This is a genomic window from uncultured Veillonella sp. (genome assembly GCF_963522475.1).
In the GTDB taxonomy this organism is placed as follows: Bacteria; Bacillota; Negativicutes; order Veillonellales; family Veillonellaceae; genus Veillonella.
Window position 1 is genome coordinate 115,344 of sequence record NZ_CAUQYW010000002.1, and the last position, 57,671, is coordinate 173,014.

Annotated in this window: 52 protein-coding genes, 1 other RNA gene and 1 other annotated feature (2 of these 54 cut by a window edge); of the genes, 52 read left to right on the top strand and 1 reads right to left on the bottom strand. The window is 37.6% G+C overall.

All coding sequences use genetic code 11. The features are described 5' to 3' along the window. The 11 genes from RWP19_RS01895 to RWP19_RS01945 form a co-directional block, all read left to right on the top strand. Positions 1 to 314: the 3' portion of a response regulator gene (locus tag RWP19_RS01895; protein ID WP_314356255.1), read on the top strand. 253 nt of this gene lie to the left of the window's left edge; the window shows 314 of its 567 coding nt (coding positions 254–567); its start codon lies beyond the left edge, outside the window; its stop codon occupies positions 312 to 314. A gap of 200 nt (positions 315 to 514) precedes the next feature. Then, complete coding sequence (gene groES / locus RWP19_RS01900; protein WP_004696047.1) at positions 515 to 796, top strand: co-chaperone GroES; 282 nt, start codon at positions 515 to 517, stop codon at positions 794 to 796. A 111-nt stretch (positions 797 to 907) separates the two neighbouring features. Beyond that, positions 908 to 2,533, top strand: a complete 1,626-nt coding sequence (gene groL / locus RWP19_RS01905; protein WP_024066582.1) for a chaperonin GroEL — start codon at positions 908 to 910, stop codon at positions 2,531 to 2,533. A 360-nt stretch (positions 2,534 to 2,893) separates the two neighbouring features. Beyond that, positions 2,894 to 3,310, top strand: a complete 417-nt coding sequence (locus RWP19_RS01910; protein WP_314356256.1) for a DoxX family protein — start codon at positions 2,894 to 2,896, stop codon at positions 3,308 to 3,310. Positions 3,311 to 3,368: 58 nt separating this feature from the next. Next, entirely contained in the window at positions 3,369 to 4,625 is a 1,257-nt protein-coding gene (locus RWP19_RS01915; protein WP_314356257.1) for a diaminopimelate decarboxylase, read from the top strand. A gap of 296 nt (positions 4,626 to 4,921) precedes the next feature. After that, positions 4,922 to 5,665 carry a Fe-S cluster assembly ATPase SufC gene (sufC, locus tag RWP19_RS01920; protein ID WP_295259432.1) on the top strand — a complete coding sequence of 248 codons (744 nt, stop codon included), beginning with the start codon at positions 4,922 to 4,924 and terminating at the stop codon, positions 5,663 to 5,665. An 8-nt stretch (positions 5,666 to 5,673) separates the two neighbouring features. Beyond that, positions 5,674 to 7,083: a Fe-S cluster assembly protein SufB gene (gene sufB, locus RWP19_RS01925; RefSeq protein WP_060924274.1), complete on the top strand. Its 1,410-nt coding sequence runs from the start codon at positions 5,674 to 5,676 to the stop codon at positions 7,081 to 7,083. A 9-nt stretch (positions 7,084 to 7,092) separates the two neighbouring features. After that, the gene (locus tag RWP19_RS01930) at positions 7,093 to 8,139 is read left to right on the top strand and encodes a SufD family Fe-S cluster assembly protein (RefSeq protein WP_314356258.1); all 1,047 of its coding nucleotides are present in this window, start codon (positions 7,093 to 7,095) and stop codon (positions 8,137 to 8,139) included. Between the two features lie 12 nt (positions 8,140 to 8,151). Further along, complete coding sequence (locus RWP19_RS01935) at positions 8,152 to 9,381, top strand: SufS family cysteine desulfurase (RefSeq protein ID WP_295259429.1); 1,230 nt, start codon at positions 8,152 to 8,154, stop codon at positions 9,379 to 9,381. A 14-nt stretch (positions 9,382 to 9,395) separates the two neighbouring features. Beyond that, on the top strand, positions 9,396 to 9,821 hold the full coding sequence (gene sufU, locus RWP19_RS01940) for a Fe-S cluster assembly sulfur transfer protein SufU (RefSeq protein WP_314356260.1): 426 nt from the start codon (positions 9,396 to 9,398) through the stop codon (positions 9,819 to 9,821). Position 9,822: 1 nt separating this feature from the next. Beyond that, complete coding sequence (locus RWP19_RS01945) at positions 9,823 to 10,506, top strand: HAD hydrolase-like protein (protein ID WP_314356261.1); 684 nt, start codon at positions 9,823 to 9,825, stop codon at positions 10,504 to 10,506. Positions 10,507 to 10,610: 104 nt separating this feature from the next. Here RWP19_RS01945 and RWP19_RS01950 read toward each other — a convergent pair whose 3' ends face one another. Continuing rightward, on the bottom strand, positions 10,611 to 11,117 hold the full coding sequence (locus RWP19_RS01950; RefSeq protein ID WP_314356262.1) for an S-adenosylmethionine decarboxylase: 507 nt from the start codon (positions 11,115 to 11,117) through the stop codon (positions 10,611 to 10,613). Between the two features lie 214 nt (positions 11,118 to 11,331). On the opposite strand from RWP19_RS01950, the gene RWP19_RS01955 reads away from it, so the two are divergent. The 41 genes from RWP19_RS01955 to RWP19_RS02155 all read left to right on the top strand — a co-directional run. Next, positions 11,332 to 11,811 carry a CtsR family transcriptional regulator gene (locus tag RWP19_RS01955; protein ID WP_295208504.1) on the top strand — a complete coding sequence of 160 codons (480 nt, stop codon included), beginning with the start codon at positions 11,332 to 11,334 and terminating at the stop codon, positions 11,809 to 11,811. Positions 11,812 to 11,817: 6 nt separating this feature from the next. Then, entirely contained in the window at positions 11,818 to 12,357 is a 540-nt protein-coding gene (locus RWP19_RS01960; protein ID WP_295208507.1) for a UvrB/UvrC motif-containing protein, read from the top strand. A 12-nt stretch (positions 12,358 to 12,369) separates the two neighbouring features. Further along, positions 12,370 to 13,431 (top strand): protein arginine kinase, encoded by a 1,062-nt coding sequence (locus RWP19_RS01965; protein ID WP_314356263.1) that lies wholly within the window; start codon positions 12,370 to 12,372, stop codon positions 13,429 to 13,431. Between the two features lie 127 nt (positions 13,432 to 13,558). Then, positions 13,559 to 16,006: an ATP-dependent Clp protease ATP-binding subunit gene (locus RWP19_RS01970; protein WP_314356264.1), complete on the top strand. Its 2,448-nt coding sequence runs from the start codon at positions 13,559 to 13,561 to the stop codon at positions 16,004 to 16,006. A gap of 169 nt (positions 16,007 to 16,175) precedes the next feature. Continuing rightward, positions 16,176 to 17,549 carry a DNA repair protein RadA gene (gene radA, locus RWP19_RS01975; RefSeq protein WP_314356265.1) on the top strand — a complete coding sequence of 458 codons (1,374 nt, stop codon included), beginning with the start codon at positions 16,176 to 16,178 and terminating at the stop codon, positions 17,547 to 17,549. A gap of 15 nt (positions 17,550 to 17,564) precedes the next feature. Beyond that, positions 17,565 to 18,716, top strand: a complete 1,152-nt coding sequence (locus RWP19_RS01980) for a PIN/TRAM domain-containing protein (protein WP_295208516.1) — start codon at positions 17,565 to 17,567, stop codon at positions 18,714 to 18,716. Then, on the top strand, positions 18,700 to 19,875 hold the full coding sequence (gene ispD, locus RWP19_RS01985) for a 2-C-methyl-D-erythritol 4-phosphate cytidylyltransferase (RefSeq protein ID WP_314356266.1): 1,176 nt from the start codon (positions 18,700 to 18,702) through the stop codon (positions 19,873 to 19,875). Before RWP19_RS01980 ends, ispD begins: the two co-directional genes overlap by 17 nt. A 2-nt stretch (positions 19,876 to 19,877) precedes the next feature. Continuing rightward, positions 19,878 to 21,347: a glutamate--tRNA ligase gene (gene gltX, locus RWP19_RS01990; protein ID WP_295208520.1), complete on the top strand. Its 1,470-nt coding sequence runs from the start codon at positions 19,878 to 19,880 to the stop codon at positions 21,345 to 21,347. A gap of 133 nt (positions 21,348 to 21,480) precedes the next feature. Continuing rightward, positions 21,481 to 22,434, top strand: a complete 954-nt coding sequence (locus RWP19_RS01995; RefSeq protein WP_295208522.1) for a bile acid:sodium symporter family protein — start codon at positions 21,481 to 21,483, stop codon at positions 22,432 to 22,434. Positions 22,435 to 22,592: 158 nt separating this feature from the next. Continuing rightward, positions 22,593 to 22,798: a binding site (T-box leader), on the top strand. A gap of 50 nt (positions 22,799 to 22,848) precedes the next feature. Beyond that, positions 22,849 to 24,297 (top strand): cysteine--tRNA ligase, encoded by a 1,449-nt coding sequence (cysS, locus tag RWP19_RS02000; protein WP_295208525.1) that lies wholly within the window; start codon positions 22,849 to 22,851, stop codon positions 24,295 to 24,297. Then, positions 24,287 to 24,763: a Mini-ribonuclease 3 gene (locus RWP19_RS02005; RefSeq protein WP_295208527.1), complete on the top strand. Its 477-nt coding sequence runs from the start codon at positions 24,287 to 24,289 to the stop codon at positions 24,761 to 24,763. The genes cysS and RWP19_RS02005 overlap by 11 nt, the downstream gene beginning before the upstream one ends. Before the next feature lies 1 nt (position 24,764). Then, positions 24,765 to 25,496: a 23S rRNA (guanosine(2251)-2'-O)-methyltransferase RlmB gene (gene rlmB / locus RWP19_RS02010; RefSeq protein ID WP_295208529.1), complete on the top strand. Its 732-nt coding sequence runs from the start codon at positions 24,765 to 24,767 to the stop codon at positions 25,494 to 25,496. Between the two features lie 2 nt (positions 25,497 to 25,498). Next, positions 25,499 to 26,032: an NYN domain-containing protein gene (locus tag RWP19_RS02015; RefSeq protein ID WP_314356267.1), complete on the top strand. Its 534-nt coding sequence runs from the start codon at positions 25,499 to 25,501 to the stop codon at positions 26,030 to 26,032. Positions 26,033 to 26,104: 72 nt separating this feature from the next. After that, positions 26,105 to 26,779 (top strand): RNA polymerase sporulation sigma factor SigH, encoded by a 675-nt coding sequence (sigH, locus tag RWP19_RS02020; protein ID WP_295259509.1) that lies wholly within the window; start codon positions 26,105 to 26,107, stop codon positions 26,777 to 26,779. Positions 26,780 to 26,784: 5 nt separating this feature from the next. Next, positions 26,785 to 27,021: a preprotein translocase subunit SecG gene (secG, locus tag RWP19_RS02025; protein WP_105086005.1), complete on the top strand. Its 237-nt coding sequence runs from the start codon at positions 26,785 to 26,787 to the stop codon at positions 27,019 to 27,021. A 56-nt stretch (positions 27,022 to 27,077) separates the two neighbouring features. Then, complete coding sequence (gene rnr / locus RWP19_RS02030) at positions 27,078 to 29,441, top strand: ribonuclease R (protein WP_314356268.1); 2,364 nt, start codon at positions 27,078 to 27,080, stop codon at positions 29,439 to 29,441. 8 nt (positions 29,442 to 29,449) lie between these two features. Then, entirely contained in the window at positions 29,450 to 29,920 is a 471-nt protein-coding gene (smpB, locus tag RWP19_RS02035) for an SsrA-binding protein SmpB (protein ID WP_004697155.1), read from the top strand. A gap of 152 nt (positions 29,921 to 30,072) precedes the next feature. Next, positions 30,073 to 30,573, top strand: coding sequence for a hypothetical protein (locus tag RWP19_RS02040; protein WP_314356269.1), 501 nt, complete (start codon positions 30,073 to 30,075; stop codon positions 30,571 to 30,573). After that, positions 30,573 to 31,301: a 6-carboxyhexanoate--CoA ligase gene (locus RWP19_RS02045; protein WP_314356270.1), complete on the top strand. Its 729-nt coding sequence runs from the start codon at positions 30,573 to 30,575 to the stop codon at positions 31,299 to 31,301. Before RWP19_RS02040 ends, RWP19_RS02045 begins: the two co-directional genes overlap by 1 nt. A gap of 4 nt (positions 31,302 to 31,305) precedes the next feature. Next, positions 31,306 to 32,463, top strand: coding sequence for an 8-amino-7-oxononanoate synthase (gene bioF, locus RWP19_RS02050; protein ID WP_314356271.1), 1,158 nt, complete (start codon positions 31,306 to 31,308; stop codon positions 32,461 to 32,463). Positions 32,464 to 32,542: 79 nt separating this feature from the next. Next, positions 32,543 to 32,884: a transfer-messenger RNA gene (gene ssrA, locus RWP19_RS02055) on the top strand. 376 nt (positions 32,885 to 33,260) lie between these two features. Beyond that, on the top strand, positions 33,261 to 34,388 hold the full coding sequence (locus RWP19_RS02060; RefSeq protein WP_314356272.1) for an efflux RND transporter periplasmic adaptor subunit: 1,128 nt from the start codon (positions 33,261 to 33,263) through the stop codon (positions 34,386 to 34,388). Positions 34,389 to 34,402: 14 nt separating this feature from the next. After that, the gene (locus RWP19_RS02065; protein ID WP_314356273.1) at positions 34,403 to 37,585 is read left to right on the top strand and encodes a multidrug efflux RND transporter permease subunit; all 3,183 of its coding nucleotides are present in this window, start codon (positions 34,403 to 34,405) and stop codon (positions 37,583 to 37,585) included. 156 nt (positions 37,586 to 37,741) lie between these two features. Continuing rightward, complete coding sequence (locus RWP19_RS02070; RefSeq protein WP_314356274.1) at positions 37,742 to 38,683, top strand: manganese-dependent inorganic pyrophosphatase; 942 nt, start codon at positions 37,742 to 37,744, stop codon at positions 38,681 to 38,683. Positions 38,684 to 38,787: 104 nt separating this feature from the next. Beyond that, positions 38,788 to 40,977: a DNA helicase PcrA gene (gene pcrA / locus RWP19_RS02075; RefSeq protein WP_314356275.1), complete on the top strand. Its 2,190-nt coding sequence runs from the start codon at positions 38,788 to 38,790 to the stop codon at positions 40,975 to 40,977. Between the two features lie 26 nt (positions 40,978 to 41,003). Continuing rightward, positions 41,004 to 43,007: an NAD-dependent DNA ligase LigA gene (ligA, locus tag RWP19_RS02080; RefSeq protein WP_314356276.1), complete on the top strand. Its 2,004-nt coding sequence runs from the start codon at positions 41,004 to 41,006 to the stop codon at positions 43,005 to 43,007. A 74-nt stretch (positions 43,008 to 43,081) separates the two neighbouring features. Next, a complete protein-coding gene (gene gatC, locus RWP19_RS02085) occupies positions 43,082 to 43,372 on the top strand; it encodes an Asp-tRNA(Asn)/Glu-tRNA(Gln) amidotransferase subunit GatC (RefSeq protein WP_004696952.1) in 291 nt (96 codons plus the stop codon). 11 nt (positions 43,373 to 43,383) lie between these two features. Further along, on the top strand, positions 43,384 to 44,844 hold the full coding sequence (gatA, locus tag RWP19_RS02090) for an Asp-tRNA(Asn)/Glu-tRNA(Gln) amidotransferase subunit GatA (protein WP_008714016.1): 1,461 nt from the start codon (positions 43,384 to 43,386) through the stop codon (positions 44,842 to 44,844). Next, positions 44,841 to 46,289, top strand: coding sequence for an Asp-tRNA(Asn)/Glu-tRNA(Gln) amidotransferase subunit GatB (gene gatB / locus RWP19_RS02095; protein ID WP_314356277.1), 1,449 nt, complete (start codon positions 44,841 to 44,843; stop codon positions 46,287 to 46,289). Before gatA ends, gatB begins: the two co-directional genes overlap by 4 nt. 168 nt (positions 46,290 to 46,457) lie before the next feature. After that, the gene (locus tag RWP19_RS02100) at positions 46,458 to 46,874 is read left to right on the top strand and encodes a DUF4229 domain-containing protein (protein WP_314356278.1); all 417 of its coding nucleotides are present in this window, start codon (positions 46,458 to 46,460) and stop codon (positions 46,872 to 46,874) included. Positions 46,875 to 46,937: 63 nt separating this feature from the next. Further along, a complete protein-coding gene (locus RWP19_RS02105; protein ID WP_314356279.1) occupies positions 46,938 to 48,776 on the top strand; it encodes a DUF4080 domain-containing protein in 1,839 nt (612 codons plus the stop codon). A gap of 82 nt (positions 48,777 to 48,858) precedes the next feature. Further along, a complete protein-coding gene (locus tag RWP19_RS02110; RefSeq protein ID WP_314356280.1) occupies positions 48,859 to 49,824 on the top strand; it encodes a TIGR01212 family radical SAM protein in 966 nt (321 codons plus the stop codon). A gap of 8 nt (positions 49,825 to 49,832) precedes the next feature. Then, the gene (locus RWP19_RS02115) at positions 49,833 to 50,846 is read left to right on the top strand and encodes a PhoH family protein (RefSeq protein ID WP_314356281.1); all 1,014 of its coding nucleotides are present in this window, start codon (positions 49,833 to 49,835) and stop codon (positions 50,844 to 50,846) included. 2 nt (positions 50,847 to 50,848) lie between these two features. Then, positions 50,849 to 51,325: an rRNA maturation RNase YbeY gene (ybeY, locus tag RWP19_RS02120; RefSeq protein ID WP_005386517.1), complete on the top strand. Its 477-nt coding sequence runs from the start codon at positions 50,849 to 50,851 to the stop codon at positions 51,323 to 51,325. Beyond that, positions 51,318 to 52,217: a GTPase Era gene (era, locus tag RWP19_RS02125; RefSeq protein WP_005386518.1), complete on the top strand. Its 900-nt coding sequence runs from the start codon at positions 51,318 to 51,320 to the stop codon at positions 52,215 to 52,217. The genes ybeY and era overlap by 8 nt, the downstream gene beginning before the upstream one ends. Positions 52,218 to 52,271: 54 nt before the next feature. Then, positions 52,272 to 53,603 (top strand): hemolysin family protein, encoded by a 1,332-nt coding sequence (locus RWP19_RS02130; protein WP_314356282.1) that lies wholly within the window; start codon positions 52,272 to 52,274, stop codon positions 53,601 to 53,603. After that, positions 53,590 to 54,294 carry a DNA repair protein RecO C-terminal domain-containing protein gene (locus tag RWP19_RS02135; protein WP_314356283.1) on the top strand — a complete coding sequence of 235 codons (705 nt, stop codon included), beginning with the start codon at positions 53,590 to 53,592 and terminating at the stop codon, positions 54,292 to 54,294. The genes RWP19_RS02130 and RWP19_RS02135 overlap by 14 nt, the downstream gene beginning before the upstream one ends. Before the next feature lie 230 nt (positions 54,295 to 54,524). Continuing rightward, positions 54,525 to 55,328, top strand: a complete 804-nt coding sequence (locus RWP19_RS02140) for a DUF3100 domain-containing protein (protein WP_314356284.1) — start codon at positions 54,525 to 54,527, stop codon at positions 55,326 to 55,328. Then, on the top strand, positions 55,321 to 55,782 hold the full coding sequence (locus tag RWP19_RS02145) for a hypothetical protein (RefSeq protein ID WP_314356285.1): 462 nt from the start codon (positions 55,321 to 55,323) through the stop codon (positions 55,780 to 55,782). The genes RWP19_RS02140 and RWP19_RS02145 overlap by 8 nt, the downstream gene beginning before the upstream one ends. A gap of 132 nt (positions 55,783 to 55,914) precedes the next feature. Then, positions 55,915 to 57,234 (top strand): amidohydrolase, encoded by a 1,320-nt coding sequence (locus RWP19_RS02150; protein WP_314356286.1) that lies wholly within the window; start codon positions 55,915 to 55,917, stop codon positions 57,232 to 57,234. 133 nt (positions 57,235 to 57,367) lie between these two features. Next, positions 57,368 to 57,671 carry the 5' end (the start) of a ShlB/FhaC/HecB family hemolysin secretion/activation protein gene (locus RWP19_RS02155; protein ID WP_314356287.1) on the top strand. It continues 1,562 nt past the right edge of the window, so 304 of the gene's 1,866 nt are visible here — the first part of the coding sequence; it begins with the start codon at positions 57,368 to 57,370; its stop codon lies off the right edge, out of view.

The following is a 57,671-nucleotide window of genomic DNA, read 5'->3' on the forward strand; positions in this document are numbered from 1 at the left end:
ATTTAATTGATAAAGCTAGAGAATCAGGCGTATATGGCTATTTAATAAAGCCTGTCCGTGAAGAACAATTGGTTCCAACCTTAGAGATGGCATTAGGTCGATATAATAGTGATGCTCAGTTACGTGAAAAAATGGTAGAATTGGAACAATCATTAGAAGCTCGTAAAATCATTCAAAAGGGGACGGGTATATTGATGGAGCTATACTCTATATCTGAAGAGGAAGCTTATAATCGTATTCGAGCACTAAGTATGAAGAAACGTGATACGATTGTTAATATTTGCAAAGCAGTAATTAATCAAGTTACAAAATAGATAAAAGACTAGTATAAGTATCAAAACTTATACTAGTTTTTTTACGTTTTAAATCAAATAAAAAGTAAAAAGTCAAAAAATCAAAATTTCTGCTTGCATTTATTTTGTCATAGGTTATAATAATACATGTGATTAGCACTCAGTAACTTAGAGTGCTAATAAATTGTAAATAATTACTAGTAAATAAGGAGTGACATCATATGTTAAAACCATTAGCTGACCGCGTTCTTATCCGTTTAGAAGCAAAAGAAGAAAAAACTAAAAGTGGTATTTTCCTTCCTGATACAGCAAAAGAAAAACCTCAAGAAGGTGTTGTAGTAGCTGTAGGTGCTGGTAAAGTTTATGACAATGGTCAACGTGTAGCTCCAGAAGTTAAAGTTGGCGATACTGTTATGTTCGCAAAATATGCTGGTAGCGAATTAGAAATCGATGGCGCTACTCATTTGATTATTAGCGAACGCGATATCTTAGCAGTACTATAATAGCTAATATAGCTGCATAGAGCTTAACATACTATTGATACATTTTATATTGCCTGCGGGCATATACATTCCCTTACATTAGATACTGTTATTATCTAGGAGGTAATACATATGGCAAAAGAAATCTTGTTTAATGAAGAAGCTCGTCGCGCTTTAGGTCGTGGCGTTGATCAATTGGCAAACGCTGTAAAAGTTACTTTAGGTCCAAAAGGCCGTAATGTTGTATTGGATAAAAAATTCGGTTCCCCAACAATCACAAATGATGGTGTAACTATTGCTCGTGATATCGAACTTCCAGATCCATTTGAAAACATGGGTGCTCAATTAGTTAAAGAAGTTGCTACTAAAACTAACGACGTAGCTGGTGATGGTACTACTACTGCAACAGTATTGGCACAAGCTATGATTCAAGAAGGTATGCGCAACGTAGCAGCTGGTGCTAACCCAATGATCTTGAAAAAAGGTATTGAAACAGCAGTTAAAACTTTGGTTGAAGAAATCAAAAAACGTTCTATCAAAGTTTCCGGTAAAGCTGAAATCGCTCAAGTTGCAAGCGTATCCGCTGCTGATGAAGAAATCGGCGGTTTGATTGCTGAAGCTATGGAAAAAGTAGGTAACGACGGTGTTATCACTGTAGAAGAATCCAAAGGCTTGCAAACTGCATTAAACGTAGTAGAAGGTATGCAATTCGACCGTGGCTACATTTCCCCATACATGGTAACTGATCCTGATCGCATGGAAGCTGTTATGGACAATCCATACATCTTGATTACTGACCGTAAAATCAGTGCTATCGCTGATATGTTACCAACACTTGAAAAAGTGGTAAAAGTAGGTAAAGAACTTCTTATCATCGCTGAAGATGTAGAAGGTGAAGCATTGGCTACATTGGTAGTAAACCGCTTGCGTGGTACTTTTAAAGCAGTAGCTGTAAAAGCTCCTGGCTTTGGTGACCGTCGTAAAGCTATGCTTGAAGATATCGCTATCTTGACTGGTGGTACTGTAATCACTGAAGATATGGGCCGTAAACTTGATTCCGTAGAACTTACAGACCTTGGCACAGCTCGTCAAGTTCGCATCACTAAAGATGAAACTACAATCATCGATGGTGTAGGCGATAAAGACGTAATTGCTAAACGCGTTAGCCAAATTCGTGCACAAGTAGAAGAAACAACTTCTGAATTCGACCGTGAAAAATTACAAGAACGTCTTGCAAAATTATCCGGTGGTGTTGCAGTTATCGAAGTAGGTGCTGCTACAGAAGTTGAAATGAAAGATAAAAAACTTCGTATCGAAGATGCATTGAACGCAACTCGCGCTGCTGTTGAAGAAGGTATCGTAGCAGGTGGTGGTACTACATTCATCGATATCATCCCTGCATTGAATACATTAGAAGAAACTGGTGACGTTCAAACAGGTATTAACCTTGTTAAACGTGCAGTAGAAGAACCTCTTCGTCAAATCGCTTACAATGCTGGTCTTGAAGGTTCTGTTGTAGTAGAAAAAGTTAAAAATACAGAAGCTGGCGTAGGTTTCAATGCATTGACTGAAGAATATATCGACATGGTTAAAGCTGGTATTGTGGATCCTGCTAAAGTAACACGTTCTGCTCTTCAAAATGCTGCATCTATTGCATCTCTTGTATTGACTACTGAAACAATCGTAGCTGACAAAGTAGAAGAAAATGCTGCCGCACCTGCAATGCCTCCAATGGGTGGTATGGGCGGTATGATGTAATCAACTGCTTAGACCATAATATATAATATTTAGAATAATCCTAATGAATTAGGAACTATATGTTCACTTTTTCATTAGGATTATTTTTATATTTAATTTAATAATCAATGGTAATTTATATCATATATGGTACACATATTATTAATAGTAAAGATAGTACATGATATTTTTTGACGATTAATAATTTGAATTAGATTATTATATATGGTTTATTAAATCGACAAAATTGATTTTAAAAACCATATATGTTATAATTCTATAGAATTTAATATTGAGTCTAGTTTGACATAGTAGTTTTTGAACATTATAATATGGCTATCGAAATATTTCGATTTCATTTGGTTTGAAAGAAGGATTACTATGTTGAGCTTTATTTTTAAAAGTAAACCTAATTATATTAATTTTGGCCTCTTAGTTTACCGTTTGGCACTTGGCATTTCCATGTTTTATCATGGTTATTTAAAGTACTTGAGCGGTGCTGAAGGCCTTTATAAAGTTGGGGCTATGTTGGCACCATTAGGTGTACCTGGTGGTTATGAAATATTAGGTACCATGGCAGCATATGCAGAAATGATAGGCGGCGTACTTATAGCAATTGGTCTATTTACACGTATTGGATCTTTGCTAATCATAGGTACATTAGCTATGGCAACAACATTAAATCTTAGTGGCAGCTTCTTTAGCTGGGATTATCCATCTCAAATGGGCTTTGGTGCACTTATGTTGTTCTTTGTTGGTGCAGGTCGCTATAGCCTAGATAAAGCTTTATTTAAATAATAATTAGGATAATAGACTCATCGTTTGATGGGTCTTTTATTTGTGTAGAGAGGTTATTATGAATACAAAAACAGTTCCGTTTACAGCTGAACAATTAGAAAATATTATCGCCCAATATCCAACACCATTCCATATTTACGATGAAGAAGGTATCGTAGAAAATATGAAAGCATTCATCAATGCATTCTCTTGGAATAAAGGGTTTAAACAATATTTTGCTGTAAAAGCAACTCCAAATCCATATATTATGCGTGTATTACAAAAGCTTGGTGTAGGTGCCGATTGTTCTTCCTTAGCAGAATTAATGCTATGTGAAAAAGTGGGCATTACAGGTCATGATATTATGTTCACATCTAATGACACACCATATGTGGAATACAAAAAAGCACTTGAATTAGGTGCCATTATCAATCTTGATGATATTACTCATATTGAATATTTGGAAAAAAATCATGGCTCCTTGCCTGATACATTCTGCGTGCGTTACAACCCAGGCTCCTTAAAAGAAGGGGGAAATACTATTATTGGTCTTCCTGAAGAAGCTAAATATGGTATGACACGTGAACAGATTCTTGAAGCGTATAAACAGTTGCAAGCTAAAGGTGTAAAACACTTTGGTATCCATACAATGGTTGTATCTAACGAGCTTGATATTGATGGCTTAGTTGGCACTGCTGAACTTTGCTTCAATCTAGCAGTAGATATTAAAAATGAACTAGGCATCAATGTTGAGTTTATCGATCTTGGTGGTGGTGTAGGTGTTGCTTATAAACCAGAACAAACACCAGTAGATTTCAATGCACTTAGTAAAGGGGTAGAAGAGGCTTACAATAGAATTCTTGTAGCTAATGGTCTTGGTGATGTGGCATTAGCTTATGAATGTGGTCGTATGGTAACAGGTCCTTTTGGTTACCTTGTTTCTACAGCTATTCATAAAAAGGATATTTATCGTCACTATATCGGTCTAGACTCCTGCATGGCAAACCTTATGCGTCCAGCATTATATGGTTCTTATCATCATATTACTGTTATGGGGAAAGAAAATGCACCTAAGGATCACGTATACGATGTAACTGGTTCTTTATGTGAAAATAATGATAAATTTGCTATTCAACGTGAGTTGCCAAAAATTGATATTGGCGATCGTATCATCATCCATGATGCTGGTGCGCATGGTCACTCCATGGGCTTTAACTATAATGGTAAATTACGCTCTGCTGAGTTGTTATTACATAAAGATGGTTCTGTTACACAAATTCGACGTGCTGAAACATATGATGATTTGTTTGGTACTCTTGATTTCTCCAACCTATAATTTAATATTGAGAATCGAATAGGATGAGAATAAATATTAATAAAAGCTTATCAATATATGTAATATACGATATTTTTTTAATTCCTGTATATTTTAGTAGGAATATCTTGCTATCATTTAGATAAGAATGTATAATGATTATAGATTGTTATGCACATACTTGCTAAGTTGGCGAGAATTACGGCGGTATTCACGTTAGTGCGTACCGCCTTTTTATATGTGTCAATATATACGTTTTACATATAATACTTGTATGTTTCTTATGAACATATACATTATGAGAAGGAGTGAACATTTTGGCTGAATTACTTCAGATAAAAGATTTAAAGGTATCCGTTGAAGGTAAACAAATCTTAAAAGGTATTGACTTAACAATTAATAAAGGTGAAATCCATGTTGTAATGGGTACAAATGGTGCAGGTAAATCTACACTTGCCAATGCTATTATGGGCAACACTACATACACTGTAGATAGTGGTTCTATTATTTTTGATGGTAAAGATATTACGGAAGATGCTGTAAATGATCGTGCAAAAGCGGGTATTTTTATGTCCTTCCAAAATCCAATCTCCATCCCTGGTATTACTGTAGAAAACTTCATTCGTACTGCTAAATCTACTATTACAGGTGAAAACGTTCGTGCTTTATCTTTTAAAAAAGAATTGAAAGAAAAAATGGATGAATTATCCTTTGATTTGTCCTATGCACAACGCTATGTAAATGAAGGTTTTTCCGGTGGTGAACGCAAGAAAAATGAAATTCTTCAAATGTCTATCCTGAATCCTAAATTAGCTATTCTTGATGAAACAGACTCCGGCCTTGACGTAGATGCGGTTCGTATCGTATCTGAAGGTGTACAACGTTTCCACAACGAAGAAAATGCTGTATTGATCATCACTCACCACAACCAAATCTTGCAAAAATTAAAACCTGATTTCGTTCATGTATTGATCAATGGTAAGATCGTTAAAACTGGTGATGCTTCTCTTGTACGTGAAATCGAAGAAAAAGGTTACGACGCATACAAAGCATTAGCATAGGAGGCACAATGGAAGAAAGAAAGAAAACCCAAGTCGCGGATATGGACCGTGGTGTCTACGATATTAAGAATGACTTTGAATATTCTTATATTTCTGATGCTGGTTTAACAGAAGATATTATCCGTGAAATTTGGTCTAATAAAAATGAACCTGAATGGATGCTTGATTTCCGTTTGAAATCTTTAGAAATCTACAATCGCATGGGGATTCCAAATTGGATTCCTGATATTTCTGGCTTAGATATGGCAAATATTCATACCTATGTTAAGCCTAAGGTAGATATGAAAGAAAACTGGGACGAAGTTCCAGAAGAAATTAAAAGCACATTTGACCGCTTAGGTATTCCAGAAGCGGAAAAAACATCTCTTGCAGGTGTGGGTGCTCAGTATGACTCTGAAGTCGTTTATCACAGTATCCAAGAAGATCTTGTTAAACAAGGCGTTATTTATACAGATATTGAAACAGCACTTCATGAGCATGAAGAAATTGTAAAAAAATACTGGATGACATTGATTCCTCCAACTGACCACAAATGGGCAGCTCTTCATGGTGCTGTTTGGTCTGGTGGTTCCTTCGTATATGTTCCCGCAGGTGTGCAAGTAGAGATTCCATTGCAATCCTATTTCCGTTTGAATGCACCAGGTGCTGGTCAGTTTGAACATACTATGATTATTGTTGAAGAAGGCGCTAAATTGCACTTCATCGAAGGTTGTTCCGCTCCTAAATACGACGTATCCAACCTTCATGCTGGTGCCGTTGAATTGTTTGTAAAAGATAATGCTACATTGCGTTATTCTACAATTGAAAACTGGTCTAAGAACATGTACAACCTTAACACAAAACGTTGTGTTGTTGGTAAAGGTGGTACTATTGAGTGGGTATCTGGTTCCTTTGGTTCCAAAGTATCTTGCTTGTATCCAATGAGTATCCTTAATGGTGAAGGTGCACATGCTGAATTTACAGGTGTAACATTTGCTGGTGAAGGACAATTTCTTGATACTGGTTGTAAGGTAGTTCATAATGCACCTTATACAACAAGTAATGTAAACTCTAAATCTATCTCTAAATCCGGTGGTGCTGCTATTTACCGTGGTCTTTTGAAAATTGGTCCTAAAGCAGAACATTCCAAAGCGACTGTATCTTGTGAATCCTTGATGCTTGATGCAGAGTCCCAATCTGATACAATTCCAGCTATTATCGTAGAAAACGATAATGTGGATTTAGGCCATGAAGCTAAAATCGGTCGTATTTCTGACGAAGCGATTTTCTATCTCATGACACGTGGTATTAGTGAAGAAGAAGCTCGTGCAATGCTCGTTCGTGGTTTCGTAGAGCCAATCTCTAAAGAATTACCACTTGAGTATGCTGTAGAAATGAACAATCTAATCAATCTTGAATTAGAAGGTTCTATCGGTTAAGGAGGAATTATGAGCGAATTACTATTTAATGAACTCCCTAGACCGACATTCAGATGGTTGCATGTTAACCATACTGTAAGCTCTCTAGCTGGAGATGATACATCCGTACAATCCATCGCTGTAGAAGCGAATCAAAGTATACTTTCACCATTGCCTACAGGGGCTCCGTTATTAGATGCTAAATATGAAGGTGCTAATAAGGAAGCTGTTCAAGCATTGGTGGATAGCGCAGAAGGTTATGCTATTAATATTCCTGCCAATGCAAAGGAAGTTGTAGGTATTCGTATTGACGCTAATGCACGTGTAGCTAACCGTTTCCAATTCATCGTTGGGAAAGGGGCAGAACTAGAGGTACAATTCTATGTAACTGGCTCTGGTAAAGCTGTAACAAATGTTAGTTACTTAAATGAATACGATGTAAAAGAAGGCGGTAATGTTGTTGTTAAAAAGGTAAATCTTTTACCTGAACATGTACAACATATCGAACATCGCTATACAAAATTAGAAGATAAAGCAGATGTAGAATACATCAATATTGAACTTGGTGGTAGTGAAAATATTTTGAACTACTATCATGATTTAGTAGGTCAAGAATCCCGTATGGTTCATGATATTGCTTATCTTGGCAACGAAGAGCAAAAATTTGATATTTCTATGGTTATGAGTCATGCAGGCAAAAAGTCCTACAGTGACATTCATACATTAGGTGCTCTTAGTGGCAATTCTAAAAAATCCTTCCGCGGCACACTAGATTTCCTCAATGGAGCAACAGCTTCTGAGGGTGCGGAAGAAGATACTTGCTTATTGTTAGATCCAACTGTTAAATCTGTATCTTTACCACTTTTATTGTGTAAAGAAGATAATGTAGTAGGTAATCATGCAGCAAGTGCAGGCCAAATTGATCATAATAAATTGTTCTATATCATGAGCCGTGGCTTTAGTGAAGTAGAAGCAAAACATATTATTGTTGAATCTATGATTCGACCTATTATTGATCGCATTGGTGATGAAACGATTGAAGAGGCAGCTTTAACAGCTGTACGTAATAAAATTTAAAGAGGCGTTTTTATGAGACCAATTGCAGAAGCATACAAAGACTTTCCTATACTACATAAAGAGCATAATGGGCACCGCGTTATCTATTTAGATAGCGGTGCTACTGCACAAATTCCACAGTCCGTAATTGATCGTGTTGTGGAACATATGACACAACGTAATGGTAATCCACATCGTGGCTCTCATATTTTAGCTATTGAAGCATCTGAAGACTATGAAAATGCACGTGATCGTGTAGTTGAATTTATCAATGCTCGTGAACGTGAAGAAGTCGTATTTACACGTAATAGTACAGAATCTATGAACTTGATTGCTCATAGCTATGGTCTTCATAATGTAAAAAAAGGTGAAAAGATTGTCATTACTGTTGCTGAACATCATGCAAACCTTGTAACATGGCAATACGTAGCAGAACAAACAGGGGCAACCTTAGAATATATGTACCTTGATGAACATGGGCATTTAAAAGAGGGCGAAATTAATAAAATCGATGAAAACACTAAAATTGTTGCCTTTGCTCATGTTAGTAATGTACTTGGCATGGAATTTCCTGTAAAAGAATTAACTGAAAAAGCACATTCTGTAGGAGCTGTAGTTGTTCTAGATGGTGCTCAATCTACACCTCATAAAAAAATTGATGTTCAAGAATTAGATTGTGACTTCTTCGTATTCTCTGGGCATAAAATGTGTGCGTCTCAAGGTATTGGTGTACTCTATGGTAAACGTGAATTATTAGAAGCTATGCCTCCATTCTTGTTGGGTGGGGATATGATTGAATATGTAAAAGAACAAACTGCTACATTCAATGAGCTTCCATATAAGTTCGAAGCAGGTACTCCAAATGCTGATGGTGCCGTTTCCTTGCACGCGGCAATTGATTATTTAGAATCTTTTGGTATGGATGCTATTGAAGCCTATGAAGAGGAATTAGTAGCATATATTCTTCCTAAAATTGTTGAATTGCCTCATGTTCATGTGATTGGTTCCCAAAACCCTAAGGAAAAACATGGAGTAATTGCATTCACTGTAGATGATGTACATCCTCATGATGTGGCTACGATTTTGGATTCTAAAGGTATTTGTGTTCGTTCTGGTCACCATTGTGCTCAACCATTAGGCGCATTCTATAATGTGTCTGCATCTACTCGTTTAAGTATGTACTTATATACTCGTAAGGAAGATCTCGATGCATTCCTTGAAGTGTTAAAGACAGTTCGTTCAGTAATGGGTTTTAAAGATTAGGAGATTTACCATCAATGGAAATGGATCAATTATATACGGAACTTATTTTGGAACACAACCAAGATAAGCGTAATAAACATGAGTTAGCTCATTTTACAAATTCTGAACATGGCCATAACCCTAGTTGTGGTGATGATCTAACATTACAACTCAACGTAGAAGATGGCATTATCAAAGATGCTGCTTATACAGGCTCTGGATGTGCTATCAGCCAAGCATCTGCATCTATGATGATTGATATCATTAAGGGTAAGCCTGTTGAAGAAGCTCTTCGTTTGGTAGAAGTTTTCTTAGGTATGATTAAAAAAGAAATTACTGATGAAAATGAGTTAGAAGAATTAGAAGATGCTATGGCATTACAAAATATCTCTAACATGCCAGCACGTGTTAAGTGTGCGGTTCTTGCATGGCATACATTAAAAGAGGCTCTAAAGAAATAATATGAAGAAAACAATATTATTTGACTTAGATGGAACTCTAACAGATTCGCAAGAAGGTATTCTTAAAAGTATTGAATTTGCATTGGAACATTTTGGATATGATGTACCTGATGAAGAAACATTGCAATTATTTTTAGGACCACCATTGGTAGATGCTTTTCAAGAGCATTGTGGCATGACCTTTGAGCAAGCGGAAGAAACATACTTTAAATTCCGCGAACGGTATGGTACAATCGGCAAATTTGAAAATCAAGTGTATCCGAATATTGTAGACTTGTTGGCTAAATGCAAAACAGAACAATATACTATTGCTGTTGCTACAGCAAAGCCTGAACATTATGCTAAAGATATTTTAGATCATTTTGAATTAACACCGTATTTCGAGGTAATTGTAGGTGCAAATTATGAAAGTGGTTTGTTGCATAAGAAAGAGATTCTCGAAAAAGCTCTTAAACTTTGTGGCAATCCTTTAACTGATGACAATGGTCGTCGTTTGGCCTTTATGGTAGGTGATCGTAAGTATGATGTAGAGGCCGCTAATGAACTTGGTTGTATTTCTATCGGTGTTACTTATGGTTATGGTACAGAAACTGAACTAAAAGAAGCTGATGCAGAGTACATCTGTGATGATGTTGATGAAATTGCTGATGTTCTCGATCTTGAAGAAATGATGGTTCGTAGATAAGCTCTTATAAATAAAATATTAACCTTAAAAAGACTAGAGGAATTTCCTCTAGCCTTTTTTTATCTGTCTAAAAAAGACTAACCAATAAGGTTAGTCCTTTTGCATTATTTCTTTAGGCCGCTTTTTTTAGCTAATGTTTTGATAACCTTAGCACTTTGTTTTTTTAATTTGCCACCTGTTTGTTTGAGTTGGATACGTGTACGAGAAACACGACCAAGTGTAGTAATCTTAGTTTTGCGACGTGGTTTCATATCGCGCTCGTTACCAAAGTCGCCACGTTGTACACTTGTTGCTTTTATCTTTTCCGCTCTAAAAGATTTACGTAATGCTTTCATAATCAATGTAAGCGGTAAGGATTGCTCAAAAGAATACAAATCAACAGCTACATAGCCGAGAGCAGGATATGTGTGCAATGTAAAGTGAAAGCCGGGTGCAACAGATAGGAGGGCGATCTCCTCGTCCATAACTTGACAACTGATTTCATCAACATCAAGGTCAGCTAAATCAAATGCAGTTGCTACACTTTCTTGTACAGCTGTAGCGGATGAGATTGCATCTTCATCGCAAGAATATAAATCAATTAACAGTTCTTGTCCTAATGCTTCTGCCATAATAACACCTTCTTTCAGAAAAATATATCTTATTTATTATACATAGAATTTAAGATTAAGTCCAATTATAGTAGAGTGAATTAAAAGGTCAAATTTATATGACATATAATTTGACTTTTATATTGACTAAAGTCAAAAAGTCAAATATAATAAATATATATAAAAAGCAAATAGTCAAAAATATATTAAATAAAATGTTGAAGAGGTGTTTTTTATGAGTATGATAGCTGATAAAATAGAAAAGTTTATATTAGATCGTATGCGTGAAGAACAAGAGAAATTAATTTTAAAGCGTAACGAATTAGCCGATGAATTAGATTGTGCACCATCACAAATTAGTTATGTATTAAGTACACGATTTTCTAATGAGCGTGGGTTTGATGTTGAGTCAAGACGTGGCCTAGGTGGATATATTCGTATTACTAAGTTAAATCCAAAAAGTTCCGATGCTCTACCAGCTGTAACAACCTATCGTATCTATGAAGGTCAAAATACTGTGGATCCTTTAATTGATATTAAAGATGTAGACCAATCGTTATTGCAATTACTACAAGCAGAAAAAATTACTCGTCGTGAAGCTCAATTAATGCATAATTCTTTTGCTACATTGATTGAAAATACCGACATTGAACATCGTAATGATGCTGTACGTCAATTGTATGCAACAATGGTGGATACACTACGAAAGGGGTGATGATCAATGATATGTGATCATTGCCATAAAAATGAAGCTACTATCCATATGACAAATATTGTAAATAATCAGAAGACGGAACAGCATTTGTGTAATACTTGTGCTAATAAATTACAGCAAGAGGGAAAATTATCTCCTTATAGTTCCTTTATGAATGATATGTGGGATAATAGTTTTTTTACTAACGATTTCTTCAAAAATATGGTATATCCAGATAACTTATTAAAATCTCATCAATCAAAACGGTGTCCACAATGTGGTATTACCTATGATGAGTTTAATCGGGTAGGTAAATTTGGGTGTGGCCAATGTTATGAAACATTTGCCAGTGAAATAAAACCGTTATTACAACGTTTGCAAGGTAGTTCTGAATATGAAGGGGCAGTTCCTAGTCATGGTAATAATGTGTTTAAAGCTAAGTATGAAGTTAAACAATTGCGTAATCAATTAGAGACGGCAATTCAAGCAGAGAAATTTGAAGATGCAGCTATCTTAAGGGACAAAATTAAAGAATTAGAAGCCATCATTGGTGGCGGTAAAGAGTAGGAGGTTCTTATTATGTTAGATGTTATATTAGACTCTCCTCTAAGTCCTTGGTTACAGCATGATATAGATACAACTGATCATATTGTTATTTCTAGTCGGATTCGATTAGCAAGAAACTTTGATGGTGTGCTTTTTACAAATCGAAATGATATGTCGTCATTAGAAAAAGTAAATTCTTTTTCTAGAAGTTTGCTTAAATCCCTAAAAGATGTAGATGGACATCAATATTCCAATATTAACCTAGAGCAATTAAGTCAACGTGATCGGGCTATATTAGTGGAAAAACATTTGATGAGCCCTGCTTTAGAAGAAAAGCTGCCATACCGTAATTTAGTAGTTTCTGACGATGCATCGATTGTGATTATGGTAAATGAAGAAGATCATTTACGGATTCAATCTATGGTTTCTGGATTAAAATTAGAAGAAGCTTATAAACGTGTTTTAAAAATTGATAAAGCTATAGAAGCGAAATATCCATATGCCTTTGATGAACGATTTGGTTATTTAACAGCTTGTCCAACTAATGTAGGTACAGGTTTACGATCATCTGTAATGTTACATTTGCCAGCATTGACTATATCTGGAAAAATTACACGACTCATTCGTAGCATCATTCAACTAGGCTACTCTGTACGTGGATTATATGGGGAAGGTTCTGAAGCATTAGGGAATATTTACCAAATTTCTAATCAACGTACCATGGGGATTAGTGAAGAGGATACCATCGAGCAATTGACGAAGGTTGTAGAAGGAATTATCGCAGAAGAGCGAAAATCTCGTCAGTTATTATTACATAATGATAAAGAAGGCTTAGAAGATGTGTTATGGCGCTCTTATGGGGTTCTACAGAATGCACGCCGTGTAAATGGTAAAGAGGCCTTAACAAAGCTTAGTGATATCCAGTTGGGTGTTGACTTAGATATTTTACCTCAATGGTATAAGGATTCGTTTAATGAGTTGATTGCTATAACTAGACCTAATTTCCTTTCAAAATATGCAGGAAATGATAATCTAACAGAAATTGAGTGTGATAGCTATCGGGCAAAAGTAATCCGTCAAAAGCTTTCACATTAATATATATTTTCAAAATCAAACTTACACATAATTCAGTTAAAAGATATTCCAATGGTATATCCTATCATTGTTTACATATATTTGAAGAGAAATAATTACAATTTACATAGATAGATGAGGTGATAGTATGATGCAACGATTTACAGATGATGCACAGCGTATCCTTTCCTTTGCACAAGAAGCTGCACTGGAGTTGGGACATGACTATGTAGGCACTGAACATGTACTCATCGGCCTGACAAAGGTTAAAAATGGTGTTGCTGCTAAGGCATTAGAAGAGCTTGGTATTGTTACAGAAGATATTTTTGAAGCTGTAGAAGAGCAAGTGGGCCGTGGTAATAAAAAAGCGACATCCATATATATGACACCACGTGTTAAGCATGTACTTGAGTTAGCTATTCAAGTTGCTAATCGTATGAATCATAATTACGTTGGCACTGAGCATATTCTACTTGGTTTACTCAGCGACGGCGGTGGTGTTGCAGTTAGGATTTTACGGGCTATGAATATTCGTAGCAACGATATAGTAGAAGCGATTCGTCATATTCTTGGTTCTAGTACTAATGGTGATCATAGTGGGCAAGAAGGAGCGAATAACAATGGCGACTTAGGTGAATTAACTGATTTTGGTACGGACTTAAATGAGTCTGCAAAACAAGGTAAAATTGATCCTGTTATTGGTCGCGATACTGAAATTCAACGAGTTATTCAAATACTTAGTCGTAGAACTAAAAATAACCCAGTTCTTATCGGTGAACCCGGTGTAGGTAAGACGGCCATTGCTGAAGGTTTAGCGCAACGTATTGTTAACGGTAATGTGCCAGAAAATTTGCGCAATAAACGCATTATTTCTCTAAGTATTAGCTCTATGTTAGCTGGTGCAAAATACCGTGGCGAATTTGAAGAGCGTTTAAAAAAAGCGATTGATGAAGTTCAACAATATGATGATATGATTATCTTCATTGATGAAATTCACACATTAGTTGGTGCAGGTGCCACTGAAGGTGCTATGGATGCGGCAAACATTTTAAAACCAGCTTTGGCACGCGGTGAATTCCAAGTTATTGGCGCTACAACTCTTGATGAATATAAAAAGCATATTGAAAAAGATGCTGCCTTAGAGCGTCGTTTCCAACCTGTTCAAGTAGGTGAGCCGAACGAAGAGGATGCTCTTGAAATCTTGAGAGGCTTACGTGATCGTTATGAGGCCTTCCATAAGGCTAAAATTACAGATGAAGCATTAAAAGCTGCTGTTACTTTATCTAGTAGATATATTACAGATCGATTTTTGCCGGATAAAGCTATCGATGTAGTTGATGAGGCTGCATCTAAGGTCCGTATGAAGGTATTTTCGGCGGCACCAGATGTTAAAGCTTTAGAAGACAGACTCAATTCGGTTAAGAAGGAAAAAGAAGCGGCTGTCACATCGCAAGATTTTGAAAAGGCCGCTAAACTTCGTGATGAAGAGCAAGCTCTAGTTAAAGAAATCGATGATAAAAAATCTGTTGCTAAAGAAGAAAGTGATCAAAAACTAATTGTTACAGAAGATGATATTGCTGCTGTAGTAGCTCAGTGGACTGGTATTCCGGTTGCAAAAATTGGAGAAGAAGAGTCAGAAACCTTGCTTCATTTAGAAGATGAGTTACATAAACGTGTCATCGGTCAAGATGATGCTGTTACAGCTGTAGCAAAAGCTGTGCGCCGTGCAAGGGCTGGATTAAAGGATCCAAAACGTCCAATTGGTTCTTTCTTATTCCTTGGACCAACAGGGGTTGGTAAAACTGAGCTAGCAAGAGCACTTGCATCCTCCTTGTTCGGCGATGAATCTGCTATGATTCGACTTGATATGTCTGAATATATGGAAAAACATACTGTTTCCCGTTTAGTTGGGGCACCTCCTGGATATGTAGGCTATGAAGAGGGAGGTCAATTGACTGATGCAGTTCGTCGTAAACCATATAGCGTTATTTTACTTGACGAAGTAGAAAAGGCTCATGCAGATTTCTTTAATATCCTATTACAAGTTCTTGATGATGGCCGCCTTACAGATAGTCAAGGGAGAACCATAGACTTTAGAAATACGGTTATTATCATGACTAGTAACTTAGGTGCTAAAGCATTACATAAGAACTCTACAGAATTAGGTTTCTTAGCACCGAAAAAAGTAGAATCTCATACTAATGATTCTAAAACCAAAGATTTTAAAGAGGCTAAGAAGTCTGTTTTGGATGCAGTCAAAAGTCATTTTAGACCAGAGTTTTTAAATCGTATTGATGAGATGATTGTGTTCCATCCATTAACTGAAGAAGACTTAACAAAAATTGTAACAATTTTGATGAGTGATCTAATAAAACGTCTTGGTGAACGTGATTTACAATTAGAAATTACACCTGAGGCTATGAAGTTACTCGTTAAAGAAGGTTCAGATTTTACTATGGGTGCCCGTCCTTTAAAACGTGCTATTCAACGTTTAATTGAGGACCCTGTATCCGATCTTATTTTAAAAGGAGAGGTGATAGCAGGCAAAACTATTAAATCAGATGCAGAAGATAACGGTATTGTTGTAACGGTTTAATATAAATACAAAATAAATAGTTAATGACTACTTTTCATATAAATTATATGGCTTAAATGGTATACTATAGAATAATGATAGCAACCATGTAGTAACATTATGCATAAAAGGTCATGAATGGTTATCATTCATGGCCTTTTTTTATCTTTTATAACAGTTTTGAGGTATTATGGCAAAAGCAAAATCAGTATTCTTCTGTCAAAATTGTGGCGCGGAGTCTTCTAAATGGATGGGGCGTTGTCCACAATGTGGAGAATGGAATACATTAGTTGAAGAGATTATTAAAGAAACTAAACATAGCCACACACCTTCACGAGGTGTGGGAAATCAAACAACAAAACCAACAGCTTTACCAGATATTGAAATTTCATCTATCGCTCGTGTATCTACTACCTTTGGTGAAATCGACCGCGTATTAGGTGGTGGGATTGTTCCTGGGGCTCTTATGCTCTTAGGTGGTGATCCTGGTATAGGCAAGTCTACACTACTTCTTCAAGTATCCCAAAAGGTAGCCGATACGGTAGGTACTGTACTATATGCATCTGGAGAAGAATCTCAATTACAGCTTAAGCTTCGGGCAGAACGACTTCATATCAATAGTGAACGACTACAAGTTATTGCCGATACAGATTTAGATCATATCTTAGAGCAAGCTGATGCAATGACGCCTTCTTTGTTAGTTATCGACTCTATTCAAACCATGTATACCGGAGATATCGATGCTGCTCCAGGTAGTGTTAGTCAAGTGCGAGAGTGTACATCGCGTCTCCTTCGCTTCTGTAAAGAACGAAATATTCCAACAGTAATCATTGGACATGTTACTAAGGAAGGCAATATTGCGGGGCCTCGTATGTTAGAACATATGGTGGATGTAGTGCTTTATTTTGAAGGCGAACGTTCTTATCAATTCCGTATTTTGCGCTCTATTAAGAATCGTTTTGGCTCTACATCTGAAACCGGTATCTTTGCCATGGTTGAGGAAGGGTTACAAGAGTTATCTAATCCATCAGCTTCCTTATTGGCAGAACGATCTGATGAGGAAAGCGGCAGCGCCGTTATGATTTATCTTGAAGGAGTTCGTCCTATCCTTGTAGAGGTACAAAGCCTTGTTGTTACGACTGCTTTTGGTATGCCTAGAAGAACTGCAATTGGTTATGACCTTAATCGTTTAATTGTACTTTTGGCAGTATTAGAAAAACGTTGTGGTTTTACGTTAGGTAATAAGGACGTGTATGTTAATGTTATTGGTGGTCTCAAGGTAAATGAACCAGCTTGTGACTTGTCTATGGCTGTTGCTATCGTATCTAATTTAAAAAATCGTATTGTTCCTACCGATATGGTTATCTTAGGTGAGGTAGGCTTGACTGGTAATGTTCGTAGCATTCCACGTATTGAACAACGTATCAATGAAGCTAAGAAATTAGGCTTTAAAAAGTTTATTATTCCTGAAGGCAATTATAAGCAAATCAAGGATAATGATAGTTCTATCAAGATTAGAGGCGTCAAATCTATTCAAGAGGCGATGCAGCTCGTGTTTTCTTAATTAGGAGGTGATTTGATGATTTATCGGATATTGCGCTATGTAATAGCCATTCTCGTGGGCACAGCGGCCTATGTTGGAATGGATAGCTTAGCACCTATTATCGACCCATATTTGGTCTCTCAATTTGAGTCCTTTGGGGATATGTCATTGACCATTGCACGTATTTCAGTATTAATTTTTGGTACTCTATTAGGCGTCATTATTGGGTATTTAATTTCTTCATTTATTTTAAAGCAAGGCTTAGTAATTTCTAAACGTTTAGAACGCATTCTTACTCATATTCCAAATCAAGAATTGATTGCAGGTACCATCGGTTTATTATTCGGTCTTATTATTGCAAATTTAATTGGTGTTGCATTCCATGAAGTGCCTATTATAGGCCCTTACATTCATATCATTCTTAGTGCTATCTTTGGATATAGTGGTCTTAAGCTCATGGCCCGTAAAGGACCTGAAATGTATAATAACTACGTACAACAGTGGGGCGGAGCTGGCACTAAAAAAACAAGTCGCTTTAAAATGTTATCCACTCATAAATCAGATAAAGCTTCTAGTACGCCTAAATTACTAGACACATCTGTTATCATTGATGGACGTATTAAGGAACTATGTAATACAGGATTTATTGAAGGCCCTCTAATGGTTCCCCTTTTTGTATTGAATGAGTTACAAATTATTTCTGACTCTGCTGATGCTACAAAACGAAATCGCGGTCGTCGTGGCCTCGATATTTTGAAAGAGATGCAAGATGCTAACAAGGTAGCCATTGAAGTGGTAGAAGACGATTATGATGATCTTACAGAAGTAGATTCTAAATTAATGCGGCTTGCTTTGGATAAACAATGGAAGTTGATGACTAATGATTTCAACTTAAATAAGGTTGCTCGTGTACAAGGCATTGAGGTCCTTAATCTGAATGAGCTAGCTAATGTACTTAAACCAGCCCTCATTGCAGGCGAATGGATTCGCGTGCAAATTATGAAAGAAGGTAAGGAGGTACATCAAGGTGTTGCTTATCTCGACGATGGTACCATGATTGTCGTTGAAGATGGTAAACCTTATGTAGGTCAAACTGTAGAGGTTATGGTTACATCTATCTTACAAACTAGTGCTGGTCGTATGATCTTTGCTCGTGTAGATGGAGGACAAAATGGACAAGGTAATTAGTTGTATTGTTCTCGCCGCTGGTGCAGGGCGTCGCATGGGGTACAAAGAGAATAAGATATTTATCCCTTTGGGACGATTCTCTATCATTCAGCGTACATTGCAAAATGTAGCAAATGTTGATGGCTTGAATGAAATTATTCTTGTTGTAGCTGAAGGCGACCGAGAATATATGACAAAACATATTCAGGAGTTGGAGTTGGCTGTTCCCGTTCACATAGTACTTGGTGGAAATGAACGTCAAGACTCTGTAGCATGTGGCTTACAGGCTGTATCAGAGGATACCAATATTGTCCTTGTTCATGATGGAGCGCGACCATTAGCCTCTACAGAAATGTTTAATAATGTTGCTGACTCGGCTAATACCTATGGTGCTGCTACTGTAGGTGTTCCGGCTACAGATACCATTAAACGAGTTGATACGGACCATAATGTTCTAGAAACATTACAGCGTAGTGAGCTATACCAAATTCAAACGCCACAAGGCTTTCAAAAAGAATTATTTGTAGAGGCTCATCAAGCGGCATATGAAACTAAGTATCTTGGTACTGATGATGTATCACTAGTTGAGTATGTAGGTAAGCCTGTACATATAGTTGAAGGGGATTATTGTAATATTAAAGTGACAACACCAAATGATATTGCAGTAGCTAAGCGATATTTAGGAATTGAGGATACACATATGCGCGTTGGATTTGGTTATGATATTCATCAATTAAAAGCAGGTCGTCCATGTATTCTTGGCGGTGTTCATATTGAATCTGAACTCGGCCCTGATGGTCATTCCGATGCGGATGTTCTCATTCACGCATTAATGGATGCTATGTTAGGTGCTGCAGGTCTACGAGATATTGGATATTATTTCCCACCTGAAGATGACCAGTATAAAGGGATTTCTAGCATGCTTTTGTTAGAAAAGGTTAATTCCTTATTGAAAGAACGTGGCTTACAAGCCTATAATATAGATATTATGGTTATTTCGGAGACTCCTAAATTAAAGCCACACATCGATACGATGAAGGCGAATTTACAATCTGTTTTGGAAATACCATTAGAACGTATTAGTATTAAAGCGACAACCAATGAAATGCTAGGTGCTATTGGGCGCCGTGAAGGTATTGCTGTACAAGCTGTCGTTTCTGTATATGAAGGAGAGGTATAATCATGAGTTCCATGAAAGTTCGTTTTGCTCCAAGCCCTACGGGTCCATTCCACATTGGTGGCGCTCGTTCTGCTTTGTTTAACTGGCTATTAGCACGTAAAGAAAAAGGCACATTTGTATTGCGTATTGAAGATACAGATTTGGCACGTTCTACCCGTGAAAGTGAAGAAAATATCAAAGCTTCTTTACAATGGCTTGGCATGAACTGGGATGAAGGCATTGATGTAGGTGGCGATAATGGTCCTTACCGTCAAACAGAACGTCTTGACTTATATAAAGAAGTAACACAACGTTTGTTGGACGAAGGCAAAGCATATGAATGCTATTGCACACCTGAAGAATTAGATGCTGTTCGCCAAGAACAAATGGATCGTGGTGAAACACCTAAATATAATGGCCATTGCCAACACTTAGATGAAGAAACAAAGGCTAAATATATTGCAGAAGGTCGTAAACCAACCATTCGCTTACGCGTTCCTTTGAATAAAACATATGCTTTCGATGATATGGTACGTGGTCATGTATCCTTTGAATCCAATGGTGTAGGTGACTTTGTAATCGTAAAATCTGATGGTATTCCTGTATATAACTTTGCCGTAGTAATGGATGACCATATGATGGGCATTACTCACGTTATTCGTGCAGAAGAACATTTATCTAATACTCCACGTCAAATGGCTATTTATGAAGCACTAGGCTGGGAAGTACCTAAGTTTGGTCACATTTCCTTGATTCTTGGCAAAGATTACAAAAAAATGTCCAAACGCCATGGGGCTACATCTGTTGAACAATACAAACAATTGGGCTATTTGCCAGAAGCACTTGTAAACTTCTTAGCGCTTCTTGGTTGGGCTCCAGAAGGGGAAGAGGAATTTTTCACACAAGATGAATTGATTCAAGCCTTCTCCATGGATCGCGTAGCTAAAAACCCTGCTGTATTCGATATTGATAAATTGAACCATATCAACTTCCACTACATGAAAAACTTAAGCGATGAAGAATTATTCCATCTTTGCTTGCCTCATTTGAAAGAGGTTGGTTTGGCTCCAGATAGCTTAAATCAGTCGGATATCGATTGGTTGACATTATTATGCTCTACATTCCGCGACCATATTAGCTATGGTGCACAAATTAAAGATCATGTAGGTATGTTCATGGGTGAAACTGTATTCCTTGAAGAAGGTCACGAAGAGGAATTGCGTGCTGTATTGAATGAAGAAACAGCACCAACAGTTCTCGGCGCATTCCGCAATGCATTGGCTGAACTTGATGAAATTACGCCTGATGTTGTAAAAGCAACTATCAAAGCTGTTATGAAAGAAACTGCCTTGAAAGGTAAATTTGTATTCATGCCAATTCGTGTTGCTCTTACTGGTCAAATGCATGGTCCAGATTTGAACAACATTGTTACATTGCTTGGCAAAGAAAAATGCTTACATCGATTAGACAATGTTAGCACTTTAAGAAAATAATAATATAAGCTGATTTAAAAGCTCTCATAGCTGTTGTTATGAGAGCTTTTTTATGTATATTGAGATTATTCTATAGAAATGCTATAATAATCGGCGTCTTTTATTTTTATTTATTATGAAAGTGAGTTCTTTTATGAGTATTATTCGTTCTCTTAACCATTTATTCAATAGCTATCTTTCCTGGATTGTGCTATTAATGGCGGTATTGGCGTATTTATTACCAACTGTATTTTCTTGGATGACGCCATACATTGCGTACATGCTTCAATTTGTTATGTTTGCTATGGGTTTAACATTAACAGCTAAAGTATTCTTTGATGTATTTAAGCAACCAATGAAGGTTATTTTAGTATCTGTAATTCAATTCTTATGGATGCCATTAGCAGGTTTCTTGGTTGCCATAATCTTTAATTTTCCTCCAGAAATTGGTATTGGTTTTATCTTGTTAGGTGCATGTCCAGGTGGTACAGCGTCTAATGTAATGACATTCCTTGCAAATGGTAATGTTCCCTTGTCTGTATCTGCAACAACTGTGTCTACATTGTTGGCACCAATTTTAACACCTTTATTCGTTGTGTTATATGCAGGGGCTACATCTTCCATTGAAATTCAATTTATGCCGATGTTTATTTCTATTGTAAAAATCGTATTGGTACCAATTATCTTGGGTATCGTTTTGAATTACTTCATCGGTTCTAAGATTGAACCTGTTAAGTCTGTATGCCCAACAATCGCGGCTATTGCTGTATTGTTAATTTTGGCTGCTGTTACTGCAGTGAACCAAAAACAAATTGCTGAAAATGGTTTTATCATCTTCGTAGCTTGCTTAGTACAAAATGTGAGTGGTTACGTAGTAACGTACTTTGTATGTAAAGCTCTTAGCATCGATGTTTCTTCTCGTCGTGCAATGCAAATTGAAGTGGCAATGCAAAATTCTGCATTATCAGTCTCTTTAGCACTTAAACACTTTACTCCTCAAGCGGCTGTAGCTGGAGCAGTGTTCTCTATCATTCATAACTTTACAGGCTCTATCTTTGCAGGTATTTGCCGTAAACATGATGATCAAGAAAAATTGGAAAATGCTTAATAGTTAATTCCTCATCCTCATCTTTTAAATTCTATATCCAAATTACGCATGTTTAGTAGGCTAATTGGATATATTGAGAGATGAGGATTTTCTTGTTCTCATTGACATTCTATAGGATAGTTGATACAATATTTCTATATCTAAAGATAGATTTAATAGTAATAGCTGAGACTGAAAGAAGTACTCTACAACTAACTTTTTAGCGAGAACCGACGGTGAGAGGGTTTAAGTATAGGTAGACGAAATGCATTCATGAGCTGACATTCTGATTATAGGTAGGTTTGTCCGGTGACGCGCCGTTATGCGATGAGTGGGTACCATCTTGGTGCCTAACAGAGTGGAACCGCGGACCATCGTCTCTGTATGAGATGAGGGGTCTTTTTTTATTTTATGAAGATGGAGGCATCGGTAACGATGAGAGAAATTACAGTTTATAATACTATGACGCGCCAAAAAGAAGTGTTCAATCCTGTAACACCAGGTGAGGCAAAGATGTACGTATGTGGTGTTACACCATATAACCATCCTCACATTGGCAATGCACGTCCATTCGTAACTTGGGACGTAATTCGTCGCTATATGAAACATGTAGGCTATAAAGTAACATATGTACAAAACTTTACTGATGTAGATGATAAAATTATCAATACATCCAATGGTGAAGGTGTATCTTGGGATACTATTGCTAATCGTTATATCGATAGCTATTTCGAAGTAATGGATGCCCTTGGTGTACAACGTGCTGATATTTATCCACGTGTTTCTACACATATTGAAGATATTATTGCTATGATCTCTACATTGATTGAAAATGGCTATGCCTATGAACTAGATGGTGATGTATATTATAGTGTTGATAAATTTGAACATTATGGCGAGTTATCTGGTCGTACCTTAGATGATATGGAAGCAGGTGCTCGTATCGAAGTTGATGGTCGTAAGAAAAATCCTATGGACTTCGCATTATGGAAAGCAGCGAAACCTGGTGAACCTTACTGGGAAAGTCCTTGGGGTAACGGTCGACCAGGCTGGCACATTGAATGTTCTGCAATGAGCCAAAAATATTTAGGTACAGAATTTGATTTTCATGGTGGTGGTAGTGATTTGATTTTCCCTCATCACGAAAATGAAATTGCACAATCTGAAGGTTGTTCTGGCCAACATCCATCTGTACGCTATTGGTTACACAATGGTTTTATTACCATTAATTCTGAAAAAATGTCTAAATCCTTGAATAACTTCTTCTTGGTAAAAGATATCTTGGAACAATATAGCCCAGATGCGTTACGCTACTTCTTGTTAAGTACACATTATCGTAGTCCATTAGATTTCTCTGATGAACGTTTAGAAGAAGCAAATAAATCCTTAGAACGTTTAAGTACTGCTATTGAAAATCTTTTATATCTTGAAAACTGTGAATCAGGACCATGTGATGAAGCTCAACATTTACTAGAAAAAGCTAAAGAATATGAAGAAGAATTCGAAGTAGCTATGAGCGATGACTTCAATACTGCTTTAGCTACATCTAGCATGTTTGGTCTTGCTAAAGAAATCAACATTTATTATCAAACTGTGACAGGTCGTGAAGGTGTTGTTTGTCAAGAAGCAATCGCTGAAGTAAAACGTATTTTCAAGTTTATGACAGAGGTTATTGGTATTCTCGAAAAAGCATGGGAAGGTAACACAGGTGCTAACGCTGCCGAATATGAAGAGTTAATGCAAGTTATCTTGTCTGTACGTCAAGCGTGTCGTGATCAAAAACAATGGGCGCTAGCTGATTGTATCCGTGATCGTTTAGCTGAAATTGGTATTACAATAGAGGATTCCCCTCAAGGCGCACGGTGGAAAAAACGTGAAGTTTAAACAATTTCAATTTCTAAAGAATGAAGCGATAAAAAAGTTGACGGCTCTTGAAGAAGAGCCGCTTCGTTTGCGTAAACGAACTATAGAGGAATGTCTTAGTACAGATGCAGTTATGCTTGCTTATATTGGTGATGCAGTATACTCCATGTATGTGCGTGAACGAGTAGTACAAATGAATATAACGAAGGTACAAGTGCTGCACACCATTGTTACTGAGTTTATTTGTGCTAAGTCACAAGCGAAGGTATTGCTAGAAATAGAGAATACTTTTACAGAACAAGAACAAGCTATTGCACGACGTGCTAGAAATAGTAATGTAAATGTACCAAAAAGCAGTTCTGTTCATGAATATCGTAGTAGTACGGCCTTTGAAGCAGTACTAGGATTTCTTTATGAAACACGTCAAGATGAACGCTTACAAGAGGTTATGAAGCAAGCCTTTTCAATAACTCTACGAGGTATGTAGTATGGATAATTATATTGTAGGTCGCAATGCGGTTAAAGAGGCCTTAAGAAGTGGTCGTTCTATTCAACGCATTATGGTCAGTGAAGATAAGGTTAAAACCAGTCTAGCTGATATTGTTGGTCTTGCTAAATCTCAAGGTATTGAAGTACGTCCAACGCCTATCAAACAAATGAATAAATATGATTTGGAGGTACCACACCAAGGTGTTATTGCTCTTGTTTCTGCTGTTCAATTTAAAGAACTAGGTGAAGTACTACAAGAGACGAATCATGAAGTACCGCTGCTTATTTTAACGGATGGCGTTGAAGACCCACATAATATGGGAGCTATCATCCGTACTGCGGAGTGTGTGGGTGCTACGGCTGTTCTCATTCCTAAGCGTCACAATGCTCCTATTAATGCTACAGTTGCTAAAACATCAGCTGGTGCTATTGAACAAATTCCACTAGTGCAAGTTGGAAATGTGGCACAAACCATAAAACAACTCCAAAAACAGGGTTTTTGGGTGATGGGTGCTCATATGGAAGGGGATCGTACTCTTTATGAGGCGGATATGACAATTCCTACCGTTATCGTTATAGGTAACGAAGGAAAGGGGATTAGTCGCGTTGTGAAAGAAGCTTGTGATTTTCTCATTACTATTCCTATGTATGGGAATTTAAATTCTTTAAATGCATCTGTGGCGGCTGCGGTTCTTATGTATGAAGCGGTACGTCAGCGCCAAGCGAAATAATTATGCTAAAAGATATCTTAATTGTAGACGGATATAATGTGATATTTGCCTGGACTCATCTAAAGAAGCTGGCTCATGAATCATTAGAACACGCTCGTATGGAACTTAGAGACAGATTGTTAAATTACGGAAAATTCAAGGGCTATGAAGTTATCCTTGTGTTTGATGGTAAATATACAAAATCTGGTGGTTCTGTAGAGGCTATTACGAGCGGATTTCTTGAAGTATATACTGAGGATGGGGAAACAGCGGATTCCTTTATTGAACGGGAGGTATTTTTGCGGAAAGGCAAATATACCAATGTATATGTTGTAACCTCTGACGGGGCTGAACAAAATCAAATTCTTGGTTCTGGAGGCTTACGGATTCCAGCTCGAGAATTACAAAATATGATTCGTATGGCTAAGGAAGAGGAACGACTGCAATACGCTCATGAACATAGACGAGATCAATTTAGTTTGCGACGTAATGAGGTAGGAGGCTTATTATCTCCTGAAGTAGCTGAAAAGCTTGAAAAATTACGCCGTGGCTATTGATAGTTGAAAATCACATATAGTTCCAGTATAATGAATATATTGGTTTTTCTGCTCAATTGTAAGGAGGAGCATATGATTACAATTCATACACGCAAGTCCGATTACAATTTCAAAGAAATGACCGATGAGCAAGTTGTGGTCATAGCTCAAGAAGAGCAAAATGAGTTTGCAATCGATTATATTGTTAATAAATATAAAAACTTTGTTCGTGCAAAGGCACGTTCTTATTTTTTAGTAGGGGCCGATCGTGAGGATATCATTCAAGAAGGAATGATTGGCCTATATAAGGCTACGCGGGATTTTAAACATGATAAATTAGCGTCCTTTAGAGCTTTTGCTGAACTTTGTATAACTAGACAAATTATTACGGCTATTAAGTCGGCTACTAGACAAAAACATGCGCCTTTAAATTCCTATGTATCGTTAAATAAACCTGTTTATACAGAGGAATCAGAGCGTACGTTGATCGAGATGCTATCCTCGGCAAAGGTTACCAATCCTGAGGATCTTATTATCAGCCAAGAGGAATTGGATGATATTGAGCGCAATATTGGTCATATTTTAAGTGAACTCGAATGGGAGGTCTTGGAAGGATATCTAGATGGACGTTCTTATCAAGAAATGGCTGAGGTCACAGATCGCAGTGTCAAATCTATAGACAATGCGTTACAAAGGGTTAAACGTAAATTAGAGAAGTATTTAGAACATCGGGTTTTGGATTCTCCAAGAACCACACAGGAAGGATGACAGTCGTGACAAATTTCTTAATGATTGTAGAACTTATTGTATCTATTTTATTAATCGTAGTAGTTGTTGCACAAGAGAGTAAAAACGCAGGCATGGGTGGTGCTGTATCGGGTGCGGCTGACTCTTCTTTTGGTGGTAAGCAACGTGGTTTGGACGCTTTCTTATCTAAATGTACGATTATATTGGGGATTATCTTTGCTGTGTTAAGCTTAGTGTTAGGGGCAATGATTAATCAATTCTAATGATGAAAGCCTGCTTTGCAGGCTTTTTCTTTTTTACAGAATAAGGAGGTGAAGATTTGAAGAAGAAAGTATTAGACTTTTATAAATCTATACAACCACATGCATATCATATTGAAGATGCTGCTATGGATAATCATATTCGAGGTGGTAAAGATCTTGAAATGTTTATTCGTTCTGCTAAGATGCTTGCTCGAGAAGGAGTATTAACATCTTCGCGACCTGATGTATATCAATATGTAGAGCAACAACATGAAGAATATGAAGGTATTTATAAGGGCTATCGTAAGTCTTTTGGCTTTGTTATTATGCCAGAAGATGAAGATATTTACGTAGCAGAGCAAAATAAAGGTACTGCTATGCATAATGACAAGGTTCGTGTTCGTGTTATACCTTCTAACTATACAAAACATAAACGAGAAGGTGTCATAGTTGATGTTATTGAACGGGCTAATGAAACCGTAGTGGGTACTTATGACCGACAACAACACTTTGGCTTTGTTATCCCTGATGATGAGCGAATTGGGACTGATATCTTTGTAGATTTAAAAAATACATTAGATGCTCGTAGTGGCGCAAAGGTATTAGTGAAAATTACTAAATGGCCTGAAGGCGATAAAAAGCCAGAAGGTGTTATTACTGAAATTCTTGGTTATAAGGGCGATGTAGGTCTTGATATTAACTGCATCATGGCTAATCATAAGATTCCATTTAATTTCCCCGATGATGTTATCAAAGCGAGCAAGAAAATTGATACCCTTATTCATGAAGACCCTGCCCGTTGGGATCTTCGTGACTTACAAATGGTTACTATCGATGGGGAGGATGCAAAAGATTTAGACGATGCTGTGAGTGGCCGAAAATTACCAAATGGTAATTATGAGTTAGGTGTACATATTGCAGATGTGAGTCATTATGTAGTATCCGGACAGGCCATTGATAATGAGGCCTATAAACGCGGTACATCTGTGTATTTAGTAGATCGTGTAGTACCGATGTTACCTGAGATCCTATCTAACGGTATTTGTAGTTTAAATGCTCATGAAGACCGTTATGCTATGACGTGTATGATGGAAATAGATAAAGATGGTAAGGTTGTAAATTATCGTATTCGCCCATCTATTATCCATGTAGGACGTCGTTGTAGTTATAAAGAGGTCTATAAAGCATTAGAGGAAAATATTATTCCTGATGACTTACAAGACTTTATGTCTATGCTGTATGATTTGGCAGAAATCTCTAAGATTTTGAATCGCATGCGTCGTCGTAGAGGTGCTTTAGATTTTGATTTCCCTGAATATAAAGTATTACTCGATCATGATGGTACACCGTTACGTATTGTAAAACGAGATCGAACCATGGCGGAACGACTTATCGAAGAATGTATGCTCATTGCCAATGAAATAGTGGCTACACACTTAAAGAATACACACCGTACATCGGTATATCGTATTCACGAGAACCCAAGTGAAGAGAAATTGGATTTATTTCAGAAGGTATTAAATTACTTGGGGCAAAATCTCGTCCTTAGTACTGATGGTGTAACACCAAGAGATTTTCAAAAAATCTTAGATGTAGTAAAGGGCCAAGATATTGAGCAAGTAGCTCAAATTATGACCTTGCGTTCTATGCAACAGGCTAAATATAGTACCATCAATGTGGGGCACTTTGGCTTGGCATCTACATGTTACACCCATTTCACATCTCCTATTAGACGATATCCAGACTTAATGGTTCATCGCCTTTTAAAGGCGGATATGCATTGGAAAAATGGCTATTCTAAACGCGATATAGACGAATCATTCTTAGCGGGAGCTGTTGAACATTCCTCTATGCAAGAACAAGTTGCTACAGAGGCCGAACGAGATACAGTAGATCTTAAGAAGACACAATATATGGTTCCATTTGTAGGGGAAGTTTTTGAAGGAACTATTTCTAGCATTACATCCTTTGGTATGTTTGTAGAATTAGAAAATGGTATCGATGGTCTTGTGCATATGAGCATGATGAATGATGATTACTATTTCTTCGATGAAGAACATTTTGTGCTTGTAGGAAAGAGAACCGGTAAAACTTATCGCTTAGGTGAAACGGTAACTGTTACCTTAGTAAAAGCCGATGTAGAAAAGAAACAGATTGATTTTGTACTAGGTGAAGTTAATAACTTAATGGCTATTCAAGAACAATTGCTCAGTGGTTCTGACTATGCAACTACTTGCGATGGTTTTGGTAGTCGTAGAAGTCGTAAATCTTCTGATAAATCTAGTAAAAAGTATTCTCGGCGTGATAGCAGTAAATCTGGTCGTTCTAGATATGATACTTTCAGTAAAAAATCTAGTAAAGGAAAATCAAGTCGTAAGAAGTCTAATAAAACGACTAAGCACAGTCAATCTAAGAAATATAAAAGTAAACGTAAACGATAGAGGTATATATGGCAAAACAATCTAGTCCATCTCTTATTGCTGATAATCGTAAGGCCCGTCATGATTTTAATATTCATGAAACCTATGAAGCTGGTATTGCTTTAACAGGTACTGAAATTAAATCGATACGCCAAGGTAAATTAAACTTAAAGGATAGCTTTTGTCGGATTGATAAAGGTGAGCTTTTGTTGTATGGTGTTCATATCAGCCCATATGAACAGGGCAATCGTTTTAATCATGAACCTGAACGGACTCGTAAACTATTGATGCATAAATCTGAAATCAATAAATTACATGCACAAGTTAAGGAAAAAGGTTTCTCTTTAGTACCGCTTAATTTCCATTTTAGTCATGGTTATGTTAAGGTGACCGTGGGCCTTGTAACTGGTAAAAAGTTATACGATAAGCGTCAAGATATGGCCGAACGTGATGCTAAGCGAGATATTGCAAAGCGTCTCAAAGAGCAACAAAAATATTAAGATAAAAAGATCGAGTCATAGTGACTCGATTTTTTTGTAATGCTTGTCAACTTAGTTTTGAGTTTTTAGTTGATAAATGAGTATATAAAATTTATAATGTAAACAAAGAGTCGTGTTTGTAGTTGACATTTTCTGAGTAGAGGAGAAATATCATGAATCAGAATATTCGGTACATTACTGAGGTTGCTATTTTAACGGCTATGATTACTGCATTAGGTGCTATTAAAATACCTAATATCATTCCCGGTATAGAGTTTCAACTGTCAGCTCCGTTGGCGGTAGCCATATGTGCTGTATTCGGATTTAAGAAATATATTATTAGCGGATGTCTATCTAGTTTAATCGGCTTAGCACTAGGCACTCAAACGATTTTAAATGTTATGATTGCTATGCAATTTCGTCTTATTGTAGGTTTAATCCTTTGGATGTGTCATAATCATATGATCGGTATTATGATTTCTGGTCCTATTGCATCTGCATTAGCCCGATTGACCTTGTCTGTATATATTGGTAAGGCTGCATTACCTATGGTTGCATTAGCGGTGCCTGGTATGATTTTTACAGTTATTATGGCGCCTGTATTTGTGAAAGTATTCCGTAAAATTCACAGTCAAGCACATCAAAATAATATAATAAAAGGTAAGGTATCATAATGAGTGAATTATATAGTGTACGCATGCGTGCAGCACAAGGTGGTCCCCATGAAAAAGGGGGCCATCATATTTCTGGGGCGGAGCGTATTGTAAAAATAGAAGATGTGGGCGCTATAGCTCAATCACTAGCAGAACGTGCTCTACATCATAGCAAAGGAACAGCTGATTTTATCAATATTACAGTAGATTTAATTCCATCGGAGAAGATTACATACATAGACTGTCTAAAGGTAGAGGAACATAAAACTAGTAGTATTTCTGAATCCCATCAATTGGCGACTAAACTTTTACAAGGTCCTAATATTAGTGAGGTAACTGTTTATAAAGCTATATCTTTATTAAAAAGTTTAGATAAATCTATGCGCGGCGCTATGTTAGTGGATGCCATTACTGGCGAGCGCTTAGATACAGGTGACCGCGGAGTACGTGTTAGTCATATGGACTCCTTTGAATCTCATACATTAGGTGATAATGAACATATGAGAGAGGCTTTAGTATTAGCTTCAAAAGTTCAATCAGCAGATGGTATTGTTGGCGAATTATGTTGGTCTGATGATCCAGACTATACAGTAGGTTATGTTGCTTGTAATGGTGTATACCATCGCCTTCCTAATATGAAAGAATTTGGATCAGATATAGGGGGCCGCGTTTTCTTTGTACGCTCTGATATAGATAGTGAAAGTGTAATAACATATTTGGAGAAATCTCCAGTACTTGTTCAGCGGTGATAAAATGTATGAATTTTTTAAAGATCAATTAGACTCAAAGGTACAGAACCATAATCTACGAACCTTAACAGAATACAGCCCTATTGATGCAGTACGAGTAAAACGAGATGATAAAGAATATTTGATGATGGCTTCAAATAATTATCTGGGCTTAACTTTTGATTCTCGTGTAATAGAAGGGGCCCTGAAAGGGGCTAAACAATATGGAACAGGATCTGGTGGATCACGCCTTGTATCTGGTACGTTTCCATTATTTACAGAGCTTGAAAAAGAATTAGCAAAATTTAAAAATACTGAAAAAGCGCTCGTATTTAATACCGGTTATATGGCCAATGTAGGAACTATTTCTGCTATAGCGGATAAGAATACTATTATTTTTAGCGATGCTCTAAATCATGCGAGTATTATAGATGGTTGTAGATTGAGTAGAGGGGCCGTAAAGGCTTACAGCCATTGTGATGTAGATGAATTAAAGTACTTATTCAAACAAGCAGATCGAAATGCACGCAAGCTTATCGTCACAGATGGTGTATTTAGCATGGATGGGGATATTGCACCATTAGATAAACTATATGAATTAAGTCGTGACTATAATGCATTACTCATGGTAGACGATGCTCATGCAACAGGAACTATCGGCAATGGTCATGGTACAGCGGCTTATTTTAATCTAGAAAAAGAAATCGATATTCAACTGGGAACATTGAGTAAATCATTAGGATCTGTTGGTGGTTATGTAGCTGCAAATAGCACTATCATAGATTATCTCGTTAATACGAGTCGTAGCTTTATATTCTCCACCGCATTATCTCCTGCTGATATAGGGGCGTCCCTAGCTGCATTACAGGTTCTTGAGACAGATGGATCTGTTTTACGGCGTTTACAAGAAAATGTAAACTATATGGCAGATCAATTGATTTCTATGGGAATTGATGCTACTAATGAAACGCCAATTTTCCCAATTTTAATAGGCCGTAATGAAGATACACTTGCCGTATCTGATTATCTATATGAGGCTGGCATTATAGGCACCGCTATTCGTCCGCCTACAGTACCTGTTGGTGAAAGCAGAATTCGCTTGACCGTTACAGCTGCTCATAATAGAGAACAAATAGATTATGTATGTCATACATTGCATAAAGCAATACAGAAAATAAAGTAAATCAGAATATTGGTTTAGTGGAGTTTCGACTGAATTGACAGTACTAGTAAATAGGCTTATAATTATGAGACTGACGCACGGGGATGTAAAGGTTTCGACAGGGGTGCGTGTGGTATAGATAGCGAGTCGGCGTTCCATGAGGCCGTTAAACGGTGGGAAAACATTTAAACGCAGAAGAAAATTTTGCATTAGCTGCATAAGCTACGTCCCTCATACTTGTGCCTACCAAGTGTGAATGGACGTCAAACCGTAGGCTGGCTTAATTCAGTTGTTCATATGAATTAGGTGAGACAATATGAACTGGGGTTGTGTAGCTTGTCTGTGAGCGGTAGCAACTTGAGACTTAAATCATAGACTGTTCTCGGAGAAGTCTATATGGCAACACTTTTGGACAGGGGTTCGACTCCCCTCATCTCCACCAATATTCAAGCTAAAGCTAGAAGATACGTAAATACTGAACAAATACAGTAGCTACCTAGTCTTCTAGCTTTTTTTAGTGTTCGCATATGTTCGCTTAAATTCGCATTTATTCGGTTGAAATTTCCCCTTTATTTCCCCACAGAATATTTCACCGTAAATTGGAGGAGATTGTACACGAAAAATATTAAATGTCAATGATTTTTATCGTTTTTTTTGTATACAATGGATGTGAATTTATATAGATTTTATCTATGTTTTAGAACATTGGTGAGGTATCGAAAAAATTGACTTTGTCTATAGAATCCTGTAAAATATATAAAGATAATTATGCAATTATGAGCTATAAATGATTAGTGTAGTGTAAAGGAGTACATATAATGAAGTCCCGTTATTCTCGTATGTTAGCGGCTCTTGTTGTATCCGCTGTAATGATTGCTGGTTGTGGCAGTAATCAGCAGCAAGCAGGCGACGTGAGTGTCAATGCATACAAAATTACTGCAAGTGATGCACAGGTAAATCAAACCTATGCTGGTACTGTAGTTGCAGAAAACTCTGTAGCTGTACATGCTCGTGTATCAGGTTATGTAGTTGAAAAATATGTTAAAGGTGGAGAACAAGTTGTAGCTGGTCAACCATTATATCGTATTGATTCTCGTCAATACGAAGCTAGTCTTGCTAATGCAGAAGCGCAAGCGGTTCAGGCTAATGCGACTTATAAAAATGCTGAAGTAGATCTTAATCGTTATGAAACTTTAGCTCAACAAGATGCTATTGCGCAACAACGCGTAGATACGCAACGCAGTACTGCAGAACAAGCTAAGGCAGCTTATGAGGCTTATCAAGCATCCGTAAAAATTGCTCAAGACAACTTGGGTGACACAATTGTATATGCTCCATATTCTGGTACATTACGTATGGATGATATCGATCTAGGGACATTTGTTCAAGCTGGCTCCACTACTTTAGTTACGATTGACTCCATTGATCCAATTTTTGTTGAATTTAGCATGACAGAACAAGAATATCTTGACTTCATGAAAAATCCAACTGGTGATGACTCTAGTGGTCCAAATATTCAATTAAAACTTGCTGATGGTGATACTTATAACCAATTTGGTTCCATTGTTCAAGCCGCAAAGAGTCTTGATCAATCAACAGGTAAGCTTGTGTTAAAAGCTTCTTTCCCAAATCCAGATCATTTATTGTTACCGAATATGTTTGCCACAGTAATTTCTCCTGGTCAAAAATTAAAAAATGCTATTCTTGTTCCTAGTCGCGCTATTCTTCAAATTATGGATAAAAACTTTATCTTTGTTGTAAATGCTGACGGAGTAGTAGAACAAAAAAGTGTTGAAGTTGGCGGTACAAGTGGTAGCGATACAATTATTAAAGCCGGTTTAGCACCTGGAGACACAATCATCGTTGATGGATTAACTAAGGTTAAAAATGGTGCGAAGGTTAATGCTAAATTGCTTTCAAAAGAACAATTAAAAGCTACAAAATAGAAGGGGGCTAGATCGTGTCGAAATTTTTTATTAATCGACCTATCTTTGCCATTGTAATAGCCATTGTTATTACTTTGGTAGGTCTCATTTCTATGATGAACCTCCCGGTAGCTCGATATCCACAAATTTCTCCACCTACAGTTCGTGTAAACACTGCCTATACTGGTGCAACAGCTCAAGTAGTAAATGATACGGTAGCTAGTGTTATTGAAACACAAATCGTAGGTGTACAAGATATGGACTATATGACATCTAGTAGCTCAAGTAATGGTAGCTACTCTTTGACTGTTCAGTTCAATCAAGGCACAGATGCCGATATGGATACGGTTAATACTCAAAACCGTGTTCAAGCAGCACTTGCACAATTGCCTGCAGAGGTACAAGCAGTTGGTGTTACAACTACTAAATCATCTGGTGATATGGCTATGGTATTCTCCTTGAACTCACCTGATGGTACTTATGATTCTACATTCTTAAAGAACTATGGTACCAACTATATGATGGATGCTATTAAAGCCATTAAGGGTGTTGGTTCTGTACAAGAGTTCGGTTCCGACTATGCTATGCGCATTTGGTTAGATCCTGCAAAAATGCAAAACCTCGGTGTTACTATTTCTGAAGTGACAGCAGCTATTAAGGGGCAAAACTTACAGGCTGCGGCAGGTACAGTTGGTCAAAATCCTACTAATGGGGAACAAGCATTCCAATATCCTATCAAAATTGAAGGTCGTCTTGTGACGCCTGAACAATTTGGCAATATTGCTATTAAAAGTTCTAATGGTAAGGTATTGCATCTAAAAGATGTTGCTCGTATTCAAATTGGTGCTAAAGGATATGACTTTAATGCTAAGTCCGCTCATAAAGAGGTAGCAGGTTTCGCTATTTCTTTACAAAATGATGCTAATGCATTAGAAACTATTGCAAATGTTAAGAAGGTACTAGATGAACAATCTAAATCTTTCCCACCAGATATGCAATATAATGTGGTTGTAGATAATACTAAATTCGTAAGTGCATCTATCAATGAGGTAGAGCATACCTTTGTAGAAGCATTGTTACTCGTTCTTATCGTAGTATATGTGTTCCTACAATCTTGGAGATCTACGATTATTCCTATGATTGCTGTTCCAGTATCCTTGTTAGGTACATTTGGTGCTTTCGTATTGCTTGATTTCTCCATCAATACATTAACATTATTCGCCATGGTATTGGCTATAGGTCTCGTTGTTGACGACGCTATCGTTGTAGTAGAGGCGGTAGAGTATGAATTGAAATATAATGGCTTACCTCCGAAAGAGGCAGCTATTAAAGCGATGGAAAATGTACAAGGTCCTGTAATTGGTATTGCTTTCGTATTGGTCGCAGTATTCGTACCAGTAGCCTTCATGGGTGGTATGACAGGTATCTTATATAAACAATTTGCATTAACAATTGCTGTGTCTGTTATTATTTCTGCAATTATCGCTCTTGTGTTAACACCAGCATTATGTGCTACAATGTTAAAACCGCATACGCCTAAAGAGCGTGAAGATTGGTTACATCGTCAATTAAATAAATTTAATGCAGGTCTAGAACGTTTCAGTAATTGGTATGGAATTCAATTGGCTCGTTTAAGCCATCGTTTGAGCTTGACAGTTATTGTACTTTTAATTTTCGCAGGTGGTACTGGTTTAGTATTCCACTTCTTACCAACATCCTTTGTACCTGCAGAGGATAGCGGTTACTACATGATTGCTGTTAATGAGCCACCTGGTGCTACATCAGAACGTACCATGGCTACACTTGAAAAAATAGCATCTTTCTTGGAAGGTAAAAATGATCCTGAAAAACCTAAGGATGAACAATTATTCCAAGAGGTATTTACTGTAGCAGACTTTGACCTTTTAGGGAATGGTCAAAAATCTAGTGCTGGTGTAATCTTTGCTACTATGTCTGACTGGAAGTATCGTACAACTCAAGCAACATCTATTAATGCATTGGTTGGTCAAACATTTGGCTTTGCTGCTAAAGGAGTACCTGAAGCAACTGTAGTTGCTTTGAATCCACCATCTATTCCAGGTTTAGGGGCTACAGGTGGTTTCAGCATGTACATTATTAACAAAGCTGGTGACAGTCCACAAGTTATGGCGGAACGTGCTAATGAATTCTTAGCAGAAGCCCGTAAGAGTCCAGCCATTCAATCTATTTACACTACCTTCGATACATCTACACCATCCTTACAATTTGATGTGAATCGTGAAAAAGCGGCTCAAGATGGTGTGGCATTAGCTGATATTTTTACTACATTACAAGGTTTCTATGGTAGTATTCAAGTTAATGACTTTACTACATACGGAAAAAACTACAAAGTAGTAGTTCAAGCTGAAGATGCTTATCGTCAAAATGCGGATCAGCTTAATATGCTAGCTGTTCGTAATAGCAAGGGCCTTATGGTTCCAGTTTCTAACTATATTCAGAAGGAACAAACAGGTACACCATCTAGTATTACTCGTTTTGATAATGCAATGGCTGTACAAATCGGTGGTTCTCAAGCAAATGGTTACTCCTCTGGTGATGCAATTAACGCCTTGAAAGAGGCAGCAGCTAAAACATTGCCTGCAGGTTATTCTTATGACTGGGCAGGTCAATCTCGTGAAGAGTTAAAAGCTGGTTCCCAAACTATGATGATTCTTGGGTTAGGCCTAGTATTTGTATTCTTAATCTTGGCTGCTTTGTATGAATCTTGGAAGGTTCCATTTGCCGTGTTATTCTCTGTACCATCTGGTATGATTGGAGCTTCTTTAGTTCCATTCTTGTTGAACTTTACAGGTAGATATTCCTTAGCTAATGATATTTACATGCAGATCGGTCTTTTGACACTTGTTGGTTTGGCCGCAAAAAATGCGATTCTTATCATCGAGTATGCTAAGATTCGTGTTGATGAACGTGGCATGAACGTTGTTGATGCCGCTATCGAAGCTGCAAAAATTCGTTTGCGTCCAATCTTGATGACATCTTTTGCGTTTATCCTTGGTGTATTGCCATTGGCAGTATCTAGCGGTGCTGGTTCTGGTGCACGTACATCCATGGGGATTACTGTAGTAGCAGGGATGACAACAGCAACATTATTTGGTATCTTTATCATTCCAATGTTGTTCATCATCATTGAAACACTTGGCCCTGGTTTGTTAACAAATCGTAAAAAAGACCATGAATAATTTTCTATATTAGCTATTAATATAGACAGATAAAAAACACGTCATTACTAAGTAGTGGCGTGTTTTTTTGTATATTTTATGATATAATAATAGAGTTAAAAATCGGATTGACTTTGGTCAATATAAATGTGAAATTAAAAATTAAAGAGGTATATTATGAGTGATGTAAAAACATATGTAGCAGGTCATAAAAGCCCTGATACAGATTCTATTTGTTCTGCTTATTCCTTTGCTAATTTCTTAACACAAATGGGTACACCCGCAACTCCAGTATGTGCAGGTGAAGCAAATAAAGAAACAACATATGTATTGAATCATTTTGGTTTTGAACACCCTCAAATCGTTAAGAATTGGGAAGAATTCGCTCCAGAAGGCGGCAACTTGTACTTAACTGACCACAACGAATCTAAACAAATCATTGATGGTTACAAATCCATGAATATGTGTGGCGTTGTGGATCATCACCGCATCGGTGACTTTGAAACTGATGGTCCTGTATTTATGCGTTTAGAACCAGTAGGTTGTTCCAATACAATTATTACTAAATTGTACATTGAAAACAATCAAAAAATCCCTAAATCTATTGCAGGCTTGATGTTGTCCGCTATTATTTCTGATACTGTTTTATTCCGTTCTCCAACATGTACTGAAACAGATAAAGAAATGGCTCATAAATTGGCAGAAATCGCTGGTGTAGATATCGAGTCCTATGGCCTTGATATGTTAAAAGCTGGTGCAGATATTTCTGATTTGACTAATGACGATATCGTTCGTACAGACATGAAAGAATTCTCCGAAGCAGGTAAAACAATTTCTATTGGTCAAATTTCTGTTATGGATACAACAGATGTATTGGCTAAACAAGCTGAACTTGTAGCTGCGCTAGAAGCTCTTCGGAGCGCTAATAACTACAATGCATCTTACATCATGGTTACAAATATTCTTGATGAAAGTACTACATTGTTATTCAGTGGCGATGTTGAAGCTGTAGTAACAAAAGCATTTGAAAAAGAAGTTAAAGACAATGGTGTATTCTTGCCAAATACTATGTCTCGTAAAAAACAAATCGTACCACCAATTCTTGGTGCTATGAAATAGTATAGTAGTATACAAAGGGAAAAGAACGTTGCTTGCAACGTTCTTCTTCTCTATTTACATGATTATCAAATTATAGTATATGTAAGGGCGATAGGGGTGTTCCGATGAATTCATTACTAACAGGTTTAAATAAAGAGCAGCAACAAGCCGTTCAGCATACGGAAGGCCCTTTATTGATTTTAGCTGGTGCTGGATCTGGTAAAACAAAGGTGTTAACCGTTCGTATTGCACATTTGTTGGCACAAGGTGTTAATCCTTATGAAATTTTAGCCATTACTTTTACCAATAAAGCGGCTAAAGAGATGAAAAGTCGTGTAGAAGGTTTAGTAGGTGATATAGCTAATCGTATTTGGCTTAGCACATTCCATAGCTTTTGTGCGAAATTCTTGCGTTTTGAATTAGATAACTTCTTAGGTTATAACAGTAACTTTACAATCTATGATACATCTGACTCACAAGCAGTTATTAAGGCTGCTTTAAAAGCATTAAACCTCGACGATAAATACTATCCTGTAGGTGCTATGATTGGTGCCATATCTGATGCAAAAAATAAATTGTTATTTGCCTCAGATTTTAGAAAGCAAGCGAAAGATTTTTATCAACAAAAGGTTGCTGATGTATATGAGTATTATGAACGGGAATTGCGTAAAAATAATGCCTTAGATTTTGATGATCTTTTATTGGTGGCTGTAAAGTTATTACAATCTAATGAAGCTGTACTAGATAAATATAGTAAGCGTTTTCGTTATGTTATGATCGACGAATATCAAGATACGAACCATGCTCAATATTTATTGGCTAAATTATTAGCCTCTCATTGGAAAAATATTGCCGTTGTAGGTGATGCTGATCAAAGTATCTACGCATGGCGTGGCGCAGATATTCAAAATATCTTGGACTTTGAAAAGGATTATCCAAACTGCACATCTATCAAGTTGGAACAAAACTACCGTTCTACAAAGATTATTCTTGATGCAGCCAATGCAGTAATTGAAAATAACGAAGGTCGTCCTAAGAAAAATTTATGGACAGATAAGACAGAAGGGGATAAAATTCAACATTTTACGGCTCAATCTGAACATGAAGAAGCTGCTTTCATCGGAGATACCATCGCTAAAAAGCACGATGTTCATGGTGTACCTTATGGTGATATGGCTATTTTGTACCGTACAAATGCTCAATCTCGTGTACTTGAAGAAGCACTGATTAAGAGAGCATTGCCTTATACTATGGTAGGGGGCACAAAGTTCTACGATCGTAAAGAAATTAAGGACGTTTTGGCATATCTACGTGTGTTATATAATCCATTCGATGATTTGAGTTTATTGCGCATCATCAATGTACCTAAGCGTAGTATTGGTGCTACTACAGTGGCAAAACTACAAGATTATGCTCGCGCAAATGGCACATCCTTGTTTATGACATTAACACAGTTGCATCTAGTAGATACGATTAAAGGTAAGACAAAGGAAAAGTTAGAGGAATTTGGTATCCTTATCTTTACTCTTGTAGCTGAAATGGAAGATAAAACTGTGCTTGATATCTTAGAATCTATTCTCGATAGAACCGGCTACTTAGCACAATTAGAAGAAAGTACAGATCCACAAGATCAGGCTCGCGCTGAGAATATCGGTGAACTTTTATCTGTCGCTAAAGACTTTCAAGATACAAATCCAACTGGTACAGTGGAAGACTTCTTGGAACAAGTAGCACTTGTAAATGATGTTGATTCTTTCGAGCAAGAAGAGTCTAAAGTTACATTGATGACATTACATGCTGCGAAAGGTTTGGAATTCCCTATTGTATTCTTAGGTGGCTTGGAGGAAGGTTTATTCCCGCATAGCCGCACCTTGATGAACCCTGAGGAAATTGAAGAGGAACGCCGCCTTGCTTATGTAGGTATTACTCGTGCTGAAAAGGAATTATATATTTCTAATGCCACTACGCGTACCGTATTTGGACGCACTAGTAGCTATTTACCATCTCGTTTTATCGATGAAATTCCAGAAGAGCTGGTAGATGGTTTGCGTGCTAAGCGTAAAGTACCTGATGATATTAAGCGCCATGTACCGCAACATATGAGTGTTACCAGTCGCCCTGTAACAAAACCAATTGTTCGCAATGAAGTGATTGCCGATTGGAAAGTAGGTGACACAGCCATTCATAGTAAATGGGGCAATGGTAAAGTCATCAATGTTGCCGGTGAAGGGGCTGGTATGAAGCTAACTATTGAATTCCCCACACAAGGTGTACGTGTGGTAATGGCCAAATTTGCACCTGTAAAAAAAGGCTAAATGTTTATTCGATAAAAGGATATAAGATGAATCCGAAAGATAGAATTAAAGAGTTACAACAAGAGCTGACTCATGCACAGTATTTATACTATGTAAAAGATGCTCCTACAATGAGTGACTTTGAATACGATAAAAAATACCGAGAGCTCGTTGATTTAGAAACAGCTCATCCTGAATATATTGTGCCATCATCTCCAACACAACGGGTAGGCATGAAGGTGGAAGGTTCCTTTGAAAAGGTCGTCCATGGCCGCCCTATGTTGAGCTTATCTAATGTATTTAGTGCTGATGAAGTACGTGCATTTGCTAGTCGGGTAGAGAAGGAATTAGGTCATAAGCCTTCTGCTTATGTGGTAGAACTTAAAATCGATGGTTTAGCTGTTAATTTGCACTATGAGAACGGCATGTTTGTACGTGCCGTAACACGTGGTGATGGTCGCGTTGGTGAAGACGTAACTGCTAATGTGCGTACTATTAAATCTATTCCTTTATATCTAGAGGATGCGCCAGAATTTATCGAGGTTCGCGGTGAAGCGTATATGCCTCATAGTGAATTTAAACGTATAAATGAAGAACGTGACGAAGAGGGCTTGCCTATCTTCGTAAATCCTCGTAATGCAGCAGCAGGTTCTTTACGTCAACAAGATCCTGCCATTACGGCTAGTCGTAATTTAGCATTCTTTGCCTATGCAATCGGTTCTGAAGTGGGGGCTAATATTCATAGTCAAGAGGAATTGCTACAAAGTCTAGAAACTTTCAAGTTTTCTGTAAATCCTCATTACCGTGTATGCAAAACAATTGACGAGGTCATAGAGGCTATTAATTATTGGGGTGAAAAGCGCCATGAGTTGCCATACGATACAGATGGTATGGTAATTAAGGTTAATAGTTTCGATGACCAAGAGGTACTTGGCAGTACTGCGAAGGATCCTAAGTGGGCTACAGCTTACAAATATCCGCCAGAAGAGGTAGAGACCATTCTTAAGGATATTACTATCAATGTGGGACGTACGGGGGTTCTTACTCCAACTGGTGAATTGGAATCTGTATTCGTATCCGGTACAAATGTAAGTCGTGTTACACTACATAATCAAGACTTCATCAATGAAAAAGATATTCGCATTGGTGACCATGTCATCATTCACAAGGCAGCCGAGATTATTCCAGAGGTTATCCGCGTAGTTCCAGAAAAACGAACTGGTTCTGAAGTGCCTTTCACAATTCCTAATACATGTCCTGTATGCGAATTTCCTGCAGTCCGACGTGAAGGTGAAGCCGCTATTCGTTGCACCAATAAACATTGTCCTGCCATTGAAAAGGAACAAATTATCCATTTTGCATCTCGCGATGCTATGAATATCGATGGTCTCGGTCCTAGCATTGTAGAAAACCTCATCAATAACAAATTAATCACCAATGTTGTTGATTTATATCATTTAACGGTCGAACAACTAGTTACCATGGATCGAATGGGTAAGAAGTCTGCTGAGAATTTGGTAAAAGCTATCGGAGATTCTAAATCTCGCGGATTAGATCGTGTACTATATGGTCTTGGTATTCGACTAATTGGTTCTAAGGCAGCCGGAACAATTGCAAGTGTTGTGAAATCTATGGAACGATTCATGACTATTACTAAGGAAGAACTTGTTGCAGTAGAAGAGATTGGTCCTACAATGGCAGATAGTATTGTTGAATACCGTCAAGATCCTACTCATGTAGAAATCATTGAAGGTTTAACAACGGCAGGACTTAAGATGACTGTAGATATTGTTGAAGCAGCAGGCAACCAAATGGAAGGCGAAATCGTCGTTCTCACAGGTAAACTTGAAGTTATGGGCCGCAGTGAAGCTGGTAAGATTCTTGAATCTCATGGAGCTAAGGTGACCGGTTCCGTCTCTAAGAAAACAACCCTTGTTATTGCTGGCGAAGACAGTGGTAGTAAGCTTACTAAAGCAAATGAATTGGGTATTCGTGTTATGAATGAAGAAGAGTTTGTAGAACTCCTACACAAACTCGGAGAAATTCAATAGACATACATTCTACAATATTTTGAAAATATATATTATTTGCTTTATAATAAATAATTATGAAAGGATGTGTCTCGATGAAAATCAGCCAAGAGGAAATTAAAAAAATCGCCTTACTTTCACGCTTGGAAGTTAAGGAAGAACATATGGCACATGTAGAAAAAGAGTTGTCCGACATCTTGACTTATGTTGCTGAACTAGATGCATTAGAACTTGATGGTGTGGAGCCTATGGCTCATGCAGTACCATTGCACAATGTATTTAGAGAGGATGAAACAAAACCATCCTTAGACCATGATTTAGCTTTGTCCAATGCTCCAGAAGCAGAGGATGGGTACTTTAAAGTACCTCGCGTTGTACAAGAATAGGAGGTTTCGCTGTGGCAACAATTCATGAATTACACAAGAAACTAGTGAATAAAGAAATCAGCGCTGTTGAATTGACGAATGCTGTTATTGCACATAAAGCGAAAGTGGAACCGACTGTACATGCGTACTTATCCGATTCTCATGATCGTGCTTTGGCTACAGCTAAGCTTGTAGATGAAGCAATTGCTAAAGGTGATGCTATTTCCCCATTGGCAGGTATTCCTGGTGCAATTAAAGATAATATTTGTATTAAAGATGAACCTGCAACATGTGCATCTAAAATGTTGGAGAACTTTGTGCCTCCATACAATGCATCAGTTATTGAACGTTTACAAGACAATCATTATATTAGCCTTGGTAAACTTAATATGGATGAATTTGCTATGGGTGGCTCTACAGAGAACTCTGCATTAGCTAAAACATCTAACCCTTGGAATGCTGATTGCGTACCAGGTGGTTCTTCTGGCGGTAGTGCAGCAGCTGTATCTAGCGGTTCTGCTATTTGGGCTCTTGGCTCTGATACAGGTGGGTCTATTCGTCAACCAGCATCCTTCTGTGGCGTTGTAGGTTTAAAACCAACATACGGTAATGTATCTCGTTATGGTTTAATTGCTTTCGCATCCTCTTTGGATCAAATTGGCCCTGTTACTCGAGATGTAACTGATGCAGCGTTAGTATTAAATGCAATCTCTGGTCACGATGCTAAAGATTCAACGTCCATTCCAGGCACTCGTGTAGACTACACTACAGCACTTGTAAACGATGTAAAAAATCTAAAAATTGGTGTACCAAAAGAATTCTTTGGTGAAGGTCTCAATAGCGAAGTTCGTAAAGCTGTGGAAGAAGCTATCGAAACATACAAAAAATTAGGTGCTGAAATCGTTGAGGTTTCCTTGCCCAATTCTAAATATGCATTGTCTGCATACTATATCATCGCATTGGCAGAAGCTAGCTCCAATTTGGCTCGTTATGACGGTGTAAGTTATGGTATGCGGGTACCTGCAGATAATCTTGTAGATATGTCCACTAAAACTCGCACAGAAGGCTTTGGTCCTGAAGTACAACGCCGTATCTTGTTAGGTACTTATGTATTGAGTGCTGGTTACTATGATGCTTATTATTTGAAAGCATTGAAAGTTCGTCGCCTTATTAAAAACGAATTTGACGAAGCATTCTCCAAGGTGGATTTGATTTTGACACCAACTGCACCTAATACATCCTACAAATTTGGTGAAAAAGCTAATGATCCATTAGCAATGTACTTAGAAGATATCTGTACAGTACCAGCAAATCTTGCAGGTATTCCAGGTATTAGCATCCCAGCAGGTATGAGTAGCAATAATTTGCCAATTGGATTACAATTACTTGGCCCTGCTATGGGTGAAGAAACATTATTACGTGCTGCTTTCACATTTGAACAAGCACGTCCGGACTGTCAATTAGTAGCACCAACTGGGGAGGTTTCTCTATGAGTAGTAAATACGAAACAGTCGTTGGTTTAGAGGTTCATACCGAGCTTAAGACTAAGTCTAAAATCTTCTGTGGTTGTACCACTGAATTCGGCGGCGATCAAAATACACATGTATGCCCAGTATGCCTTGGCTTGCCTGGTGCTATGCCTGTGTTAAATAAACAAGTAGTAGAATTTGCTATCAAAGTTGGTTTAGCATTGAATTGTGAAATTCTAAACTTCAATAAATTTGACCGTAAAAACTATTACTATCCAGATTTGCCTAAAAACTATCAAACATCTCAATATGATTTGCCAATTTGCTTAAATGGTCATTTGGACATTGAAGTAAATGGTGAAACTAAACGCATTGGTATTACGCGTATTCACATGGAAGAAGATGCAGGTAAACTCGTTCATAGTGGTAACACTATTTCCGATTCTAAATCTTCTAATGTTGACTACAACCGTACAGGTGTTCCTCTTCTTGAAATCGTATCTGAACCAGATATTCGCTCCGGTGCAGAAGCAAGAGCATATGTTGAAAAACTACGTTCCATCTTGCAATATTTAGAAGTATCTGATGGTCGTATGGAAGAAGGTTCCTTGCGTGGTGATTGTAACGTATCCGTACGTTTGCGCGGTACTAAAGAGTTTGGTACACGTACAGAAACTAAGAATGTTAACTCCTTAACAGCTATTCAAAAGGTTGTTGAATACGAAGCCTTGCGTCAAGCTAAGTTGATCGAAGCTGGCGGTAAAGTAGATCAAGAAACACGTACTTGGGATGATGCTCAAGGCATTACTATTGGTATGCGTAAGAAAGATGAAGAAAACGATTACCGTTACTTCCCTGAACCAGACTTGGTACCAATTGTGATTACGAACGAAAAAATCGAAGAAGTGCGTCGTGCGTTACCTGAATTGCAAGATGCTAAGATTGAACGTTTTGTATCTGAATATGGTTTGTCTCGTGAAGACGCAACAATCCTTACTGTATCTCGTAAAACTGCAGATTTCTTAGATGCTACTGTAAAAGCAGGTGCAGATGCTAAGACTGTGGCTAACTGGATGCTTGGTGACTTGTCCAAGATGATTAATGAAAGTGGTTTAACATTCGCTGAATCTAAAGTAAGCCCAGAAAACTTGGCTAGTATGATTGCCCTTATCGATAAAGGTACAATCTCTGGTAAAATTGCGAAAAAAGTTATCGTATCCATGTGGGAATCCGGCAAGGATGCTGATACTATCGTAAAAGAAGAAGGTCTTGTTCAAATCACAGATACTGGTGCTATTGAAGAAATCGTTAAGCAAGTTATTGCTAATAATCCACAACCAGTGGCAGATTTCAAAGGTGGCAATGGTAAGGCTATTGGTTTCTTAGTGGGTCAAGTTATGAAAGAATCTAAAGGCCGTGCTAACCCAGGTATGGTAAATCAATTGCTTCAAAAATACTTGAAAGACTAATTTGCCCGTTAGCCTATAGTCATATAAAGCAATACAAACAAAAATATCCCCTATAGATATATGAATTTATATTTATAGGGGATATTTATTTGCATTTTTATAAGAAAAATATGGTATAATAGATTGTACAAAATTAATTATTATTTTGGTCATATAAAGGACGTAACGATGTCTGATCAACACAATACAAATAACAATCAAAATACATATAGAAATAATGAACGTAGCGATAGCTTTGGTAGTAATGCCTACTTCGGAGAGCCAAATACACGGGTATTATCTGATGATGAACGCCGTGACTTTGATGGTATAACCATTGAAGAAGTAGGAGACTCTGTTCATGTGGACTCTACACCTAGTAATATGAACGAAGAGTATCAACGCAGTGAAGAGTACAATCAATATGGCCCTCATGTTAAGGTGTATAGCTTTAATAGTACGAGTTGGCTAAGTCGTATTGTTTTAATTATTCTTCTAGCAATTGTATTAGCAGCTGTAGTATTTTTTGGTGGCATTATCCTATCTGTAGTAGGGGTTGTCATTTTAGTGGGGGCTATTGTTTCCTTTATCTTTGGCCTCTTTTAATGGTATAATATATATATTATGACTAGACGGTGGCTGAGCCATTCGATGATATAAAGGGGACCTATGAACGTAGTTTTATCCACATTAAACTCAAAATTTATACATTCCTCCCTGGCTTTGCGGTATCTCAAAGCCTACGGGCAGGCTCACGGACAGGCATACGATATAGTAGAATATACTATTAATATGCCTGTTTTACATATTCTTAGCGATATTACAGAGCGCAATATAGATGTATTGGGCTTTGCTTGCTATATCTGGAACATTGAAATGACCTTACATGTGGTGGACATGGTGAAAGCAGTTCGACCAGATATTAAAATTATCTTAGGCGGTCCAGAGGTATCTTTCACTGCCGATGAAATTCTAAATCGTTGCCATGCTGTAGACTATGTTGTACAAGGTGAAGGGGAAGAAGCTTTCTACCAACTCATTAGTGCATTACAAAATGGTAAGGATGGATTAGGAGAAGAAATCCCTGGTGTACGGGGCCGCCATATTACAGGTCAACTTATGGGATCCACTGAGGCCGTAGAGGTTAAAGATCTTAGCACTATTCCATTCCCATATGTAGAAGAGGATATGATTGATTTAGAACATAAAATTATCTACTATGAGTCCTCTCGTGGTTGTCCGTTCTCTTGTCAGTATTGCTTGTCTGGCAATAAGAATACAGTGCGATTCTTTCCACAAGAGCGAACTTTTAAAGAATTACAATGGTTTATCGACCATAAGGTAAAGCAAGTTAAGTTTGTAGATAGAACATTTAACTGTGCACCACATCACCATCGTCCGTTGATGGAATTTATGCGAGATGCCAATACAGAGACAAACTTCCATTTAGAAATGGAACCTGAGCTCATGACGGAATGGGAAACAAATATTCTCTGTGAAACACCACCAGGGCGTATTCAAATCGAAGTGGGCGTACAAAGTACACATAAGAAAACTTTAGATGCCATTAACCGATATAACGATTGGCCGTACATTCAAAAGGCTATCCGTCCTATTATTGAGGCCGGTCGTACCCATGTGCATATGGATTTAATTGTAGGTTTACCTTACGAAAATAAAGCGCGATTTGGATTATCCTTTAATGATCTTTTTAGCTTACAACCTCATGCGCTACAAATAGGTTTCTTAAAACTATTAAAAGGCTCTGGTGTACGCCGCATGGAGGAATACCAATATATTAGTGATCCTTTAGCACCTTATGAAGTTTTGAGTACCCATGTATTACCTTATAAAGATGTACGCTTCTTAAAGCATTTTGAAGATGTATTTGAACGCTTCTATAATAGTGAGCGCTTTAGAACAGTCTTTGGCTATATTGGTAGCAAGCTCATAAAGGAACATACTGATACATCCATAACTGGTGAAGATACAGCAATAAATCATGTACCACCAATGAAAAAGTATGATCCCACTAAAGTGGAGCCTAAAAAAGATGCTTTTTCTTATTTCTGTGAAATGACACAGGCTTGGCTCGATGCTGGAAATCATAAGGTTAATTTGAAAGATATCGACCAAATTGAGTTCTTGTATAATTTCTTCTTGTCTAAAGGCGACAAAGTAGCAGCTGAACTATTGCAATATGATACACTTGTTAGCTATCGAGGTAAGGTTCGCAGCGAAGCCGTTGGTTTGCCGAAGCAAACAAAGGAACTTTTACAAGAAGGGGAATCATTCTGGCGCAACGAAGAGATTGCATCTCAGTATATTCCAAACTATACATTCAAAGAATGGCGTAAAATTCGCCAACAATATGTAGAAATGCCAATGTCTGAAGATACGGCACATGTATTAGGCATAGAGAATGTACCTAATACACCATTTACAGTAATTATTGACGTTAATAAAGAGGTAAAACCCTTTATACGTCCTGAAATAGAGGCTTGTTAGTAACATAAAAATAATTTATCTAATTTTTGATAGTTGAGATATTACATAACAAGCGATGATTGGTTAGTTAAATAGGAGTGTTATGACCGATACAACGAGACCAAAACGATACCGCATGGTATCTAAATATTATAAAGAAACCTATGGGGAAAAGGTTTATAAATTGCCTGTTGCCTTACCGCTGACGTGTCCAAATCGAGATGGTTCGGCCGGCGTAGGGGGATGCACCTTCTGCGGTGAAATTGGTGCAGGCTATGAAAATCGTCCTGCGTGGATGACAGTGCGCATGCAACTAGAGGAAAACATTGCTCACATAGGTCCCAAATATAAGGCGAAAAAATTCATACCTTATTATCAAAACTTTAGTAATACCTATTTGGGACTTGATGATTTTAAAAGCTATATGGAGCAAGGCTGCATCGACAAAGCAGTAGGCATTGCTATTGCGACGCGACCAGATTGTATTGCCGATGAATACTTAGACATATTGGCTGATATTAGAGATCGATTTCAAAAGGATATCTATATTGAATTAGGATTGCAAACGGTCAATTATGATACATTAGAGAAAATTAATCGGGGTCATGATTTAGCTCAGTTTATTGATGCTGTACTACGCATTAAGAGATATGGATTTAATGTAACAACCCATATGATAGTAAATCTTCCATGGGATACTATGAAGGATACTATTGAAGGAGCCCGTATTTTGTCAGCTCTTGGTGTAGATCAAGTCAAACTGCATGCTTTATATATCGTAAAAAATACATTGATGGCTAAGTGGTATCAAGAAGGGCAATTTACTTTAATTAGTGCTGAGGAATATGCTGATCGGGTTGTGAATTTTATTCGTCACTTGCATCCTGACATTGTATTACAACGTCTTGTAGGCCGAGCACCTGAAGATAATACGTTATTTACGAATTGGTCTATGGGATGGTGGCGAGTTCAAGACTTAATTGATGATAAATTAGACGAACTGGATGCCCATCAAGGTGATTTATGTGATTATTTAAACGGCAAAGCCGTTCGTAAGTTTATAGATTAGGAGGTTGTATGAGCGAACAAGTATTTACATTTCCTACATATGACCTAGCACAATCCATACTAGGTCAACATAATCGATATTTGCATATGATGCTTGAAGTTATCTCTGTAGATGTAGTGGCACGCGGGGATACTGTGGTTATCAAGGGCGATGAAAAGCAAGTAGAGGCCCTGTATCGTACGTTAGAGGAACTGGTATTTTTATATCGTGAAGGCAGTACCATTACTGAGTCCCAAGTTCGTATTGCGGCCAAACTTATAGCGAACGGTAAAGCTGATGCTGTACATACTATGTTTGAAGATACCTTATCCGTTAATATGCGCGGTAAAAATATTACGCCTAAAACGGAAGGTCAGAAATACTATGTAGATAGCATCCGTAAAAACACCATTACCTTTGGTATAGGCCCTGCTGGTACAGGTAAAACATTCTTAGCTGTAGCGTTAGCCGCATTCTATTTAAAAAACCGCAACGTAGATAAAATCATTTTGACTCGTCCTGCTGTAGAGGCTGGTGAACGATTAGGCTTCCTACCTGGTGAATTACAAGACAAGGTAGATCCTTATTTGCGACCTCTTTATGATGCATTACATGAAATGTTTGGCATCGAGCAAGTACAACGCTTTATGGAACGTGGTACTATCGAGGTTGCACCATTAGCATATATGCGTGGTCGTACCTTAGAAAACGCCTTCGTTATTTTAGACGAAGCTCAAAATACGACGGCTGAGCAGATGAAGATGTTCTTAACCCGTCTAGGTAACAACTCTAAAATGGTAGTCAACGGTGATAAGACACAAATTGACTTGCCACCACGTGTTGTGTCTGGTCTTGGCGAGGCTGAAAAGGTATTGCGTCATGTACCTGGTATTAATATGGTTTACTTTAGCGATCAAGATGTTGTTCGTCACGATTTAGTTGGTCGTATTGTAAAAGCTTACGATCAGTATCACGAACGTAAATTAGCTGGTGAGACTGCGGAAACTAACGCAGCATCTAAAGAGCATGTAGCGAAAGGATAAGCATGTATATACATATTAGCTATGATGAAGGAATTCAAGAGGATTCCAATATTGAGGCTGTTATACGCAAGGTCTGTGATGAAGTGAGTCGCGTATATGGTCTTGAAGAAGATGAAATGAGTATTTTACTCTGCGATAATGCTAAGATTCACGAGCTTAACAAAGAATATCGCGGCATCGATAGACCTACCGATGTATTGTCCTTTGCCCTTAATGAAGGGGATGATTATGAAGGCAGTGAAGAGGAACACCACTTACTTGGTGATATGATTATTTCCTTAGAGCGCACTCGTGAACAAGCTATTGAATATGGACATAGTTTTGAACGGGAATTAGCGTATTTAACGACTCACAGTTGCTTACATATCTTAGGATATGACCATATGAACGACGAAGATAAAAAAGAGATGCGTACTGAAGAAGAATTTATCTTAGGTAATCTCGGTTATGTGCGGGAGGATGCACCATATAATGAATAAGAACGAACATTTTAAATCTGGCTTTGTTGCCGTTGTAGGACGCCCTAATGTTGGTAAATCTACATTAATTAATGCCCTTATTGGCGACAAAATCGCTATCGTATCCGATAAGGCTCAAACAACGCGCAACCGTATTATCTGTGTATATACAGATGAAGCAAAACAAATCGTTTTCATGGATACGCCAGGTGTACATAAGCCTAAACATAAATTAGGTGAATTCATGGTAGATGCTGCCATTGAGTCTTTGAAAGAAACGGAAGCTGTTTTATTTGTAGTAGCAGGCAATGAAAAACGCGGCCCTGGGGATAATTTTATTATTGAGCAATTAAAACGTGTAAAGGTTCCTGTTTTCTTAGTCGTTAACAAGATTGACACTCTAAAAAAAGAGGAGCTTTTAGAAGCCATCGTGTCTTATCAAGATGCATATCCATTTGCAGGGGTTATTCCTATTTCTGCAAAGGATAAAGAGAACCTAAATGAAGTTCTAAATGTATTAGAAGAAACATTACCGGAAGGTCCACAATACTTCCCAGAGGATATGATTACGGACCAACCAGAACGTCTTATCATTTCTGATATTGTTCGTGAAAAAATCCTATTGGCTACACGTGATGAAATCCCTCATGCTATCGCTGTAGACGTAGATGAAATGAAAACGCGTGATGATGGTACAACCTATATCCGTGCTACTATTTACTGTGAACGAGACTCTCAAAAGGGCATTATCATCGGTAAAAAAGGTGCCTTGTTGAAACAACTCGGTGCTGAAGCCCGTGTAGATATTCAAAAACTATTGGCTACAAAGGTGTACTTGGACCTTTGGGTTAAGGTTAAAAAGGATTGGCGCAATAAATCCGGCATGTTATCTGAACTTGGTTATAGAAAATAATTTTTGCTATAATAAAAACTAACTCGTTTTCCCTATTGTATGAAAGGAATTAAGATGGATAGTGTAGATGGCCTGTTACCCATAGGGTTTGGTCTGGTATGTATATTTTTAATTAACTTTTTTGTGGTCGCAAAGTTCTCCTTTGCTCGCCTTCGTAAAGAGCATGTTGAGGATATGGATATCCTTTTAGAGAAGGATAGAGAGTTTTTATTAAAACTCTATCAAAACCCTGAGTATTTTTTAAATACGACGCAGTTTTTGATTTTATTCTTTATTTTGGCTCTTGCTGGTACAGGCACCTATGTATTTGATAACATTGTAGATCAACTTGTAGCGGTATTTAATGTGCATAGTACGTGGATGCACTTCGTACTAGATATACTTTTATTGTTATTAATTAGCTTAATCGTTTTAATCTTTGGTGAAATTGTACCTAAAGCATTGGGCTTATCGTTCCCAACAAAGTATGTAAATACCTATAGCCGTATCGTAGTAGCTGCTGGTCGTTTGGTATATCCGTTCATTTGGATTGCTAGCAAAATCTCCACTGTTATTTTGGGCTTTTACAAAACAAAATATTTAACAGAGCTAGACCTTGTGTACTCTGAAGAAGAGATTCGTATGATGATCTCTCGAAGCCATGAAGAAGGTCAACTAGACCAAGTAGAATCAGAGTTGATTGACAATGTTTTTAACTTTGTAGACCGTAGAGCTAAAGAGGTTATGGTACCACGTCAAGATGTGGACTGTATTTTCGTTGAAGACGGTTACGATGAAGCGATGAAATTTATTCGCTCTAAGGCTCATACGCGTTACCCTCTATGTGTGGAGGATAAGGATCATATCATTGGTCTAGTTCATATTAAGGACCTCATGGAGCGTCCTAATCAAGCACGTAAGGATTTGCGTAATGTAAAACGAGATATCTTAACTGTGCCAGAGGTAATGAAGTTATCCACACTACTACAATACATGAGAACTCGTCGTATCTATCAAGCTATTGTTGTAGATGAATACGGTGGTATGGTTGGTCTCGTAGGCCTTGAAGATATTATCGAAGAGCTCGTTGGGGATATTCAAGACGAACATGAACCACACTTACCAGCTAAAATTGCTTATGCAGATGGATCCTTCGAATTTGATGGTAAGGTCCTTGTAGACGAAGTAGAGGAAATGATGGACGTTGAAATTGACGATTCCGATTCTGATACAATTGGGGGCTATGTATTTGGTCTCTTAGAACGGACACCAATCGTTGGTGATACTGTGGATGCATTGGGATATACCTTTGAAGTAACACAAATGCAAGGTTATCGCGTATCCCGTATTAAAGTAACACCTTTACCTGAAGAGGAAACAACGGAAGAAGAATATGAAGAAGCTTAATGGTGGTTTTAACACACCTGCCATTGTTATTAGTCGAAAAAAACATAAGCTATACTCTGTATTTACTTTTATCACACCTAGCTTAGGGCTCATTCATGCATCCATACCGCATAAGCGTATGATGACCATGCGTAACAGTTCCTATTTACGTCCCTTTAGTGCTATGTATATAACGGTCGTACCTGATGGTGAATATGTAAATGTTACACAAATTGATGGCTCCTATGTGGTAGAATCATTAGATGTGAATTTAGATAATATTGCTTATGCTGCTGTAGCGAGTGAGCTCATTCAAGAACTATTTGCTGTGTATGATGTAGATCGTAAGGTGTTTGATACCGTTGTTAACTACTCCAAGCAAATTAGACGCCGCAATGTGCAATTGGGAACGATCATGCTTGGGTGGCAACTATTATTCCTTGCCGGTATTGTGCCTAGTGCTAATGCTTTTTCACATCAAGATGGTATCGATCCATTCTGGATACAGGTGAAAGAAACGACAAATCTTAGCATTTCGCGTTCTGTAAAAGCTGGATTACCTCAAATTCTCGCTTACCAGTGGGGCGAAGACACGCCTATAGAACTTCCCAAAACAATTTGGAAGGAACTAGAAAAACTACTATTTGCATACTGCGAGCAAGAAATTGGTAAACCATTACAAAGCGTTAAATTTTTAAATTCCATAATTTAATGATAGTAAAAGGCAGTTTGAGAAATCAAACTGCTTTTTTATATGTTATGAAATGTTGAATGGTGATATCATTTTCCAGTAAGCATAACTAGTATATATTTTCTGTATCTCAAGACACATATGAAAAAATATAATACTGATAGACATATGTACATCTGTAGTTGACACTTTTAATAACAATTATTTATAATATAACAATGTTATATTATATGTTTTTATAGGAGGTCATTATGCAGCTTTTGGGAAATCTCAAAATACATTTTCTAGCGCTCGTATTAACTGTAGTCGCTGAATTTATAGGCATAAAAAAACTAGGTCCTGTTGTATTATTGCCATTATTGTACACATTGATTCTAGGTTTATTAATTTCTATTCCTAAGTTTAAAATCCTAACCATTAAACAGATGGAAAAATCTGCAGATTATATCGGTATTGCCGTTATGATCTTGATGGTAAAAGTAGGTTTAGGTATCGGACCAAATCTTGGTATTCTTACAAGTGCAGGCTGGGCATTGTTATTACAAGAGCTTGGTCATTTCTTTGGAACTATTGTATTCGGTTTACCTGTGGCATTATTAGTTGGTATGCGTCGCGAAGCAGTAGGTGCTTGTTACTCTGTAGACCGTGAGCCGAACGTAGCAATTATTATCGACAAATTCGGTTTTAGCTCTCCTGAGGGCCGTGGTGTTATGGGGATGTACATCTGTGGTGTTCTTATTGGCGCTATGTGGTCCTCCGTATTGGCTGGTATGTTGGCACAATCTGGTTGGTTCCATCCATTGGCATTAGCTATGGGCGCTGGCGTAGGTAGTGCTAGTATGATGGCTGCTGCTACGGCTCCAATCATTGCAGTATATCCAGATTACGAACAACAAATTATGGCTCTTGCAGGGGCTGCAAACTTGTTAACTACCGTTCTAGGCGTATACTTTGGTCTATTTGTTTCTTTACCAGTTATGGAAAAAATATACAACTTCTTTACAGGTCGTACCCGTGAACAGGATTTAGCAGAGGAGGCAGCAAATCATGAGTAAAAGTGAAAAATTAACACAGTTTGTCATCGTTATTTGTATTGCTGCTATCATCACTGCAGTAGGTAATGTAATGGATGGTAAACATCTATTTAGCGATAGCTTAGTTGGCGTAGCTATCTTAGCAGTCCTTGCTACGATTGGTGCTTTAATCTCTAACTTGCCATATGCTAATAAATTACCTATGGTATTCTGGGTTTCCTTTATCGGTGTTGTTGCATCCTTACCAGGAATGCCTGGCCAAGAATGGATTATTGCAAAAACTAGCCAAGTTACATTCCTTGCTACTACAACACCAGTACTTGCTTATGCAGGTTTATCCTTAGGGAAAGACCTTGGTGCATTCCGTCGCTTATCTTGGCGCATTATTCCTGTTGCACTAGCTGTAACAGCAGGTACTTTCATCTGTGCAACAGCATTAGCCCAATTAGTACTTCATTTAGAAGGTTTAATTTAATACTAAATCATAATGTAAGATGTCTAAATTATGTTAAGATATAATTATAGATTTATATTTTAGAAGATATCTATTTATCATGATGATATGATCGACCGTATTTTATACGGTCGATTTTATAAAGGAGATAGTATGAGCCGTATGACAAAGGAAGAAGTAAAACAACGTGTTTGTAAAGCTATTGTTGATGCACAACCAAGTTTACGAGAATTAGCTGAATCTATTATGGCTGAACCTGAACTAGGTTTTAAAGAGGTAAAAACCTCTAAAAAGGTTCAAGCTATGTTTGATGAACTTGGCATTTCTTATACTACAGGGCATGCATTGACAGGTGTAAAAGGTAGAATGAAGGGCCGAGATAGTAAATATACGGTTGCCATGGTGGGGGAATTAGATGCCATTTTATGTCCTCGCCATCCTCGCGCTGATGATTTAACAGGGGCTGCCCATTGCTGTGGTCATAATGTACAAATTACCAATATGTTTGCTGTCGCTATGGGCTTACAAGCGGTGATGGATGAGCTAGCTGGTGATGTCGTATTATTTGCCGTCCCTGCAGAAGAAATGATTGAAATTGATTACCGCAATAAATTGCGTGAACAAGGAAAACTGAAATATATGGGCGGCAAGCAACAGCTTATCTATGAAGGTGCTTTCGATGATATCGATATGGCTATGCAAATGCATGTGGAGACTGCCAAAACTCCAGCTGGTGAAATGGGGCTTGGCAGTACATCCAATGGTTTTGTATCTAAACTGATTGAGTATCATGGCAAGGTAGCTCATGCCGCTCAAGCACCTCATGAAGGAATCAATGCTCTTAATGCTGCTTTAATGGGTGTTATGGGGGTTAACTCCATTCGTGAAACTTTCAAAGAAAGCGATTATTTCAGATTCCACCCAATTATTAATCAAGGCGGTACATTAGTAAACTGTGTGCCTGACTATGTTCAAGTTGAAAGCTATGTGCGTGCCTCTAATATTGAAGCTATTGTAGATGGTAATCATCGTGTAAACAGAGCATTAAAAGCTGGTGGCGATGCAGTAGGGGCCACATGTGTTATCAATGATCTACCAGGCTATTTACCGATGCGTAATGATGAACGTATGAATGCTCTATTACGAGAAAATTCAAATCCTATCTTTGGTGAAGCCAATGTATACCAAGGCCCACATATTACAGCTAGTACAGACATGGGGGACGTATCTCACTTGATGCCGGTTATCCATCCATGGGTTGGCTGTATTAGTGGTGTACTACACAGTGCAGAATATGAAATCTCTGTACCTGATGTAGCGTATATTAAAACAGCACAAGCCTTGGCTATGACAATCGTAGACTTACTATACGATGACGCTGTAGGTGCTAAGGATGTATTAGACAACTTTACACCAGCATTAAATAAACAAAGCTATATTGAACTCTTAGATCGCATTGCTAAGGGTGAATAAAATAAACCACCTATCGAAGATGAATTGATTATCTTTGGTAGGTGGTTTTGGTTTAAACTCTCTATTGACTTTCAAAAAAAAAACATAATAAAATATAACAAATGAGTTTATTTTTTACTGCTAGAGGAAGTATATGAAAAAGAGAGATTTACTTTTCTGTCTAAGTTTAGCTTGTATTCTGCCAATACATATTTATGGTGCTAAACCAATTGATACACAAGCACAACTAGATAGAGCAAGAGAACAGCAATTAGCGAGAGAGGCGCGGCTTGGAGAGGGACGAATTACAGTACAAACAGGTGGATTAGATATTACATCTGGATCTTTATCATCACAAGGTGGTTATACAGTACCGGCACAACAGCCAGCACATGTAGGACCATCTTTTTTTGTATCTCAAATACGTATTGTCGAAGAGCCTATTAGTCAATCTGCAC

Bases quoted from the DNA above. Each gene is read 5' to 3' on its own strand.
- RWP19_RS02150 (WP_314356286.1), top strand. From the start codon at position 55,915: ATGAGCCGTATGACAAAGGAAGAAGTAAAACAACGTGTTTGTAAAGCT.
- RWP19_RS01910 (WP_314356256.1), top strand. From the start codon at position 2,894: ATGTTGAGCTTTATTTTTAAAAGTAAACCTAATTATATTAATTTTGGC.
- RWP19_RS02115 (WP_314356281.1), top strand. From the start codon at position 49,833: ATGAGCGAACAAGTATTTACATTTCCTACATATGACCTAGCACAATCC.
- sufB (WP_060924274.1), top strand. From the start codon at position 5,674: ATGGAAGAAAGAAAGAAAACCCAAGTCGCGGATATGGACCGTGGTGTC.
- RWP19_RS01995 (WP_295208522.1), top strand. From the start codon at position 21,481: ATGAGTATTATTCGTTCTCTTAACCATTTATTCAATAGCTATCTTTCC.
- RWP19_RS01935 (WP_295259429.1), top strand. From the start codon at position 8,152: ATGAGACCAATTGCAGAAGCATACAAAGACTTTCCTATACTACATAAA.
- RWP19_RS01980 (WP_295208516.1), top strand. From the start codon at position 17,565: ATGATTTATCGGATATTGCGCTATGTAATAGCCATTCTCGTGGGCACA.
- sigH (WP_295259509.1), top strand. From the start codon at position 26,105: ATGATTACAATTCATACACGCAAGTCCGATTACAATTTCAAAGAAATG.
- smpB (WP_004697155.1), top strand. From the start codon at position 29,450: ATGGCAAAACAATCTAGTCCATCTCTTATTGCTGATAATCGTAAGGCC.
- RWP19_RS02110 (WP_314356280.1), top strand. From the start codon at position 48,859: ATGACCGATACAACGAGACCAAAACGATACCGCATGGTATCTAAATAT.
- RWP19_RS01915 (WP_314356257.1), top strand. From the start codon at position 3,369: ATGAATACAAAAACAGTTCCGTTTACAGCTGAACAATTAGAAAATATT.
- RWP19_RS02130 (WP_314356282.1), top strand. From the start codon at position 52,272: ATGGATAGTGTAGATGGCCTGTTACCCATAGGGTTTGGTCTGGTATGT.
- RWP19_RS01960 (WP_295208507.1), top strand. From the start codon at position 11,818: ATGATATGTGATCATTGCCATAAAAATGAAGCTACTATCCATATGACA.
- RWP19_RS01955 (WP_295208504.1), top strand. From the start codon at position 11,332: ATGAGTATGATAGCTGATAAAATAGAAAAGTTTATATTAGATCGTATG.
- era (WP_005386518.1), top strand. From the start codon at position 51,318: ATGAATAAGAACGAACATTTTAAATCTGGCTTTGTTGCCGTTGTAGGA.
- RWP19_RS01945 (WP_314356261.1), top strand. From the start codon at position 9,823: ATGAAGAAAACAATATTATTTGACTTAGATGGAACTCTAACAGATTCG.
- RWP19_RS02140 (WP_314356284.1), top strand. From the start codon at position 54,525: ATGCAGCTTTTGGGAAATCTCAAAATACATTTTCTAGCGCTCGTATTA.
- RWP19_RS02040 (WP_314356269.1), top strand. From the start codon at position 30,073: ATGAATCAGAATATTCGGTACATTACTGAGGTTGCTATTTTAACGGCT.
- groL (WP_024066582.1), top strand. From the start codon at position 908: ATGGCAAAAGAAATCTTGTTTAATGAAGAAGCTCGTCGCGCTTTAGGT.
- RWP19_RS02070 (WP_314356274.1), top strand. From the start codon at position 37,742: ATGAGTGATGTAAAAACATATGTAGCAGGTCATAAAAGCCCTGATACA.
- RWP19_RS02060 (WP_314356272.1), top strand. From the start codon at position 33,261: ATGAAGTCCCGTTATTCTCGTATGTTAGCGGCTCTTGTTGTATCCGCT.
- bioF (WP_314356271.1), top strand. From the start codon at position 31,306: ATGTATGAATTTTTTAAAGATCAATTAGACTCAAAGGTACAGAACCAT.
- gatB (WP_314356277.1), top strand. From the start codon at position 44,841: ATGAGTAGTAAATACGAAACAGTCGTTGGTTTAGAGGTTCATACCGAG.
- rlmB (WP_295208529.1), top strand. From the start codon at position 24,765: ATGGATAATTATATTGTAGGTCGCAATGCGGTTAAAGAGGCCTTAAGA.
- RWP19_RS01950 (WP_314356262.1), bottom strand. From the start codon at position 11,117: ATGGCAGAAGCATTAGGACAAGAACTGTTAATTGATTTATATTCTTGC.
- ybeY (WP_005386517.1), top strand. From the start codon at position 50,849: ATGTATATACATATTAGCTATGATGAAGGAATTCAAGAGGATTCCAAT.
- groES (WP_004696047.1), top strand. From the start codon at position 515: ATGTTAAAACCATTAGCTGACCGCGTTCTTATCCGTTTAGAAGCAAAA.
- RWP19_RS01965 (WP_314356263.1), top strand. From the start codon at position 12,370: ATGTTAGATGTTATATTAGACTCTCCTCTAAGTCCTTGGTTACAGCAT.
- RWP19_RS02135 (WP_314356283.1), top strand. From the start codon at position 53,590: ATGAAGAAGCTTAATGGTGGTTTTAACACACCTGCCATTGTTATTAGT.
- ligA (WP_314356276.1), top strand. From the start codon at position 41,004: ATGAATCCGAAAGATAGAATTAAAGAGTTACAACAAGAGCTGACTCAT.
- sufU (WP_314356260.1), top strand. From the start codon at position 9,396: ATGGAAATGGATCAATTATATACGGAACTTATTTTGGAACACAACCAA.
- gltX (WP_295208520.1), top strand. From the start codon at position 19,878: ATGAGTTCCATGAAAGTTCGTTTTGCTCCAAGCCCTACGGGTCCATTC.
- RWP19_RS02015 (WP_314356267.1), top strand. From the start codon at position 25,499: ATGCTAAAAGATATCTTAATTGTAGACGGATATAATGTGATATTTGCC.
- RWP19_RS01970 (WP_314356264.1), top strand. From the start codon at position 13,559: ATGATGCAACGATTTACAGATGATGCACAGCGTATCCTTTCCTTTGCA.
- pcrA (WP_314356275.1), top strand. From the start codon at position 38,788: ATGAATTCATTACTAACAGGTTTAAATAAAGAGCAGCAACAAGCCGTT.
- gatC (WP_004696952.1), top strand. From the start codon at position 43,082: ATGAAAATCAGCCAAGAGGAAATTAAAAAAATCGCCTTACTTTCACGC.
- RWP19_RS02105 (WP_314356279.1), top strand. From the start codon at position 46,938: ATGAACGTAGTTTTATCCACATTAAACTCAAAATTTATACATTCCTCC.
- radA (WP_314356265.1), top strand. From the start codon at position 16,176: ATGGCAAAAGCAAAATCAGTATTCTTCTGTCAAAATTGTGGCGCGGAG.
- ispD (WP_314356266.1), top strand. From the start codon at position 18,700: ATGGACAAGGTAATTAGTTGTATTGTTCTCGCCGCTGGTGCAGGGCGT.
- RWP19_RS02145 (WP_314356285.1), top strand. From the start codon at position 55,321: ATGAGTAAAAGTGAAAAATTAACACAGTTTGTCATCGTTATTTGTATT.
- RWP19_RS01930 (WP_314356258.1), top strand. From the start codon at position 7,093: ATGAGCGAATTACTATTTAATGAACTCCCTAGACCGACATTCAGATGG.
- RWP19_RS02045 (WP_314356270.1), top strand. From the start codon at position 30,573: ATGAGTGAATTATATAGTGTACGCATGCGTGCAGCACAAGGTGGTCCC.
- cysS (WP_295208525.1), top strand. From the start codon at position 22,849: ATGAGAGAAATTACAGTTTATAATACTATGACGCGCCAAAAAGAAGTG.
- RWP19_RS02100 (WP_314356278.1), top strand. From the start codon at position 46,458: ATGTCTGATCAACACAATACAAATAACAATCAAAATACATATAGAAAT.